Annotated in this window: 50 protein-coding genes and 1 pseudogene (1 of these 51 only partly in view); 33 read left to right on the top strand and 18 right to left on the bottom strand. The window is 62.2% G+C overall.

Features of this window, described 5'->3' with window-relative positions; translation table 11 throughout:
- From EGJ09_RS18730 to EGJ09_RS18695, 7 genes are all read left to right on the top strand, one after another.
- Nucleotides 1–407: the end of a threonine dehydratase gene (locus EGJ09_RS18730; RefSeq protein WP_125924539.1), read on the top strand. Its footprint begins 559 nt before the window's first position; the window shows 407 of its 966 coding nt (coding positions 560–966); its start codon lies off the left edge, out of view; its stop codon occupies nucleotides 405–407.
- Nucleotides 408–704: 297 nt separating this feature from the next.
- The gene (locus tag EGJ09_RS18720; protein WP_039603657.1) at nucleotides 705–1037 is read left to right on the top strand and encodes a type II toxin-antitoxin system HicB family antitoxin; all 333 of its coding nucleotides are present in this window, start codon (nucleotides 705–707) and stop codon (nucleotides 1035–1037) included.
- Between the two features lie 78 nt (nucleotides 1038–1115).
- Nucleotides 1116–1760 (top strand): LysE family translocator, encoded by a 645-nt coding sequence (locus tag EGJ09_RS18715; RefSeq protein WP_125924538.1) that lies wholly within the window; start codon nucleotides 1116–1118, stop codon nucleotides 1758–1760.
- Nucleotides 1761–1885: 125 nt separating this feature from the next.
- Entirely contained in the window at nucleotides 1886–2311 is a 426-nt protein-coding gene (locus EGJ09_RS18710) for a nuclear transport factor 2 family protein (RefSeq protein ID WP_039603658.1), read from the top strand.
- Nucleotides 2312–2355: 44 nt separating this feature from the next.
- On the top strand, nucleotides 2356–2700 hold the full coding sequence (locus EGJ09_RS18705) for a YciI family protein (protein ID WP_012315675.1): 345 nt from the start codon (nucleotides 2356–2358) through the stop codon (nucleotides 2698–2700).
- 21 nt (nucleotides 2701–2721) lie between these two features.
- The gene (locus EGJ09_RS18700; RefSeq protein WP_115274123.1) at nucleotides 2722–3207 is read left to right on the top strand and encodes an SRPBCC family protein; all 486 of its coding nucleotides are present in this window, start codon (nucleotides 2722–2724) and stop codon (nucleotides 3205–3207) included.
- Nucleotides 3207–4445, top strand: coding sequence for an RNA polymerase sigma factor (locus EGJ09_RS18695; protein ID WP_046788046.1), 1239 nt, complete (start codon nucleotides 3207–3209; stop codon nucleotides 4443–4445). The genes EGJ09_RS18700 and EGJ09_RS18695 overlap by 1 nt, the downstream gene beginning before the upstream one ends.
- A 41-nt stretch (nucleotides 4446–4486) precedes the next feature.
- Here EGJ09_RS18695 and EGJ09_RS18690 read toward each other — a convergent pair whose 3' ends face one another.
- Nucleotides 4487–4957 (bottom strand): MaoC family dehydratase, encoded by a 471-nt coding sequence (locus EGJ09_RS18690; RefSeq protein ID WP_012315672.1) that lies wholly within the window; start codon nucleotides 4955–4957, stop codon nucleotides 4487–4489.
- Between the two features lie 33 nt (nucleotides 4958–4990).
- A complete protein-coding gene (locus tag EGJ09_RS18685; RefSeq protein WP_125924537.1) occupies nucleotides 4991–5935 on the bottom strand; it encodes an alpha/beta hydrolase in 945 nt (314 codons plus the stop codon).
- Nucleotides 5936–6144: 209 nt separating this feature from the next.
- Here EGJ09_RS18685 and fadD2 point away from each other — a divergent pair, with 209 nt between their 5' ends.
- Complete coding sequence (gene fadD2, locus EGJ09_RS18680) at nucleotides 6145–7833, top strand: long-chain-fatty-acid--CoA ligase FadD2 (protein ID WP_125924536.1); 1689 nt, start codon at nucleotides 6145–6147, stop codon at nucleotides 7831–7833.
- A gap of 302 nt (nucleotides 7834–8135) precedes the next feature.
- The gene (gene fadD1, locus EGJ09_RS18675) at nucleotides 8136–9833 is read left to right on the top strand and encodes a long-chain-fatty-acid--CoA ligase FadD1 (protein ID WP_046788049.1); all 1698 of its coding nucleotides are present in this window, start codon (nucleotides 8136–8138) and stop codon (nucleotides 9831–9833) included.
- A 100-nt stretch (nucleotides 9834–9933) separates the two neighbouring features.
- Here the strand turns inward: fadD1 and EGJ09_RS18670 are convergent, their stop codons facing one another.
- Nucleotides 9934–11241 carry an FAD-binding oxidoreductase gene (locus EGJ09_RS18670; protein ID WP_046788050.1) on the bottom strand — a complete coding sequence of 436 codons (1308 nt, stop codon included), beginning with the start codon at nucleotides 11239–11241 and terminating at the stop codon, nucleotides 9934–9936.
- 30 nt (nucleotides 11242–11271) lie between these two features.
- Nucleotides 11272–12636 (bottom strand): glutamine synthetase family protein, encoded by a 1365-nt coding sequence (locus EGJ09_RS18665; RefSeq protein WP_125924535.1) that lies wholly within the window; start codon nucleotides 12634–12636, stop codon nucleotides 11272–11274.
- A 431-nt stretch (nucleotides 12637–13067) separates the two neighbouring features.
- On the opposite strand from EGJ09_RS18665, the gene hrpA reads away from it, so the two are divergent.
- On the top strand, nucleotides 13068–16973 hold the full coding sequence (gene hrpA, locus EGJ09_RS18655) for an ATP-dependent RNA helicase HrpA (RefSeq protein ID WP_125924534.1): 3906 nt from the start codon (nucleotides 13068–13070) through the stop codon (nucleotides 16971–16973).
- A 145-nt stretch (nucleotides 16974–17118) separates the two neighbouring features.
- Complete coding sequence (locus tag EGJ09_RS18650) at nucleotides 17119–18240, top strand: beta-ketoacyl-ACP synthase III (protein WP_125924533.1); 1122 nt, start codon at nucleotides 17119–17121, stop codon at nucleotides 18238–18240.
- A gap of 122 nt (nucleotides 18241–18362) precedes the next feature.
- Here EGJ09_RS18650 and EGJ09_RS18645 read toward each other — a convergent pair whose 3' ends face one another.
- Nucleotides 18363–19607: a putative porin gene (locus EGJ09_RS18645; protein ID WP_125924532.1), complete on the bottom strand. Its 1245-nt coding sequence runs from the start codon at nucleotides 19605–19607 to the stop codon at nucleotides 18363–18365.
- A gap of 268 nt (nucleotides 19608–19875) precedes the next feature.
- Between EGJ09_RS18645 and EGJ09_RS18640 the strand changes: the two genes are divergently transcribed.
- Complete coding sequence (locus tag EGJ09_RS18640) at nucleotides 19876–21003, top strand: GNAT family N-acetyltransferase (protein ID WP_046788090.1); 1128 nt, start codon at nucleotides 19876–19878, stop codon at nucleotides 21001–21003.
- Between the two features lie 13 nt (nucleotides 21004–21016).
- On the opposite strand, the gene EGJ09_RS18635 is transcribed toward EGJ09_RS18640, so the two are convergent.
- The 4 genes from EGJ09_RS18635 to EGJ09_RS18620 form a co-directional block, all read right to left on the bottom strand.
- Entirely contained in the window at nucleotides 21017–22849 is a 1833-nt protein-coding gene (locus EGJ09_RS18635; RefSeq protein ID WP_115274127.1) for an ABC transporter ATP-binding protein, read from the bottom strand.
- 63 nt (nucleotides 22850–22912) lie between these two features.
- On the bottom strand, nucleotides 22913–23470 hold the full coding sequence (locus tag EGJ09_RS18630) for a peptidylprolyl isomerase (protein WP_046788057.1): 558 nt from the start codon (nucleotides 23468–23470) through the stop codon (nucleotides 22913–22915).
- The gene (locus EGJ09_RS18625; RefSeq protein ID WP_119687595.1) at nucleotides 23464–24276 is read right to left on the bottom strand and encodes an alpha/beta fold hydrolase; all 813 of its coding nucleotides are present in this window, start codon (nucleotides 24274–24276) and stop codon (nucleotides 23464–23466) included. The genes EGJ09_RS18630 and EGJ09_RS18625 overlap by 7 nt, the downstream gene beginning before the upstream one ends.
- A 13-nt stretch (nucleotides 24277–24289) precedes the next feature.
- On the bottom strand, nucleotides 24290–25213 hold the full coding sequence (locus tag EGJ09_RS18620) for a LysR family transcriptional regulator (protein WP_012315658.1): 924 nt from the start codon (nucleotides 25211–25213) through the stop codon (nucleotides 24290–24292).
- Between the two features lie 48 nt (nucleotides 25214–25261).
- Between EGJ09_RS18620 and EGJ09_RS18615 the strand changes: the two genes are divergently transcribed.
- From EGJ09_RS18615 to EGJ09_RS18590, 6 genes are all read left to right on the top strand, one after another.
- Nucleotides 25262–25576, top strand: coding sequence for a hypothetical protein (locus EGJ09_RS18615; protein ID WP_012315657.1), 315 nt, complete (start codon nucleotides 25262–25264; stop codon nucleotides 25574–25576).
- 109 nt (nucleotides 25577–25685) lie between these two features.
- Entirely contained in the window at nucleotides 25686–26285 is a 600-nt protein-coding gene (locus EGJ09_RS18610; protein ID WP_125924531.1) for an FMN-dependent NADH-azoreductase, read from the top strand.
- A gap of 189 nt (nucleotides 26286–26474) precedes the next feature.
- The gene (locus EGJ09_RS18605) at nucleotides 26475–27350 is read left to right on the top strand and encodes a carboxylate/amino acid/amine transporter (RefSeq protein ID WP_039603958.1); all 876 of its coding nucleotides are present in this window, start codon (nucleotides 26475–26477) and stop codon (nucleotides 27348–27350) included.
- A 1-nt stretch (nucleotide 27351) separates the two neighbouring features.
- The gene (locus EGJ09_RS18600) at nucleotides 27352–28287 is read left to right on the top strand and encodes an AEC family transporter (RefSeq protein ID WP_046788061.1); all 936 of its coding nucleotides are present in this window, start codon (nucleotides 27352–27354) and stop codon (nucleotides 28285–28287) included.
- Between the two features lie 395 nt (nucleotides 28288–28682).
- Nucleotides 28683–28925: a hypothetical protein gene (locus tag EGJ09_RS18595; protein ID WP_046788062.1), complete on the top strand. Its 243-nt coding sequence runs from the start codon at nucleotides 28683–28685 to the stop codon at nucleotides 28923–28925.
- Nucleotides 28926–29021: 96 nt separating this feature from the next.
- Nucleotides 29022–29291, top strand: coding sequence for a DUF3077 domain-containing protein (locus EGJ09_RS18590; protein ID WP_046788063.1), 270 nt, complete (start codon nucleotides 29022–29024; stop codon nucleotides 29289–29291).
- Between the two features lie 207 nt (nucleotides 29292–29498).
- Here EGJ09_RS18590 and EGJ09_RS18585 read toward each other — a convergent pair whose 3' ends face one another.
- The gene (locus EGJ09_RS18585) at nucleotides 29499–30800 is read right to left on the bottom strand and encodes a mechanosensitive ion channel family protein (RefSeq protein WP_125924530.1); all 1302 of its coding nucleotides are present in this window, start codon (nucleotides 30798–30800) and stop codon (nucleotides 29499–29501) included.
- A 105-nt stretch (nucleotides 30801–30905) separates the two neighbouring features.
- On the opposite strand from EGJ09_RS18585, the gene EGJ09_RS18580 reads away from it, so the two are divergent.
- Nucleotides 30906–32264 carry a DEAD/DEAH box helicase gene (locus EGJ09_RS18580; RefSeq protein WP_012315652.1) on the top strand — a complete coding sequence of 453 codons (1359 nt, stop codon included), beginning with the start codon at nucleotides 30906–30908 and terminating at the stop codon, nucleotides 32262–32264.
- A gap of 118 nt (nucleotides 32265–32382) precedes the next feature.
- On the opposite strand, the gene EGJ09_RS18575 is transcribed toward EGJ09_RS18580, so the two are convergent.
- Nucleotides 32383–32655: a hypothetical protein gene (locus tag EGJ09_RS18575; RefSeq protein ID WP_046788065.1), complete on the bottom strand. Its 273-nt coding sequence runs from the start codon at nucleotides 32653–32655 to the stop codon at nucleotides 32383–32385.
- Nucleotides 32656–32830: 175 nt separating this feature from the next.
- Here EGJ09_RS18575 and EGJ09_RS18570 point away from each other — a divergent pair, with 175 nt between their 5' ends.
- The 7 genes and pseudogenes from EGJ09_RS18570 to EGJ09_RS18540 all read left to right on the top strand — a co-directional run bounded on the left by EGJ09_RS18570 (nucleotide 32831) and on the right by EGJ09_RS18540 (nucleotide 37902).
- The gene (locus EGJ09_RS18570) at nucleotides 32831–33595 is read left to right on the top strand and encodes an SDR family NAD(P)-dependent oxidoreductase (protein ID WP_125924529.1); all 765 of its coding nucleotides are present in this window, start codon (nucleotides 32831–32833) and stop codon (nucleotides 33593–33595) included.
- Between the two features lie 96 nt (nucleotides 33596–33691).
- Nucleotides 33692–34924 carry an ethanolamine utilization protein EutH gene (eutH, locus tag EGJ09_RS18565; protein WP_125924528.1) on the top strand — a complete coding sequence of 411 codons (1233 nt, stop codon included), beginning with the start codon at nucleotides 33692–33694 and terminating at the stop codon, nucleotides 34922–34924.
- A gap of 85 nt (nucleotides 34925–35009) precedes the next feature.
- Nucleotides 35010–35715 (top strand): annotated as a pseudogene (locus EGJ09_RS27050) (LuxR C-terminal-related transcriptional regulator).
- A gap of 171 nt (nucleotides 35716–35886) precedes the next feature.
- Nucleotides 35887–36165 (top strand): BrnT family toxin, encoded by a 279-nt coding sequence (locus tag EGJ09_RS18555; protein WP_046788068.1) that lies wholly within the window; start codon nucleotides 35887–35889, stop codon nucleotides 36163–36165.
- Complete coding sequence (locus EGJ09_RS18550) at nucleotides 36143–36397, top strand: BrnA antitoxin family protein (protein WP_012315648.1); 255 nt, start codon at nucleotides 36143–36145, stop codon at nucleotides 36395–36397. Before EGJ09_RS18555 ends, EGJ09_RS18550 begins: the two co-directional genes overlap by 23 nt.
- 77 nt (nucleotides 36398–36474) lie before the next feature.
- Entirely contained in the window at nucleotides 36475–36870 is a 396-nt protein-coding gene (locus tag EGJ09_RS18545; protein WP_125924527.1) for a transcriptional regulator, read from the top strand.
- Nucleotides 36871–36975: 105 nt separating this feature from the next.
- Nucleotides 36976–37902 (top strand): DMT family transporter, encoded by a 927-nt coding sequence (locus tag EGJ09_RS18540; RefSeq protein WP_125924526.1) that lies wholly within the window; start codon nucleotides 36976–36978, stop codon nucleotides 37900–37902.
- Between the two features lie 130 nt (nucleotides 37903–38032).
- On the opposite strand, the gene EGJ09_RS18535 is transcribed toward EGJ09_RS18540, so the two are convergent.
- Entirely contained in the window at nucleotides 38033–39202 is a 1170-nt protein-coding gene (locus tag EGJ09_RS18535; RefSeq protein WP_125924525.1) for an MFS transporter, read from the bottom strand.
- Nucleotides 39203–39308: 106 nt separating this feature from the next.
- On the opposite strand from EGJ09_RS18535, the gene EGJ09_RS18530 reads away from it, so the two are divergent.
- A complete protein-coding gene (locus tag EGJ09_RS18530; RefSeq protein WP_115274133.1) occupies nucleotides 39309–40202 on the top strand; it encodes a LysR family transcriptional regulator in 894 nt (297 codons plus the stop codon).
- 124 nt (nucleotides 40203–40326) lie between these two features.
- Entirely contained in the window at nucleotides 40327–40455 is a 129-nt protein-coding gene (locus EGJ09_RS26925; RefSeq protein WP_008090807.1) for a PA1414 family protein, read from the top strand.
- 147 nt (nucleotides 40456–40602) lie between these two features.
- Here EGJ09_RS26925 and EGJ09_RS18525 read toward each other — a convergent pair whose 3' ends face one another.
- Both EGJ09_RS18525 and speB read right to left on the bottom strand, forming a co-directional pair.
- Nucleotides 40603–41982, bottom strand: coding sequence for a sodium:solute symporter (locus tag EGJ09_RS18525; protein WP_046788072.1), 1380 nt, complete (start codon nucleotides 41980–41982; stop codon nucleotides 40603–40605).
- Nucleotides 41983–42115: 133 nt separating this feature from the next.
- Nucleotides 42116–43066: an agmatinase gene (gene speB, locus EGJ09_RS18520; protein ID WP_012315641.1), complete on the bottom strand. Its 951-nt coding sequence runs from the start codon at nucleotides 43064–43066 to the stop codon at nucleotides 42116–42118.
- Between the two features lie 224 nt (nucleotides 43067–43290).
- Between speB and EGJ09_RS18515 the strand changes: the two genes are divergently transcribed.
- The 3 genes from EGJ09_RS18515 (at nucleotide 43291) to EGJ09_RS18505 (ending at nucleotide 46562) form a co-directional block, all read left to right on the top strand.
- Nucleotides 43291–44184, top strand: coding sequence for a LysR family transcriptional regulator (locus EGJ09_RS18515; protein ID WP_012315640.1), 894 nt, complete (start codon nucleotides 43291–43293; stop codon nucleotides 44182–44184).
- 137 nt (nucleotides 44185–44321) lie between these two features.
- Entirely contained in the window at nucleotides 44322–45887 is a 1566-nt protein-coding gene (locus tag EGJ09_RS18510) for a PAS domain-containing methyl-accepting chemotaxis protein (protein ID WP_119687591.1), read from the top strand.
- Nucleotides 45888–45962: 75 nt separating this feature from the next.
- A complete protein-coding gene (locus tag EGJ09_RS18505; RefSeq protein WP_115274137.1) occupies nucleotides 45963–46562 on the top strand; it encodes a tRNA-uridine aminocarboxypropyltransferase in 600 nt (199 codons plus the stop codon).
- A gap of 255 nt (nucleotides 46563–46817) precedes the next feature.
- On the opposite strand, the gene EGJ09_RS18495 is transcribed toward EGJ09_RS18505, so the two are convergent.
- Nucleotides 46818–47111, bottom strand: coding sequence for a hypothetical protein (locus EGJ09_RS18495; RefSeq protein ID WP_115274139.1), 294 nt, complete (start codon nucleotides 47109–47111; stop codon nucleotides 46818–46820).
- Between the two features lie 363 nt (nucleotides 47112–47474).
- Between EGJ09_RS18495 and EGJ09_RS18485 the strand changes: the two genes are divergently transcribed.
- Nucleotides 47475–48386, top strand: coding sequence for an RHS repeat-associated core domain-containing protein (locus tag EGJ09_RS18485; RefSeq protein ID WP_125924524.1), 912 nt, complete (start codon nucleotides 47475–47477; stop codon nucleotides 48384–48386).
- 94 nt (nucleotides 48387–48480) lie between these two features.
- Here the strand turns inward: EGJ09_RS18485 and EGJ09_RS18480 are convergent, their stop codons facing one another.
- The 3 genes from EGJ09_RS18480 to EGJ09_RS18470 all read right to left on the bottom strand — a co-directional run bounded on the left by EGJ09_RS18480 (nucleotide 48481) and on the right by EGJ09_RS18470 (nucleotide 53434).
- On the bottom strand, nucleotides 48481–49836 hold the full coding sequence (locus EGJ09_RS18480; RefSeq protein WP_125924523.1) for an HlyD family type I secretion periplasmic adaptor subunit: 1356 nt from the start codon (nucleotides 49834–49836) through the stop codon (nucleotides 48481–48483).
- Between the two features lie 9 nt (nucleotides 49837–49845).
- Nucleotides 49846–51981 (bottom strand): type I secretion system permease/ATPase, encoded by a 2136-nt coding sequence (locus tag EGJ09_RS18475; RefSeq protein ID WP_119687590.1) that lies wholly within the window; start codon nucleotides 51979–51981, stop codon nucleotides 49846–49848.
- 79 nt (nucleotides 51982–52060) lie between these two features.
- Nucleotides 52061–53434 carry a TolC family outer membrane protein gene (locus EGJ09_RS18470; RefSeq protein ID WP_119689079.1) on the bottom strand — a complete coding sequence of 458 codons (1374 nt, stop codon included), beginning with the start codon at nucleotides 53432–53434 and terminating at the stop codon, nucleotides 52061–52063.
- A gap of 469 nt (nucleotides 53435–53903) precedes the next feature.
- Between EGJ09_RS18470 and EGJ09_RS18465 the strand changes: the two genes are divergently transcribed.
- On the top strand, nucleotides 53904–55825 hold a 1922-nt coding region (locus EGJ09_RS18465), incomplete at its 3' end, for a retention module-containing protein (RefSeq protein WP_125924552.1).

The following is a 55825-nucleotide window of genomic DNA, read 5'->3' as shown; positions in this document are numbered from 1 at the left end:
AGGCGCGTAACCTGCTGGGTTTGAAAACCCAGATCGTCGGTGTGGTGTCCAGCGCCGCTGATGCCTATGCCCAGAGCTTTGAGCAGGGCCATATCGTCACCACTGCCACTGCCGAAACCTTCGCCGATGGCATGGCTTGCCGGGTACCCCATCCGCAAGCCTTTGCCCTGGTGCGCGAGCATGCTGCGCGGATCGTGCGGGTCACCGACAGTGAAGTCGCCGAAGCCATGCGGGTTTACCACGAGGCCACGCACAACACTGCCGAAGGTGCAGGTGCCGCAGCCCTGGCGGCGTTGATGCAAGAGCGCGAACAGCAGGCCGGCAAGCGCGTGGCTGTGGTGTTGAGCGGAGCGAACGTGGACCGGGCGCGGTATGCGCGGATTCTGGCGGGCAATGAAAGATCCTGAATGAATATCTTGGAATAAGTGCTATCTTATTTTGATAGCATTTTCCATGAATACTCGATACCGAAAAATTCTCGACGCTATCCTGAGGACGCCAACCACGTCGTCACTAGCCTTTTCCGAGATTGAAACGCTGGTGCTGCACCTCGGGGGGCAGGTGCTGGAGCGGCAAGGCTCCCGGGTCAAACTGGTGCTTGGCGGCCAGTGCTGGAGGTGCCATCGTCCCCATCCAGGCAAGGAGGCCAGGCGGTATCAGATTGAAGAGGCCCGCGAATTCTTGCTGCGGGCAGGAGTGAAATGATGAGTTGCATGCGCTACAAGGGCTATGCCGCCCGTATTGAATATGATGAGCGTGATGATATTTTCGTCGGCCGCGTGCTGGGGATTCGCGACATCATCAGTTTCCACGCGAGTTCTGTCCCGGAACTGCATGAGGCCTTCCGTCATGCGTTGGAGGACTACCTGGCCGATTGCGCGGAACAGGGCATCACTCCCGAAAAGCCGGCATCGGGGAAGGTCATGCTGCGTATTCGGCCCGAAATCCATGCCGCTGCCAGCGTTGCTGCCCGTGCGGCAGGCAAAAGCCTGAACCAGTGGGCCGACGAGGTGTTTGAACAGGCGGCGCTGGCCTGATCGAACACTTGTTCTTCCAATCCCGCAATCACTCATGGCAGGCTCTACGGCGCTCATTTACCCGTCATCGAGTATTCAATGCCTTTCTCCAACGGTTTTCTCCTCAGCCTGTCCCTGTGTCTTGATATCGGTGTGGCCAATATCGCCATGATCACCCTGGCCATGCAGCGCGGTTTCCTGCAAGGGTTCTGGCTCGGCCTGGGCACGTGTGTCGGTGACCTGGTGTATGCGATCGCAGCGCTGGCCGGCATGACCGTGTTGCTGCAGTTCGAGAGCGTGCGCTGGGCCTTGTGGCTGGGTGGTTCGGCGCTGCTGGTGTGGTTCGCGCTGAAGATGCTGCTGGCGGCCTGGCGCGGCGGGCATATGGAAGCGCGCAGCGAGGTGGTGGCGGAATCGGCCTGGCGCGAATTCATGCGCGGTATCTTCCTGGCCATGTCGTCGCCCACCGCCATTCTGTGGTTCGCCGCTGTCGGTGGCGTGCTAATTTCCCGTTCCGGTGGCGGTAGCCTGCTGGAGGCCGGGTTGTTTCTCGGCGGCTTTTTCGCTGCAGGGCTGGTCTGGTGCCTGAGCCTGTGCGGCATCGCCAGCCATGGTGGGCGTTTGCTCGGTGACCGTCTGCTGACGTGGTCATACCTGCTCTCGGCAGCGATTTTCTGCTATTTCGCGGTGTACGTGATCGTTTCGGGCTATCGCGAATTCATACTGGCCAGCCCGAGCGTGTAGGCAGTTACAGGGTGCCGCCGCGCCTGTCAGCCTTTTTCCTCCCTGTTGTCGATTTCCCGCTCTCTCGTTCGACCAGTGTTGAAGGCGCCGAGTACCGGCGCCACCCGCACTTCGGAGAGCCCCTCATGAATACCCAGGCCGAAAGCGAAATCCGTGAACTGATCGAACGCTGGATGCAAGCGGTGCGCGATCGTGACATCCCAGGTATCACCGCCCCCTATGCCGACGACATCGTCGCCTTCGATGCGATCAAGGAACTGCAGTTCAAGGGCAAGGCCGTGTACCAGGCACATTGGGAAATGTGCATGGGTTTTTGCACCGGCCCGATGACGTTCGAGTTGGCCGAACTCACGGTGTACGCCGATGGCGAGCTGGGCCTGGCCCATTGGCTCAACCGCTGCGGCCCGTCGGATGACGAAAGCCAGTGCGGTTTCATGCGCGTCACCGTGGGCTATCGCAAGACCGCCGGCCAGTGGCGGGTCATCCACGAGCACTGGTCGGCGCCTTTCGATGTGGAAACCCAGAAAGCGCTGTTTGATCTCAAACCCTGATCAGCTATCGCCAAACGCACTTTGCCAATGCCGTGGAGATCACCATGAAATACCTGTGCCTGGTCTATTGTGACGAGGGGCTGCTGCACAGCCTGCCCGACAGCCCCGAAGATGCCGAATGCATGGCTTACGCCGAGTCGCTGCAGCGCTGTGGGCGCATGCTCGCGGCCGAGGCGCTGAAACCGGTGCAGACCGCGACCACGGTACGCATGCGCGGTGGCCGCATGAGCCTGACCGATGGCCCGTTCGCCGAGACCAAAGAGCAGCTTGCGGGTTTTTACCTGGTCGATGCCCGCGATCTCAACGAGGCATTGAACATTGCCAAAGGCATCCCGGCCGCACGGGTCGGCAGCGTTGAAGTAAGGCCCGTGCGCGAACTGCAACCCTGACCGCAACGGAGAACAACAAGAATGAGCCTTGCCCAACCTGCGCAAGCGCAACACGAGTTGGCCATCAGCCGTCTGATCGACGCCCCGCCCGCCAAGGTGTTCCGTGCCTGGACCGAACCCCAGTGGCTGATGCAGTGGTGGGGGCCGCATGGCATGACCACGCCGGAATGTGAAATGCAGCTCTGGGTCGGCGGCCTGTTTCGTACCTTGATGCGCGCCCCCGACGGTACCGACTACCCCACCCAGGGTGTGTTCCTGGAGATCGCCGCGCCACGTCGGCTGGTGTTCACCGATGCGTTCGGGCCAGGCTGGGTGCCGTCTGCCAAGGCCTTCATGACCGCAGTGGTGACCTTTGACGAGGAACACGGCAAGACCCGTTATACCGCCCGCGCCTGGCACTGGAGCGCTGCCGACTGCACGGCCCATGAAGAAATGGGTTTTCACCAGGGGTGGGGAGAAAGCCTGGACCGCCTGGTGGAGGTGGTGACCCAGCGGATGCCGGACTGATGGCAACGCTGGTGCAGGTACGCGCCGAGATCGAGGGGGTTTACCGCCGGGACTCGCGGCGTATCCTGGCGACGCTGATCCGCCTATTGGGGGATTTCGACCTGGCAGAGGAGGCCATGCATGATGCCTTCTTCATTGCCGTCGAGCGCTGGCAGCGCGATGGTATCCCCCAAAACCCACGTGCATGGCTGGTGTCGACCGGCCGTTTCAAGGCCATTGACGCGGTGCGGCGGCGTGCGCGTTTCGACCGTTCGCAGGCTGACCTGATCATGCTCATCGAGGGCCAGGGGCAAGACCCCAGTGATGAGGCATTGCTCGCCGACGATCGCCTGCGGCTGATCTTCACGTGCTGCCACCCGGCTCTGGCTGCCGATGCGCAGGTGCCTTTGACGTTGCGCGAAGTCTGTGACCTGACCACTGAGCAGATCGCCCGTGCCTTCCTGCAGAGCCCGGCGACCATTGCCCAACGCATCGTGCGCGCCAAGGCCAAGATCCGCGACGCACGCATTCCTTACCAGGTGCCGCAGCTGCACGAATTGCCTGAGCGCCTGGAAAGCGTGTTGCGGGTGATTTACCTGGTGTTCAACGAAGGCTATTCGGCGTCTTCGGGTGAGGCGTTGGTGCAACAGGCGTTGAGTGACGAAGCGATACGCCTCGGTCGCTTGCTGGTGCAGTTGTTACCGGACCCGGAGGCGGTCGGTTTGCTGGCGCTGATGTTGCTGCAGGCGTCACGCCAGCACGCGCGTAGCGATGCCCAAGGCAATCTGGTGCTGCTCGAGCAGCAGGATCGCAGCCTGTGGGACGGTGCGCAAATCAGCGAAGGCTGTGAATTGGTGCAACTGGCGCTACGCAGCCGGGCGTTCGGTGCCTACACGGTGCAGGCGGCGATTGCAGCGGTGCATGCGGAGGCTGCGAGCGCCAGTGAAACGGACTGGGCGCAGATTGTCGGCCTTTACGATGTGCTGCAGCGGCATTGGCCGTCCGCAGTGGTGGCGCTCAACCGAGCGGTGGCATTGGCCAAGCGGGATGGGCCGCGGGTGGGGTTGGCGGAGATTGAAACAATTCTGGCGACTGGCGAGTTGCGCGACTATCACCTGGCGCATGCGGCAAGGGCGGAGCTGCATTACCAGTTGGGTCAGGCAGAACAGGCCCGTGCGGCCTGGCGGCAGGCGCTGGAGTTGACGCATCAGGCGCCGGAACGGCGGCATATCGAGGGAAAGCTGCAGGCGTTGGAATGACCCGGCAGCACCGGCCCTGTCGCCGGTACTGCCTGAAGCCATCAGCTGGCGACAAAATTGGGCGGCGATACCAGCTCTACCGTCTGCTGCTTGCGCGGCGCCAGGATCTCTGCCTCGCCCTCTACAACCAGCTCATCGTTCTGGTTGTACACGTTGGTGGCGATGCGCACTTTGAACTTGGGCAGCTTCTCGAGGATTTCCAGGCGCACGGTCAGGGTGTCGCCGATTTTCACCGGCTTCTGGAAGCTCATCTTCTGGCCCAGGTAGATGGTGCCGGGGCCGGGCAGGGTGCAGGCTACTGCCGCGCTGATCAGCGCGCCGCTGAACATGCCATGGGCAATGCGCTCACGGAACATGCTCTTGGCGGCGAATTCGGCATCCAGGTGCACCGGGTTGTGGTCACCGGACATCGCGGCGAACAGCTGGATGTCGCGTTCTTCCACAGACTTTTCGTAACTGGCCTTCTGGCCGACTTCTAGAGCTTCGTAAGGCGTGTTGGTGACCTGGGTCATTGGCGCTTCCTTGATGGGCGGACAAGGCCGTTATCATTCACTGCGGGCAGGGCGGCCAAGGGCCAGCGCCTGCTCCAGCCACGCGAGGATATCGGCGGTGACCTCGTCCCGATTGAGTTCATTGAGCACTTCGTGCCGCGCCTTGGGGTAGACGCGCAGTTGTACATGTCGATTGCCGGTCGCGCGCAGGGCGTCGGCCAGATGGGTGAGACGCTTGCCGGCACTCACCGGATCACATTCACCGCCAATCACCAGCAACGGCAGGTTCGGATCGATCTGCGCGAGGTTCTTCGCCTGGCTGATCTGCGCCAGGCCGTGCAGCAAGTCTAGCCACAACTGGTTGCTGCAGCGAAAACCGCACAGCGGGTCGCTGACGTACCTGTTTACCTCTTCAGGGTCGCGGCTGAGCCAGTCGAAGGCGGTACGGGTGGGTTTAAAGGCTTTGTTGAACGAGCCGAACGACAGCCACTCGATCAGCGCACTCTTGCCTTGCGGGCCTTGGCGCAACGCCTCCAGCCGGGCGATCAGGCGCGCCATGCGGTACAGCGCCGGCGGCTGGAAATTGGAGCCACTGAGGATCGCCCCGTGCACGCTGCCACTGTGGTGCATCAGGTAGGCCTGGGCGATGTAACTGCCCATGCTGTGGCCGAACAGGAACAGCGGTGTGCAGGGGAACTGCTGGCCGATGTGCTGTGTGAGCAGGGCCAGATCATTGACCACGGCATTCCAGCCATGTTGCCGGGCGAACAGGCCGAGGCTACCCCGTTCGGCGGTACGGCCGTGGCCGCGCAGGTCCGCAGCCAGCAGCGCATAGCCGGCAGCGCTCAGCGCCTGGCCCAGGTGCTGGTAGCGCCCGGCATGTTCGGCCATGCCGTGCGCCAGCAGCACCACGGCCTTGACCGGCGTGGCCGGCAGCCATTGGTGCACGTACAGGCTGCAATGCTCGCTGGCCGGCAGCCAGAAGGCGTCGTAAGGCATGGCGGATCCTTTGCGCTGGGGTACGAGCACAGTGTATGCGCAAGCGGCCGGATTGCAGGAAGGGCACAAATAAGATTCACAATGTTAATGGCGGCACTTGGCATATATGCCACCTCAGGCTTACCTGCTAACGTCGGTTGAACGCCTTTTTGCCATCAGGCAAAGGGATTACAGGCTAAGAGCGGGTTCAGGCAGAGGAACAATAATAAATGCAAGCCGACTTCTGGAATGACAAGCGCCCGGCGGGCGTGCCTTCCACCATCGATATCCATGCGTATAGCTCGGTCGTCGAAGTTTTCGAGCGATCCTGCAAGCGCTTCGCCGACCGCCCGGCGTTCAGCAACCTGGGCAAGACCCTGACCTATGGCGAACTCGACCGCCTTTCGGCGGCCTTTGCTGCCTGGCTGCAGCAGCATACCGACCTGGTGCCGGGTGACCGCATCGCCGTACAGATGCCCAACGTGCTGCAGTATCCCATTGCGGTGTTCGGCGCCCTGCGCGCCGGGCTGATCGTGGTCAACACCAACCCGCTGTACACCGAGCGTGAAATGCGCCACCAGTTCAAAGACGCCGGTGCCCGCGCCCTGGTGTACCTGAACATGTTCGGCAAGCGGGTCCAGGAGGTGCTGCCCGATACCGGCATCGAATACCTGATCGAGGCGAAGATGGGCGACCTGTTGCCCATGGCCAAGGGGTGGTTGATCAACACCGTGGTCGACAAGGTCAAGAAAATGGTCCCGGCCTATCATCTGCCCCAGGCCATCTCGTTCAAGCAGGCACTGCGCGAGGGCGCGGCGCTGAGCCACAAGCCGGTAACGCTGAGCCTGGACGACATCGCCGTGCTGCAGTACACCGGCGGCACCACGGGCCTGGCCAAGGGCGCCATGCTCACCCACGGCAACCTGGTGGCCAACATGCTGCAGGTGCTGGCGTGCTTTTCGCAGCATGGCCCGGACGGGCAGAAGCTGATCAAGGAAGGCCAGGAGGTGATGATCGCGCCGCTGCCGCTGTACCACATCTATGCCTTTACCGCGAACTGCATGTGCATGATGGTCACCGGCAACCATAACGTGTTGATCACCAACCCGCGCGATATCCCTGGCTTCATCAAGGAACTGGGCAAGTGGCGGTTCACCGCACTGTTGGGGTTGAACACCCTGTTCGTGGCGCTGATGGATCACCCGGGCTTCCGGCAGCTGGATTTCTCGGCGCTCAAGGTGACCAACTCTGGCGGTACGGCACTGGTCAAGGCCACCGCCGAACGTTGGGAGAGCCTGACCGGCTGCCGCATTGTCGAGGGCTACGGCCTGACAGAGACTTCGCCAGTGGCCAGCACCAACCCTTATGGCGAGCTGGCACGCCTGGGTACCGTGGGCATACCGGTGGCAGACACCGCGTTCAAGGTCATCGATGATGAGGGCAATGAACTGCCGCTCGGTGAGCGGGGCGAGTTGTGCATCAAGGGCCCGCAGGTGATGAAGGGGTACTGGCAGCAACCCGAGGCTACGGCGCAGACCCTGGATGCTGATGGCTGGCTGAAAACCGGCGACATTGCAGTGATCGACCCGGACGGCTTCACGCGTATCGTCGACCGCAAGAAGGACATGATCATCGTCTCGGGCTTCAACGTGTACCCCAACGAAATCGAAGACGTGATCATGGGCCACCCGAAGGTGGCCAACTGCGCCGCCATCGGCGTGCCTGACGAGCGTTCGGGCGAGGCCGTCAAACTGTTCGTGGTGGCCCGTGAGGGCGGGCTCAGCGTTGATGAACTCAAGGCCTACTGCAAGGCCAACTTCACAGGTTACAAAGTGCCCAAGCACATCGTGCTGCGCGAGTCGTTGCCGATGACACCGGTGGGCAAGATCCTGCGTCGCGAGCTGCGCGACATCGCGTAAGGGGGGCGAGCTTCAAACTTCAAGTTTCAAGCTGCAAGAGGGGGCGTGCGCCGCTCTAGCTTGCAGCTTGCCGCTTGAAACTTGGCGCTCTAAGTCAAATACTCTAAAAATGACTTGCATCCTTCATTGAGTCATTTTTGTGACCGTAAGGCCCGTTTTGGCCTCTAGGCGACCCTTTGCAAAGCTGTTACTCTCGGCCCGCTTTCAGATGATTCGGTTTGCAACGAACCGCCATCTCATATCAATAATAAACGCATCGACGCGTAAATCGAACTTCGCTGTTGCTGAAGGAGTGGGCTTCCATGATCGACCATTTTTGGAAGGATAAATACCCAGCCGGGATTACGGCGGAAATCAATCCTGACGAATTCCCCAATATCCAGGCGGTACTCAAGCAATCCTGCCAACGCTTTGCCGACAAACCGGCCTTTAGCAACCTGGGCAAGACCATCACCTACGGCGAGTTGTATGCCCTGTCGGGCGCTTTTGCGGCCTGGCTGCAGCAGCACACCGACCTCAAGCCGGGTGATCGCATTGCCGTACAGCTGCCGAATGTCCTGCAGTACCCGGTAGCGGTGTTCGGTGCCATGCGCGCCGGCCTGATCGTGGTCAACACCAACCCGCTGTATACCGCACGGGAGATGGAACATCAGTTCAACGACTCCGGTGCCAAGGCGCTGGTGTGCCTGGCCAACATGGCTCACCTGGCCGAGAAAGTGGTACCCAAGACCCAGGTCAGGCACGTTATCGTCACCGAAGTGGCCGACCTGTTGCCACCGCTCAAGCGCCTGCTGATCAACAGCGTGATCAAGTACGTGAAGAAGATGGTGCCGGCCTATAACCTGCCGAACGCCGTGCGCTTCAACGATACCCTGGCGCTGGGCAAGGGCCAGCCGGTGGCCGAGGCCAACCCGCAAGCCAATGATGTTGCCGTGCTGCAGTACACCGGCGGCACCACAGGTGTGGCCAAGGGCGCAATGCTGACGCACCGCAACCTGGTGGCCAACATGCTGCAGTGCCGGGCGCTGATGGGTTCGAACCTGCATGAAGGTTGCGAGATCCTCATCACGCCGCTGCCGCTGTACCACATCTATGCCTTTACCTTCCATTGCATGGCGATGATGCTGATCGGCAACCATAACGTGCTGATCAGCAACCCGCGTGACTTGCCGGCAATGGTCAAGGAGCTGGGCAAGTGGAAATTCAGCGGCTTCGTCGGCCTCAACACCCTGTTCGTTGCCCTGTGCAACAACGAGGCGTTCCGTGCGCTGGACTTCTCGGCGTTGAAGATCACCTTGTCCGGTGGCATGGCGCTGCAACTGAGCGTGGCCGAGCGCTGGAAAGCCGTCACCGGTTGCGCCATTTGCGAAGGCTATGGCATGACCGAGACCAGCCCGGTTGCGGCGGTCAATCCGGCCGAAGCCAACCAGGTCGGCACCATCGGTATCCCGGTGCCCTCGACCCTGTGCAAGGTCATCGATGACAGTGGCACCGAACTGCCGCTGGGCGAGGTGGGCGAGCTGTGCGTCAAGGGGCCGCAGGTGATGAAGGGCTACTGGCAGCGTGAAGATGCCACCGCCGAGATCCTCGACAGTGACGGTTGGCTGAAGACCGGGGACATTGCCCTGATCCAGCCGGATGGCTACATGCGCATCGTTGACCGCAAGAAGGACATGATCCTGGTCTCGGGCTTCAACGTGTATCCCAACGAGCTGGAGGACGTACTGGCAGCCCTGCCGGGTGTGCTGCAGTGCGCTGCGATCGGCGTGCCGGATGAAAAGTCGGGCGAACTGATCAAGGTGTTCATCGTGGTCAAGCCGGGCATGACCGTCACCAAGGAGCAGGTGATGGAGCACATGCGTGCCAACGTCACCGGCTACAAGGTGCCGCGTTACATCGAGTTCCGCGACGCGCTGCCAACGACCAACGTGGGCAAGATCCTGCGCCGCGAGTTGCGTGATGAAGAGCTGAAGAAGCAGGGTTTGAAGAAGATCGCCTGATCGCTGCCCATTGCCTGGCTATATCTGCATCACGCTGAAAATCTGGGGCCGCTTTGCGGCCCTTTCGCGACACGAGGCCGCTCCTACAGGGGGAGCGTAATCAGCGCAGTTTTTCCAGCATCTGGTAGTACCACATCCCTGCCGCCAACAGCGGATTGCCCAGCAGGTCCCCCATCGGCACCTTGATGTGCTTGCACCCGGCAAAGGTATCGAACTTCTCTAGCGTTCCGGTCAGCGCCTCGGCCATGATTTCACCCATGATGTGGCTGGTGGCGATGCCGTGCCCCGAATAGCCCTGGCAGTACCAGACGTTGTCCGAAAGCTTGCCCAGCTGCGGTATGCGATTGACCACGATACCCATCGCGCAGCTCCACTGGAACTCGATCGGCACCCCTTTGAGGGCCGGGAAGGTACGCTCGATGCACGGGCGCAGCTCACCTGCGATATCACGGGAATCCTTGCCCGAATAGTTGGCGCCGCCGCCGAACAGCAGGCGTTTGTCGGCAGTGAGGCGGTAGTAGTCGAGCACGAAACGGCAGTCGTACACCGCCAGGTCCTGGGGGTTGATCTGTTCGGCCAGTTCGCCCAGCGGCGCGGTGGTGACGATGCCACCCATGGCGGGGAAGATCTTGCCCTTTAGCTGGCGCTTTTCCAGTTTGTGGTAAACGTCGCCGGCCAGCATCACCTGGCGTGCTTCGATTCGGCCTTGGGCAGTGACCACTGCAGGGCGCGGGCCGTGCACGATGTCCAGTACCTCGGAGTTCTCGAAGATCAGCGCGCCCAGTGCATGGGCGGCACGCGCCTCGCCCAGGCACAGGTTGAGCGGGTGCAGGTGCAGGTTGCGCAGGTTTTTCAGCGCGCCCAGGTACAACGGGCTTTGCAGGTGTTCGGCAACCGAGTTGCGGTCGAGCATGTGCACCTGATCACCCATGCCGCGGCGCTGCGCTTCGGCCTCGAAGGCGCGCAGCTCGTTGAGGTGTGACGGTTTCATCGCTGCATGCAGGTGGCCGCGCTTGAGGTCACAGTCGATGCCATAGCGCTCGACCCGCTGCTCGATGATCTGGTGCCCGCGCCAGCGCAGGTGCCAGATGAAGTCATCCACTTCACTGCCCAGGCGGTCGCGCATCTGCGTGCGCATGGCTTCGTCGCCCGAGAGGCTGCCGGTGACCTGGCCGCCGTTGCGGCCGCTGGCGCCCCAGCCGATGCGGTTGGTTTCCACCACCGCCACTTTCAGGCCGCGCTCGGCCAGCTCCACGGCGGTGGCTACGCCGGTGAAACCGCCGCCGATAATGGCTACGTCGACCTGCACGGTGCCCTTGAGCTGCGGGTACTGCGTGTGGTCGTTGAGGGAGGCACTGTAGTAGGACGGCGCGCGCTGGGCCGGGCCGTTGTTCACTGCTGCGTTCATGGGTGTTCCTTATTCTGAATAGGGTGAGGCTCAGGCCTGGTGCAGGTACCAGCGCCAGTCCTGTTCGCTGACTTCGGCCATGAACTGGCGATACTCGGCGCGCTTGACCTTCAGGTACACCCCGAGGAAGTCCGCGCCGAGTGCTTCGCGTGCCCACGCCGAACGCTCCAGTGCGTCGAGGGCGGTCAGCCAGTCGGTGGGCAGGTGCTCGGTGGCCTGGGCGTAGCCGTTGCCTTCGACCGGTGCGCCCGGGTCGAGTTGTTCGCGGATACCGCGGTGGCTGGCAGCGAGAATCGCCGCAGCGGCCAGGTACGGGTTGGCGTCGGCGCCACAGATGCGGTGTTCGACATGGCGGCTGTTGGCCGGCCCGCCGGGCACGCGCAAGCTGACCGTGCGGTTGTCGACACCCCAGGTTGGCGCCAGCGGTGCATAGCTGTTGGCCTGGAAACGACGGAACGAGTTGGCGTTGGGGCAGAACAGCAGCAGCGAGTCGCGCAGGTGGCGTAGCATGCCGGCAACCGCTTGGCGCAGAAGGGGAGTGCCGGCCTTGTCTTCGCTGGCGAACAGGTTGTTGCCGGCGCTGTCGGCCAGGCTCAGGTGCATGTGCATGCCGGTGCCGGCCAGTTGCGCGAAGGGTTTGGCCATGAAGCACGCCTGCATGCCGTGGGCGTGCGCCACGCCTTTGACCAGGCGCTTGTAGCGCACGGCCTGGTCCATCGCTTCCAGGGCATCGCCATGCTCCAGGGTGATTTCCACCTGGCCTGGGGCGTATTCCGAAATCGCCGTGCGGGCCGGGATGCCCTGGGCTTTGCAGGCCGCGTAAAGGTCGGCGAGAAACGGCTCTATCTGCTCCAGTTCACGCAGGCCATAGACCTGGGTGCTGCGCGGGCGGCCGCCATCATTGTCCAGGGCCGGTTGCGGCCGGCCTTGGGCGTCACGCTGCTGGTCGAGCAGGAAGAACTCCAGTTCGCACGCCATCACCGGGTGGTAGCCGTCGGCCTTGAGCGTTTCGATGGTGCGCAACAGCACATGGCGCGGGTCGGCGACGCTGGCCGGCAGGCCTTCGCTGGGGTGCATGCTGACTTGCACGGCGGCGGTCGGCACGCGGCGCCATGGCAGGCGTACCAGGCTGCCCTCCAAGGGGTAGGCGCGGCAGTCGATGTCGCCGACGTCCCAGACCAGCCCGGAGTTTTCCACGTCATCGCCATTGAGGGTCAGGCCCAGGATGGTACTGGGCAGCGGGCGGCCGCTCTGGTAAACCGCCAGCAGCTCGTCGCGGTGCAGCAGCTTGCCGCGCGGCACGCCGTTGGCGTCGAGGATGAACAGTTCGAACAGCTCGATATCGGGGTTTTCGGCAAGGAAACGTCGGGCGTGTTCAACGGGGGCAAAGTGCATGAGGGATTCGCTCGTGTGCATACAGGACCGCCGCTTGGCGGCGGTCCGGCTGAGTCAATCGGCCGAAAGGTGGCCGGGCTTTGTCAGATGCGCGAGTGAAGTGTCCGGTGGGCGGGCGTGGCGGCAATGCCAGAGGGCCCAGAAGGCCAGAATCACATGGACCAGCGGATTTTCACCGGCGCAGGTGCGGGCCTTCGGTAGCGAAGGGCGCGAAAGCGGCGGGGCGATGGGCTGGACGGGGATCATGCATTGGATACTCACATGCGACGTCACGTTGATTAAAGCAGTGAATGGCAACCTTCACTCTGGTAACGGCTAAACATTGGCGGGGCCGGTACAGACAGCAAAAAGCCGGTAAATCTGCGACAATCGCGCATCCTTCGAATGCCGATCATGCAAAAGCAGGCTCACCTGCATCACTAAAAAGCCCCATGACTGACCACGCCATCGACAAACTGCTGCAAAACCTCGACCACGCCATGATCGCCGACCGCCATCGCTTGCGCCGGCAACTGCATGAGCTGCGCAAGCGCCCCGACGAGGCCAAGCTCGCGCAGTGGGTGGAGAAGGTCCAGGCGTCTTGCGCCCAGGTGACCGCGCGTCAGCACAGTGTGCCGCGCATCCGCTACGACGACAGCTTGCCGATTGCCGCCAAGCGCGACGAGATCAAAAAGGCATTGGCTGAAAACCAGGTCCTGGTGATTGCCGGTGAGACCGGTTCGGGCAAGACCACCCAGCTACCCAAGATCTGCCTGGAGCTGGGCCGCGGCAGCCACGGCCTGATTGCCCACACCCAGCCACGGCGGATTGCCGCGCGCAGTGTTGCTGCCCGTGTGGCTGAAGAGCTGGGTACACCGCTGGGCGCCCTGGTCGGTTACCAGGTGCGGTTCGAGGACCAGAGCGACGCCAACACCTTGGTCAAGCTGATGACCGACGGCATCTTGCTGGCCGAAACCCAGCATGACCGCTTCCTCGAGCGCTACGACACGATCATCGTCGACGAGGCGCACGAGCGCAGCCTTAACATCGATTTCCTGCTCGGCTACCTCAAGACCCTGCTGCATCGCCGCCCGGACCTGAAGCTGATCATCACTTCGGCGACCATCGACCTGGAGCGCTTCTCCAAGCATTTCGATGGTGCGCCGATCATCGAGGTATCCGGCCGTACCTACCCGGTGGACACTTGGTATCGCCCGCTGACCAGTGAACAGGACGAAGAAGGCAACCAGGTCGAGGACGACCTCACCGTCGACCAGGCGATCCTCGCCACCCTCGATGAGATCGCCCACCACGAGCGCAGCGAGGGCAAGGGCCCCGGCGACGTGCTGGTGTTCCTGCCGGGCGAGCGCGAGATTCGCGATGCCGCCGAGATCCTGCGCAAGGCCCAGTTGCGTCATACCGAGATCCTGCCGCTGTATGCGCGCCTGTCTCCGGCCGAGCAGCAGCGTATCTTCCAGTCGCACACTGGCCGGCGAGTGGTGCTGGCCACCAACGTGGCGGAAACCTCGCTGACCGTGCCAGGCATCCGCTATGTGATCGACACCGGTACCGCGCGCATCAGCCGCTACAGCTACCGGGCCAAGGTCCAGCGCTTGCCGATCGAAGCGGTATCCCAGGCCAGTGCCAACCAGCGTAAAGGCCGTTGCGGCCGTGTCGAGCCGGGCATTTGCATACGCCTTTACAGCGAAGAAGACTTCAACGGCCGGCCAGCCTTCACCGACCCCGAGATCCTGCGCACCAACCTGGCGGCGGTGATCCTGCAGATGCTGCACCTGCGTCTGGGCGCCATCGATGCCTTCCCGTTCATCGAGCCGCCGGATGGCAAGGCCATCAGCGACGGTTTCAACCTGCTGCAGGAGCTGTCGGCGGTCAACCGCGAGAACCAGCTGACGCCCCTGGGTCGTCAACTGGCGCGCTTGCCGATCGATCCCCGGCTGGGCCGGATGCTGCTCGAAGGCGCCCGTCAGGGCAGCCTGCAGGAAGTGCTGATCGTCACCAGTGCATTGTCGGTGCAGGACCCGCGCGAGCGCCCGCCGGAGCGTCAGCAGGCGGCTGACCAGGCGCATGCGCAGTGGAAGGATGTGGATTCCGATTTTGCCGCACTGGTCAACCTGTGGCGAGGCTTCGAGGAGCAGCGCCAGGCGCTGACGGCCAACCCGCTACGCAACTGGTGTCGCAAGAATTTTCTCAACTATTTGCGCCTTCGCGAATGGCGTGACGCCCATCGTCAGTTGGCGCTGATCTGCCGTGACCTGCAACTGACGGTGAACAAGGACCCGTCCGACTACCAGAAGATGCACAAAGCCATCCTCAGCGGGCTGCTCAGCCAGATCGGCCACAAGACCGAAGACGGCGACTACCAGGGCGCGCGTCAGCGGCGCTTCTGGGTGCACCCGTCCTCGGGCATTGGCCGCAAGCGCCCGCAGTGGGTCATGGCCGCCGAGCTGGTGGAGACCACCAAGCTGTATGCGCGCATGGTGGCCAAGATCGAGCCCGACTGGATCGAGCCGCTGGCGACTCACCTGGTCAAGAAAAACCACTTCGAACCGCACTGGGAGAAGAAGCGTGGGCAGGTGGTGGCCTACGAGCAGATCACCCTCTACGGGCTGATCCTGGTCGGCCGCCGCCCAGTGCATTACGGTCCGATCGACCCGGTTACCTCGCGTGAGCTGTTCATACGCGAAGGGCTGGTTGGGGGCGAAATCCAGTCGCGGGCCAAGTGCCTGGCCGCCAACAAGCGCCTGCTTGAAGAGCTCGACGAGCTGGAAGCCAAGGCGCGTCGGCGCGACATTCTTGCCGATGAAGAAACCCTCTACGCCTTCTATGAGGCGCGCCTGCCAGCGGAGATCCACCAGACCGCGACCTTCGACAGCTGGTACCGCATGGGCAGCCAGAAGGATGCCAGCCTGCTGATCATGCGTGAGGAAGACGTGTTGGCCCGTGAGGCCAGCGAAGTCACTGCGGCGCAATACCCGGACAGCCTGCAGGTCGGCGAGCTGCGCCTGCCGCTGAGCTACCACTTCGAACCAGGCCACCCGCGTGACGGCGTGACGGTAAGGGTGCCCGCGCCGCTGTTGCCAAGCCTGCCGGGCGAGCGTCTGGAGTGGCTGGTGCCGGGCTTGCTTGAAGCCAAGTGCGTGGCGTTGGTGCGCAACCTGCCCAAGGCCCTGCGCAAGAACTTCGTGCCGGTACCGGACTTCGTCAAGGCGTCGCTGGCACGCATGACGTTCGGCCAGGGTGCCTTGCCTCAGGCTTTGGGCCAGGAGCTGTTGCGCATGACCGGTGCCCGTGTGTCCGATGAGGCCTGGGCAGAGTCGGTAGGCCTGGTCGAAGGGCATCTGCGTATGAACATCGAGGTGGTCGATGGCCAGGGCAAGTTCCTCGGCGAGGGCCGCGACCTGGCCGAGTTGACCGCACGCTTTGCCGCCGCCAGCCAGGCAGCGCTGGCTGTGCCGCGCGACGACAAGGGCGCGCAGCCGGTGCAGGCCAAGGCCTTCAGTGAAGTGAAACAGACCGCCCAGCAGAAGATCGCCGGGCTGTCGATGACGGTGTACCCGGCATTGGTGGAAGAGAGCGGCAGCGTGCGCGAGGGGCGTTTCTCGACCCAGGCCGAAGCCGAGTTCCAGCATCGCCGTGCCTTGCAGCGCCTGTTGCTGCAGCAGTTGGCAGAGCCTGCCAAGTTCCTGCGCGGCAAGCTCCCGGGGCTGACCGAACTGGGCTTGCTGTACCGCGAACTGGGCCGTGTCGAGGCGCTGGTGGAGGATATCCTGCTGGCCAGCCTCGACAGTTGCATCCTCGAGGGGGAGGCCACGCTACCGCGCGATGGCGCAGCATTGGCCGGGCTTGCCGAGCGCAAGCGCGGCAGCTGGGCCGAGCATGCCGAGCGCCTGGCCCGCCAGACGCTGGAAGTGCTCAAGCTGTGGCACGGCCTGCAGAAGCGTTTCAAAGGCAAGATCGACCTGAGCCAGGCGGTGGCGCTGAACGACATCAAGCAGCAGTTGGCCAACCTGGTGTATCCGGGCTTCGTGCGCGAGACGCCTTCGGCCTGGTTCAAGGAGCTGCCGCGCTACCTCAGGGCGGTGGAGTTGCGCCTGGAGAAGCTTGGCAGCCAGGTGCAGAAGGACCGGGTGTGGAGTGGCGAGCTGACCAACCTCTGGGCCCAGTACAAGGCCCGTGCCGACAAGCACGCCCAGGAAGGCAAGCGCGACGAGCAACTGACCTTGTACCGCTGGTTGCTGGAAGAATATCGGGTGTCGCTGTTTGCCCAGCAATTGGGCACGAAAGTACCGATTTCTGACAAACGTCTCAGCAAACAGTGGTCTCAGGTGGAAGCCTAAACCCCGCAAGTTGTGGCAATATTGAGGCAATTTGGGGCCGCATTGCGGCCCCTTGCGGGTTCAACCTGCGCCTTGAACTTGGTACTAAAGTGCTATTACTCCAGCCAGCGCCCTGTGGCGATGGCCTTTGACCAGAGGAACGATCGTGCATAACGTCGTGATCAGCGGCACCGGCCTGTATACCCCGGCCCAGAGCATTTCCAACGAAGAACTGGTGGAATCCTTCAACACCTGGTCGCAACAGTTCAACCGCGACAACGCTGCCGCCATCGAGCGCGGCGAGGTCAAAGCTGCGCCGCTCTCCGATGCCGCCTTCATCGAGAAGGCCTCGGGCATCAAGAGCCGCTTCGTCATGGACAAGGCCGGCATTCTCGATCCGCAGCGCATGAAGCCGCGCCTGCCGGAGCGTTCCAACGACGAGCAGTCGATCCTTTGCGAGATGGGCGTGGCCGCTGCCCGTCAGGCACTCGAGCGCGCAGGCCGCACCCCTGCCGATGTCGACGGGGTGATCGTCGCCTGCTCCAACCTGCAGCGCCCGTACCCGGCCATCGCCATCGAAGTGCAACAGGCGCTGGGCATCCAGGGCTTCGCCTTCGACATGAACGTGGCTTGCTCCTCGGCCACCTTCGGCATCCAGACCGCAGCCAACAGCGTGCAACTGGGCCAGGCCCGTGCGTTGTTGGTGGTCAGCCCGGAAATCTGCACCGGGCACCTGAACTTCCGTGACCGCGACAGCCATTTCATTTTTGGTGACGCTGCCACTGCCGTGCTGGTCGAGCGTGCCGACCAGGCCACCTCGGCACACCAGTTCGATATCCTCGGTACCAAGTTGCAGACCTCGTTCTCCAACAATATCCGCAACAATTTCGGCTTCCTCAACCGTGCTGCGGAAGAGGGCGTCGGTACGCGGGACAAGTTGTTCGTGCAGGAAGGCCGCAAGGTATTCAAGGAAGTCTGCCCGATGGTCGCCGAGCTGATCGGCAAGCACCTGGGCGAGAACGATCTGCAGCCCTCCGACGTCAAGCGCTTCTGGCTGCACCAGGCCAACCTGAGCATGAACCAGCTGATCGTCAAGAAGCTGTTGGGGCGTGAAGTGGCCGAGGAAGATGCACCAGTCATTCTCGACCGTTATGCCAACACCAGCTCGGCGGGGTCGGTGATTGCCTTCCACCTGTACCAGGATGACCTGGCCAAGGGTTCGCTGGGCGTGCTGAGCTCGTTTGGTGCGGGCTACTCGATTGGTAGTGTGATTCTGCGTAAACGCTGACAGTCAGCCCTGCGCCGGCTTGCCGGCCGCAGGGCCAGTGCGTTTCTCGCAGGCAAAAAAAGGCAGGAAATGCCGGATGGGGTCGGCATTTCCCGCCTTGAGTGAAGCTCAGGCGTTGCAGCTTAGAACTTGGCTTCCAGGTCCACCTGCAGCGTGTCGACATCGGCATCGCTGTTCGGCAACTGCGACAGGTCGGTCTTGGCCATCAGGTAGGCAGCGCCCAGCGAGAAGTTCTTGTCGATTTCATAACCGACCTTGAACTTGTGGCCGCGCGAGCCGGTGTAACCGTTGCCGAAGTCGGAGTCGGTGAACAGGCTGACCACGGCGTTGCGCTGAACATCGCGGTAGTTGTAATCCAGGCTCCAGGCGCCGACTTTGGTCTTCAGGCCAGCCAGCCAGGCCTGGTCTTCGCCATCGGTGCTTTCGGTGTTCTTCACGTACTGGCCATACGCCGACAGCGGGATGGCCAAGCCGGTGAAGTCCACCTGGCCGAAGCCTTCCACCAGGTTGAACTCGTTGGTGGTATTGCCGAACGACTGCAGGATGGTCGCTTCCTTGTCGTTGTCGTAGCCATAGATGCTCGCGCCGACGGTGAGCTTGAGCACATCGGCCGGGGCGAACTTGGCGCCCAACTGGCCGTGGTAGACCTGGGCGTCGTGCTTGTACTGCACGCCGTCGCCGTCCACGTTGTCCTTGAGCGTGTACTGGCCCGCGCTGGCGAAGACTTCGGCGCCGCCGAGGTCGGCTTTGTAGGTGGCGGCAACGCCTTCCGGGTTGATGTCGCCGTCCCAGATGATGTCACCCATGCTCACCCAAGGCTGTGCCATCTTGCCGCCGATCAGGTGCAGGTTCGGTACTGCGCTCGGGTGCCAGTCGAGGTAGGCCTGGTCGACCCACAGCGATTTCTTGTCGAAGTAGTTATCGAAACTCTGGTTGGTCGATCGGCGGTCTGCGCTGCTGCCGGTGGCGATGCGGATGCCTGCGTCGACTTGCGGGTTGATCTCGCTGTAGAAACCGACGCGGGCGCGAACGCGCTGGCGGTCCTGGTTGCCGCTGCTGCTGTTCGGGTCGTCGACGTTGACGTCCTCGTAGCGCAGGCGGATATCGCCTTTGACCTGGGTCTTGGCGGCCCATGCCACTTTCTGTTCGAAGGAGCTCATGCGTTCTGACTGAGCTTTCTGGTCGGCCTTTTCCTTGGTTTCTTTTGCCAGGTCACCTTGCAGTTCGTTGTACTGCGCCTGGTTGATCGAGCCGTTGGCGCGGAGCATTTCGAGCAGCTTGGCGTCGACAGCCGCACTGGCCGGAGTACTCAGAGCCAGCATCATGCCGGTGAGGCTCACTCCGGTAAGTGTAGAAACAAGACGCATAAGGTTCTCCCTACTGAAAAATATTGGGGAGGCTCAGCGTCCACCCCCATGTTGGCATGTCTTCGGAAAGGGCCTGAATAGACAGGTTCTAGGGTTCCGGAAAACAGGCGCAAGTATTGCGGGGGCGAATGACAGAATAATGTCTATTTGGTGGCACTGCCGTTAAGTAATTGAGAATGAAAGGATTGGGCCGGCATTCGGCATTCGGCATTTGAGTGAGAGGCCGGTATTCCCTGATACTGATGCCCTCACTCCGCGAGTCGACATCGTGACCAGCCTCTACAGCCTTGCCCATCTGCGTGACCTGCCTGCCGCGACCTGGGACGCCCTGGTACCTGCCGGCCAACCCTTCCTGCGCCATGCGTTCCTGAGCGCCCTGGAGGACAGCGGCAGTGTCGCGCCAGCCACCGGCTGGGCGGCGGAACACCTGGTGCTGGAGCGTGACGGGCAAGTGCGCGCGCTGTTGCCGGCGTACCGCAAGTGGCATTCGTACGGCGAGTACGTGTTCGATCATGGCTGGGCCGACGCCTGTGAGCGTGCTGGTATTGCCTATTACCCCAAACTGCTCGGCGCCGTGCCGTTCAGCCCGGTCAGCGGGCCGCGCCTGCTCAGCGTTGACCCGGCCGATGGCCTGCTCATGCTCCAGGCATTGCCTGAGTATCTGGGCAAAGGCGGGCTATCCGGGGCTCACATCAACTTCACCGACCCTGGCCTGGATGCTCAGATGGCCGGCCTGCCGGGCTGGATGGAGCGCCTGGGATGTCAGTTCCATTGGCGCAACCATGGCTACCGCGACTTTCAGGACTTTCTCGACAGCTTGAGTTCGCGCAAGCGCAAACAGATGCGCAAGGAACGTGAGCAGGTTGCAGGGCAGGGCATCGACTTTCGTTGGTACCGTGGCGATGAACTTGAGGAGGCTCAGTGGGATTTCGTCTACCTCTGCTACGCCAATACCTACGCAGTGCGCAGGCGTACGCCCTATCTGACCCGTGAATTTTTCAGCTTGCTGGCGCAGCGCATGCCCGAGGCCCTAAGGGTCGTGATGGCGCGTCAGGGCGGTCGCGATGTTGCCATGGCCCTGAGCCTGGTGGGTGGCGACAGCCTGTTTGGGAGGTACTGGGGCTGCCTGGATGAGTTCGACCGGCTGCACTTCGAGACCTGTTTCTACCAGGGCATGGACTTTGCGATTGCCGAAGGCTTGCAGCGCTTCGATGCCGGCGCGCAGGGCGAGCACAAGCTGATTCGTGGCTTCGAGCCGGTGCTGACCCGCTCCTGGCATTATCTGCTTCACCCAGGCCTGCGCCGGGCGGTGGACGATTTCCTGCAGCAGGAGCGGGCAGGGGTTATGGGCTATGCCGAAGAGGCACGGGGGATGTTGCCTTACCGCCGGGATTGAAACCCGACAGGCCTCAATCCACCCCGACGAACCCGCCCGTCTGGTGATGCCACAGCCTGGCATACAAGCCTTGTTGCGCCAGCAGTTCACTGTGGCTGCCACTTTCGACGATATGCCCCTTGTCCAGCACCACCAGGCGGTCCATCCGCGCAATGGTCGAGAGGCGGTGGGCGATGGCGATCACCGTCTTGCCTTGCATGAGGGTTTCCAGGCTTTCCTGGATCGCCGCTTCGACCTCCGAGTCCAGTGCTGACGTGGCCTCGTCCATGATCAGGATGGGCGCGTTCTTGAGCAGCACCCGGGCTATAGCGATGCGCTGGCGCTGGCCACCGGACAGCTTGACCCCGCGCTCGCCCACATGCGCGTCGAAGCCCGTGCGGCCCTGGGCATCCGACAACTGTGGAATGAATTCGTCGGCACGGGCCCGGCGCACCGCCTCGTGCAGCGCTTGCTCGCTGGCATCCGGGCGGCCGTACAACAGGTTGTCGCGGATCGAGCGATGCAGCAGTGAGGTGTCCTGGGTGATCATGCCGATCTGCGCCCGCAGGCTGGCCTGGCTCACCTCGGCGATGTCCTGCCCGTCGATCAGGATACGCCCGCCCTGCACGTCGTAAAGGCGCAGCAGCAGGTTGACCAGGGTCGACTTGCCGGCGCCGGAGGGGCCGATCAGGCCGATCTTTTCGCCCGGGCGGATGTCCAGGTTCAGCCCGTCGATGACGTTGCGGGCCTTGCCGTAGTGGAAGTCGACGTTATCGAAACGCACCGCGCCACGGGTCACTTTCAGCGGCGCTGCCTTGGGCTTGTCGGTGACGGTGACCGGCTGGGCGATGGTCTGCAGGCCGTCCTGCACCATGCCGATGTTCTCGAAGATGCCGTTGACCACCCACATGATCCAGCCCGACATGTTGACGATACGGATCACCAGCCCGGTGGCCAGGGCGATGGCGCCGACGGTGATCAGCGACTGGCTCCACAGCCACAGGGCCAGGCCGGTGGTGGCGACTACCAGCAAGCCGTTGAGGCTGGTGATGACCACGTCCATGCTGGTGATCACCCGCGACGCCAGCTGGGTCTTTTCGGTCTGCTCTCGGATCGCTTCGCGGGCGTACTGCTGCTCGTGGTCGGTGTGGGCGAACAGCTTGAGGGTGGCGATGTTGGTGTAGCCGTCGACGATGCGCCCCATCAGCCTGGAGCGGGCGTCGGAGGAGATCACCGAGCGCTCCTTGACCCGTGGCACGAAGTAGAACAGCGCGGCGACATAGCTGGCAATCCAGACCAGTAACGGCAGCATCAGGCGCCAGTCGGCCTCGGCGAACAGCACCAGCGAGGTGATCGCATAGATCAGCACGTGCCACAACGCATCCACCGCCTGCACGGCCGAGTCGCGCAGCGAGTTGCCAGTCTGCATGATGCGCTGGGCGATACGCCCGGCAAAATCGCTCTGGAAGAAGTTGAGGCTCTGCTTGAGCACATAGGTGTGGTTTTGCCAGCGGATCAGGCTGGTCATGCCCGGGTTGATGGTCTGGTGCACCAGCAGGTCATGCAGGCCAAAGAAGATCGGCCGCAGCAGCAGGACCACCACCAGCATCCAGATCAGCTCGCCGCTGTGCTCGCTGAAGAAGTTGGCATTGGGCGTGCCCTGGGCCAGGTCGATGATGCGGCTCAGGTAGCTGAACATCGCCACCTCGATCAGCGAGGCAACCAGGCCGACCACCAGCAGGGCGAGAAAACTCGGCCACACCTGGCGCAGGTAATAGAGGTAGAAGGGCCACACCTGGGTGGGCGGCGACTCGCTGGGCGCGTCGCGGAAGATGTCGATCAGTTGCTCGAAACGGCGGTACAGCATGGGTGACAACACTCCTGTTCAACCCGACCCTCAGGCGGTTTCACGTCCTTGTGAAGCCTGCAGTCAGTCGATGCGTTTGGCGGACTTGATGAACACCGGATCGGCCGGCACATCGCGCATGCCTTTCTTGACGGTAGTGCGCGAGTTGACGATCTGGTCGACCACCTCCATGCCCTTGGTCACTTTGCCGAACACTGCATAGCCACGGTCACGGCCCGGGTTCAGGAAGTCGTTGTCGGCCACGTTGATGAAGAACTGGCTGGTGGCCGAGTTCGGGTCGGAGGTGCGTGCCATCGACAGGGTGCCGCGGGTGTTCTGCAGACCGTTGCCGGCTTCGTTGCGGATCGGGTCACGCGTCGGCTTTTGCACCATCTGCTCGGTGAACCCACCGCCCTGGACCATGAAGCCCGGGATCACACGGTGAAAAATGGTGTTGTTGTAGAAACCGCTGTCGACGTATTCGAGGAAGTTCTTGGTACTGACCGGCGCCTTCTCGGCATCGAGCTCGATTTCGACCTGGCCGAAGCTGGTGTCGAGCACTACGTGAGGGGTCTTGTCGGAGGCCATGACGGTGGTGGCAAAGGCGACCGAGCAGGCGGTGAGCAGAAGTTTTTTCAGCATGGGCTCAAAGATCCTTGAGAGGTGGAAGCGGCTGCGAGGAACTGCAGCAAAGTCTGGTTGAAGACTTCGGGTTGATCGAGGGGTGTAGCGTGCCGGGAATCATCGATGACTACCAGCCTTGCCTGCGGCATCAGGGCAACGTAGCGCTCTTTGAGTTGTACCGGGGTGTAATCGTGGTCGGCAGCGACCACCAGCGTGGGGCAGTGTATCTGGCCGATGCGTTCCTGCACGCCCCAGTCCACGATGGCGTCAAAACTCCTGAGGTAGGCGCGTTTGTCGTTGCGCGCCCAGCGTTGCGCCATCTTCTGGCGCAAGTCGGCTTGCTCCGGTTTGGGGAACAGGCGCTGGGCCAGGCCCTTGCCGACCGTCTCGACACTGAGGATGCGCGCCAGGCCCCAGCGCTTGGCCCACCAGACCCAGTCGTTGCGCGTACGGCGCTTGACCTCGGGGGCGCTGTTGACGATGCACAGGCTGCGCAGCCACTGCGGATGGTCGACGGCGAATTGAAACCCGACCATGGCGCCCATCGACAGCCCCACGAAGTGCACCGGGCCGGTCTGCAGGTGTTCGAGCAGGGCCAGCAGGTCTTCGCTGAATGTGGCGATCTGGTAGCCATCATTGGGCTTGTCGGAGCGGCCGTGGCCCCGGATGTCCATGAGGATCACCCGGTAATGGCGGCTGAGCGCGGGTACCTGCAGCTCCCAGTCCTGGCTGCTGGAGCCCAGGCCGTGCAGCAGTACCAGGGGTTCACCCTGGCCGTATTCCTGATAATGCAGCGAGCATCCTTCATGTTCGAAATAGGCCATGGGCGCGGTTCTCTCAGGCTTGCGGGGGGGCTGCGAAGGGCACGTCCAGTGGCGCGGTGTCGAAATTGCGCAGCAGGTCGATGAGAATCTGCGTGGCCGGGCCCAAGGTCTTCTCTTTGCTCGAATAAAGGTAGAACAGTGGATGACGGCTGCCACCCTGGTCCAGTGGCAGCGGCTTGAGCACGCCTTCGCGCAGTTCGCGATCGATCATGTGCCGCGGCAGCCAGGCAAAGCCCAGCCCGCTGCTGACGAAGGTCGTGGCGGTACCCAGGCTGCCGACGGTCCAGCGCTGTTCGGCGCCGAGCCAGCCGACATCGCGGGGTTGGGCGCGGCCGGAGTCGCGGATCACCACTTGCAACTGGCTTTCCAGGTCCTGGAACGTGATCTCCCGGCCCAGGCGGTGCAGGCTGTGCTCGGGGTGGGCGACAGCCACGAACTCCACGGCACTGAGCTCGGTGCCCAGATAGCCGCCAATGCTGTAGCTGCTGATGGCAAGGTCGGCGATACCTTCATGCATCACCTCCTCGACGCCGGACAGCACTTCCTCGCGCAGGCGCACCCGGCAACCGCGGCTCTGCGGCATGAACGCGGCCAGGGCACGTACCAGGCGGGCACTGGGGTAGGCGGCATCGACCACTACACGTACCTCGGCTTCCCAGCCTTGCTCCATGTGGTGAGCCAGGTCTTCAAGCTGGCTGGCCTGCTTGACCAGGTGCCGTGAGCGGCGCAGCAGCACGTTGCCCGCCTCGGTCAGCACGGCTTTGCGGCCATCGATGCGCAGCAGTGGCACGCCGAGCTGCTCTTGCATGCGCGCCACCGTGTAACTGACCGATGACTGCGAGCGGTGCAGGGCTTCGGCTGCCTGGGCAAACCCACCGTGATCGACCACTGCCTGCAAGGTTCGCCACTGATCCAGGGTTACGCGCGGCGCTTTCATCTTTGGCTCCTGTTGACCTAAGCTGCGCTCTTTCAAGGAGAGCGCCCCATGAAGAAATGTTGTGCGGCAATACTGATGTGCCTGCCCCTTGGGGCCATGGCTTACCCCATCGACGTGGAGAAGGAACTGGCCGGAGTCAAGCTGGACTACACCGCCTACGACACCGCGTACGACATCGGAGCCATCACCCTGAACAACTATGGGCAAGTGCCGGCGGCCTGCAAGGTGACGTTCCGCAACGGGCCGGAAGCGCCACGGGTACGCCGGGTGAATGTACCGGCGGGCAAAAGTGTGGACGTCACGGCCAAGTTCAATCGGCAGATCATCAAGCTGCGCATCGCAGTGAACTGCAAAGCGGAATAAAACTGATTAATCGATAGATTACACCCACTTTTTACGCTTTTTTATCGATAGGTCAAGCCTTAATCTCACCTCCATCGAATCGCAACCCATTTTGCCGATGGAGGCACCCATGTCCCGCGTACTGATCGTCGAAAGCAGCGCCCGCCAGCAGGATTCCGTTTCCCGTCAACTGACCCGTGACTTCATCGAATACTGGCAAGCAGCGCACCCGGCCGACGAGATCACCGTTCGCGATCTGGCGGTGACCCCGGTGCCGCACCTGGACGCCAACCTGCTCGGTGGCTGGATGAAGCCTGAAGAGCAGCGCAATGCCGCTGAACTGGAGGCCCTGGCCCGTTCCAACGAGCTGACCGATGAGCTGCTGGCGGCCGACGTGCTGGTGATGGCTGCACCGATGTACAACTTCACCATCCCCAGCACGCTCAAGGCCTGGCTTGACCACGTACTGCGTGCCGGCATCACCTTCAAGTACACCCCGACCGGCCCGCAAGGCCTGCTGACCGGCAAGCGCGCCATTGTCCTGACTGCCCGTGGCGGCATCCACGCCGGCGCCACCAGCGACCATCAGGAGCCGTACCTGCGCCAGGTGATGGCATTCATCGGCATTCACGATGTGAACTTCATCCATGCCGAAGGCCTGAACATGAGCGGTGACTTCCACGAGAAAGGCATCAACCAGGCCAAGGCCAAGCTGGCTGCGGTGGCCTGAGCGTCAACCAATTCCCAACCCTGACACCTTGTTTGCTCCTTTGGGTGTACCTGCCCGGCCTCGATGGCCGGGTTTTTTTTGTGTGTGAATCACTCACGCCCATGAAATGCGCAGCCCCCACATTGCGCATGGTTGAACACATCGGTCGCAACCCGCTAAGGTCGCGGCCTTGATTTACGAGAGGCAACCATGGGCTACCTGATAATCGTCGCGCTGATCCAGGCGTTTTCCTTCAGCCTGATCGGCGAGTACCTGGCCGGGCACGTCGACAGCTACTTTGCCGTGCTCGCACGCGTGGTGCTGGCGGGCCTGGTTTTCCTGCCGCTGACCCGCTGGCGCCAGGTCGAGCCGCGCTTCATGCGCTCGATGCTGCTGATCGGTGCGCTGCAGTACGGCATCACCTATGTCTGCCTGTACCTGAGTTTCCGCGTGCTGACCGTACCTGAGGTGCTGCTGTTCACGATCCTCACGCCACTGCACGTGACCCTGATCGAGGATGCGCTGAACCGCCGCTTCAACCCATGGGCCTTGCTCGCTGCCTTGGTCGCGGTCGCAGGGGCGGCGGTGATCCGCTTCGACAGCATCAGTGGCGACTTCTTCATCGGCTTTTTGCTGCTGCAGTTGGCCAACTTCACCTACGCTGCCGGCCAGGTGCTGTACCGCCATCTGGTTGCCCGCCACCCCAGCGACCTGCCGCATTACAAGCGTTTCGGCTACTTCTACCTGGGGGCGTTGATCGTCGTGCTGCCGGCTTTCCTGCTGTTTGGCAACACCCAGCATTTGCCGAGCACCGACGTGCAATGGCTGGTGCTGCTGTTCCTCGGGCTGTGCCCGACAGCGCTGGGCTTGTACTGGTGGAACAAGGGGGCCTGCATGGTGTCCGGCGCTACGCTGGCGGTGATGAACAACCTGCACGTGCCGGTGGGGCTGCTGCTCAACCTGCTGATCTGGAACCAGCACGAGCCATTGGGGCGCTTGCTCATCGGTGGCGCGATCATCCTGGCCTCCGTGTGGCTGAGCCGCCTGGGCAGCCGCACGGATGCACCGCTGGTGCGCAGGGCCTGACATGCACACCATCCTGGTCATCGTCGCGCCGATCTTTGCGTTGATCCTGGTCGGTTATCTTTGCCGCCGGACCAACAAGCTTGGCGACAAGGCTGCGGCCGAGATCAACAAGATGGTGGTCTGGCTGTGCCTGCCGGCCCTGCTGTTCAAGGTCACAGCCACCGCAACCTGGAGCGAGGTATGGCACCCAGGGTTCATCGTGGCCTTTGGCGCAGGGGCGCTGGCGATGTTCGTGGCCACGCTGGCCTGGCGGCTGTTCAGCGGCCACGGGCTGGTCGCGGCCAGCATCGACGGGCTCAGCGCGGGGTATGCCAACACCGGCTATATCGGCATCCCGCTGTGTTTGCTGCTGTTCGGTCAGCCCGGGCTGCAGCCTGCGTTGATTTCTTCGTTGATCGTGGTCTGCCTGGTGTTCGCGATATCGCTGACGCTGATCGAAATTGGCCTACAGGAAGAGAAGCGGATCGGCCGCGCCATGTGGGTAGTGGGCAAGGCGCTGGCGAAGAACCCCTTGGTGATTTCGCCCGTGGCTGGGGCCGCTTGGGCAATGTCCGGGTTGGGGTTGGCGGAGCCGGTGATGCATTTTCTCGACATGCTGGCCTTGGCCACCACGCCCTGTGCATTGATTTCGCTGGGGGCGTTTCTGGCAGAGAAACGCAGCGGCGCTCAGGCCAGCCCATGGCCACTGGTTGCGATGAAGCTGGTAGGGCAGCCAGCGCTGACTTGGGTGTTGGCGTTCAAGGTATTCAGCCTGCCGAACATGTGGGCTGCTTCAGCGGTACTGCTGGCGGCGCTGCCGACGGGGACCGGGCCCTTCATGCTGGCGGAGTATTACAACCGGGAAGCGGGGCTGATATCGCGGACGATACTGTTGTCGACGGTGGCTTCTTTAGTCACCTTGACCGGGTTGTTGTACCTGCTGGGTTATGCGGGGTGATTTGGGGCTGCTGCGCAGCTATTTCGCAATACAAGGCCGCTCGGACGGATCTTGAAGCACACATGGCCTGTACGCCTTACATGGTGTTGCGCCCAGCAGCTGAAAAATCAGATTTTGCCCCTTTCTTGTAGGGCATTTCCCAAAGATACTGCCGGCCATTGTGGTGTGCTGGGTTGGTCACTAGTCTCAGCCGGTCGTTGCCATTCAACGACCGGCTTTGACAGGCCGACTCAAATTGCAATCCATAGCTTTGCCTTCAATGGTGGCTGTGCGTGGGGCGCCTTTGGGTGCGCCGGGTTTCTCAATTTGACCGGTCTGTCAACCCGTGCACAGCTGCCACCCTTTGTTTGACAGCAAAAGGCGGTGGTCCCCAATCACAAATTGAGGGTTACACCATGCTGAAGATAGTCCCCGATCCACCCTACAACCTCCATTCCCTGGAAGACACGCTGCTGATGGCAGCGGACTACGCGCTATGCGCTGAAGCCGTCGCTCAGCAAGCCGTGTTGATGCAACCGAAATCACCCGTTTCGGTATTGATGATGACGTCGATGCACGAGCTGGACACCCTCCGCAGGTTGCTCGAATCAGCGCTGGCTCAAGTCCAAAAGCCGGCGGACCCGCAGACGTTGCATTAATCCGCATCATGATTTGTCTGGGGCTGGCTCTTTGGGAGCACGGCTTGCCGGCGATAGGGCCAGCTCAGGCATCTACAGCTTCAGGGAGATGAACCTATGGTCATCGAAGAAACAAAATTCACCGTCGGCAAAACAACCTTCTATCAAGGTGAAAACCGGACCCATCCTCTGTTTCGCATCGAGCCCGGCATTCCTTGCCAGAATGCCCGTGAACAAGCCTCAGAACTGATCGGCTATGCCCGCGACCTGTCCATCGACGGGCTGATGGAAGATAAACCCCAGCTGCTCTGGGCTTCCCATTATCTCTGCGCCCTGGCAAAGGCCCTGCTCGATGATGCTGAATTGGGCATGATGAAGACTCCTTGAAATAGGCACGAAAGACGACATCACGACCAGCGTCAACGAAATCCGTGCAGATGGATCCGCTCGTACTCGGCCACACGGGGTTATGCGGGGTGATTTGGGGCTGCTGCGCAGCCCTTTCGCGACACAAGGCCGCTCCTCCCACGGACGCAAATCCCCGGTAGGAGCGGCCTTGTGTCGCGAAAGGGCCGCAAAGCGGCCCCAACAATCTCAAACCTCGCTCATTTCTTCCAGGCGACGCGGCACTGGCTCTACCGAAGCGCGCCCCGCCAGCCCCACGCGCATGTCATTGCCGCTCGGCTGCTGATACAAGCTCAGCCCAAACTCCGGCAACACCGCCAGCAGGTAATCGAAGATATCGCCCTGGATCCGTTCGTACTCGGCCCACACGGTCGTGGTGGTGAAGCAGTAGATCTCCAGCGGCACCCCCTCGGCGCCGGTCTGCATCTGCCGGACCATGCAGGTCATGCCCTGGTGCACGTTGGGGTGGTTCTTCAGGTAGGCCAGGGCAAAAGCGCGGAAGGTGCCGATGTTGGTCAGTTGGCGGCGGTTGGCCGACAGCTCTGCCACCGGCCCCAGGGCTTCGTTCCATTCATGGAGCTCCTGGCGCTTGCCGGCCAGGTAGTCAGCGAGCAGGCGCACTCCGCTCAGGCGCTGTTCTTCTTCTCGGGTGAGAAAACGCACGCCCGCCGCATCGATGAACAGGCTGCGTTTGATCCGCCGGCCGCCCGATTGCTGCATGCCGCGGTAGTTGCGGAACGACTCGCTCATCAGCCGCCAGGTGGGGATCGAGACAATGGTCTTGTCGAAGTTCTGCACCTTCACCGTGTGCAGGGTGATATCGACCACATCGCCATCGGCGCCGACCTGGGGCATTTCGATCCAGTCGCCGACGTGCAGCATGTCGTTACTGGTGAGCTGCACGCTGGCGACGAACGACAACAGGGTGTCCTTGTACACCAACAGCAATACTGCCGACATCGCACCCAGGCCTGACAGCAGCAACAGGGGTGAACGGTCGATCAGGGTGGCGACGATGACGATGGAGGCGAAAATCCACAGCATCATCTTCGCCAGTTGCACATAGCCCTTGATCGAGCGGGTGCGGGCATGTTCGGTGCGGGCATAGATGTCGAGCAGGCCATCGAGCAGGCACGACAGCGCCAGGGTCATGAACAGCAGGGTAAACGCCAGCGCCATATTGCCAAGGAAGTGCTGGGCGGTATCGGACAGCTCCGGTACCAGTTTCAGCCCGAACTGGATGACCAGCGACGGTGTGGTCTGCGCCAGGCGGTGAAACACCTTGTTGTGGCGCAGGTCGTCGAGCCATTTGAGCGCAGGCTGGCGGGCCAGCAGGCGCGTGCCGTGCAGGATCAGAAAGCGCGCCAGGCGGCCGATTACCAGGGAAACCAGCAGCAGCACGGCCAGGCCGATGGCGGCGTGGAGCATGGGGTGTTGGTCGAGGGTGCCCCACAGGTCGAGGCTGTCGCGCCAGAGTTTTTGCATATCCATGAGCTTGAGTACGGTCTTTGCTTGCGAAACGAAGCGCCATTAGAGCGCGGATGGCGACAAAGTTGCCAAAAGAAATTCGGCTCCGGCTGCAGAAAACGTTACCCTATGCAACTGAATTTCCCGCACTTGCCTGAGGTTACCTCCGTGTTCTCCCAATTCGCCCTGCATGAACGCCTGCTTAAAGCCGTGGCCGAGCTTAAATTTGTCGAGCCAACACCGGTGCAGGCCGCGGCCATCCCCTTGGCCCTGCAAGGGCGTGATCTGCGTGTGACCGCGCAGACCGGCAGCGGCAAGACCGCGGCCTTCGTCCTGCCGCTGCTCAACCGCCTGGTCGACCTGAAAGGCGCGCGCGTCGAGATCCGCGCGCTGATCCTGCTGCCGACCCGCGAGCTGGCCCAGCAGACCCTCAAGCAAGTGCAGCTGTTCTCGCAGTTCACCTACATCAAGGCGGGCCTGGTCACCGGCGGTGAGGACTTCAAGGAACAGGCCGCCATGCTGCGCAAGGTGCCGGACGTGCTGATCGGCACCCCGGGCCGCCTGCTCGAGCAGCTCAATGCCGGCAACCTCGACCTGTCCCACGTGCAGGTGATGATCCTCGACGAAGCCGACCGCATGCTCGACATGGGCTTCGCCGAAGACATGGAGCGCCTGTGCAAGGAGTGTGAGAACCGCGAGCAAACCCTGCTGTTCTCGGCCACCACCGGCGGCGCTGCCCTGCGCGACATCATCGGCAAAGTGCTGAAAGACCCTGAGCACCTGATGCTCAACAGTGTTTCGCAGCTGGCGGAAGGCACCCGCCAGCAGGTCATCACCGCTGACCACGACCAGCACAAAGAGGCGATCGTGCAGTGGCTGCTGGCCAACGAAAAATTCGACAAGGCGATCATCTTCACCAACACCCGCGTGCTTGCCGACCGTATCTACGGCCACTTGGTCGCCAAAGACGTAAAAGCGTTCGTGTTGCACGGTGAAAAGGACCAGAAGGACCGCAAGCTGGCCATCGAGCGCTTCAAGCAGGGCAGCTCCAAGGTGCTGGTAGCCACCGACGTGGCGGCCCGTGGCCTGGACATCGACGGCCTGGACCTGGTGATCAACTTCGACATGCCGCGCAGCGGCGACGAGTATGTACACCGCATTGGCCGCACCGGCCGTGCCGGCGGCGAAGGCCTGGCGATCTCGTTGATCACCCACAATGACTGGAACCTGATGTCCAGCATCGAACGCTACCTCAAGCAGCAGTTCGAGCGCCGTGTGATCAAGGAAGTGAAAGGCACCTACAACGGGCCGAAGAAGGTCAAGGCGTCGGGCAAGGCTGCCGGCACCAAGAAGAAAAAAACCGAGAAGAAGACTGGCGACAAGAAGGCCGTGAAGCGCAAGCCTACCGCCAAGCCGAAGGCCAATGCACCGCTGACCAGCTCCGATGGCCTGGCACCGCTGAAAAAGCGCAAGCCTGCTGCTGAGTAATCAGTCAATGCTGGCCCTATCGCCGGCAAGCCGGCCCCACAGGTACTCCATCAGCCTCAAGGGCGATGCGATCACTGTGGGAGCTGGCTTGCCGGCGATTGGGTCTTGATGTAATAGATCAATCCGCCTTCTTCTCCGCCTCCTTCAGCTCCTTGATCCGCTTGTCGATCAGCTGACACTTGTCGGGCAAGTCCTTGCTCGCCGTCCCCAGCTCCATCCCCTGGAGCTCATCGTTAATTTCCTTGGCTTTCTGCGGGTTCTGTTCGGTCAGCTGGCTCACCAGCCCGGCCAGTTCTTCACGTTTCTGGGTGGCCTCTTCCGGCGTGCAGGCCCAGGCGGGCAGGGCGCAGAACAGGGCGGTCGCACAGGCGATGCGCAGCAGCGGTTTCATCCTTTATACCTCCGGCGGTGGGGATGCCCGGTGGAGGCGCCTGCATGCCGGTAAGTTCCGCCTCCACGACCGGCGGAAGCCCCTGTGCACCTGGCCTATACCCCTGGGTATATGAACCCCGACTGCCCTCGGCTCTAGTTTGGAGCCACAACCAGAACAACCGAGGAGCAGACCCATGGATCGATTGAAAGGCAAGGTGGCACTGATTACCGGCGGGGCAGGGGGATGTGGCCTGGCAGCGTCGGAGCTGTTTGCCGCCGAGGGCGCCAAGGTGGCGATCCTCGACTTGCCCAGCAGCCAAGGTGAAGCCGTAGCGGCGCGCATCAATGCAACGGGCGGACAAGCCCTGTTCGTCGCGGCAGACGTTTCCGTGGCCGATCAGGTGCACCGCGCCGTCAGCCAGGCCCAGGCGCACTTCGGGCCGATCACGGTGCTGATGAATCACGCAGGCATCATCGCTGCCGGGCCCTTTCTGGAGACCAGCGAAGCCGATTGGGACCGTTTGATGAGCGTCAACGTGAAAAGCATGTTCCTGGTGACCAAGGCAGTGCTGCCGGGCATGCTGGCCGCCGGTGGCGGCAGCGTGATCTGCACGTCGTCGATTTCGGCCGTGGTGGGCACGCCGATGGAAGTGCTCTACTGCACCACCAAGGGCGCCTGCCACATGTTCGCGCGTGCTTTGGCCGTGGAATACCGCGACCGGCACATCCGCAGCAACGCCATTTGCCCGGGCTTCATCGGTACCGCCCACGGCCGGCGCGAACTCGACCTGCTGCGCGGCTACGGTGTGGATGCCTCCGACGAAGCCATCAAGACCATGCAGGGCCGGCTTTGCGACCCCGCCGAAGTGGCCGCTGCCGCACTGTTCCTCGCCAGCGACGAGTCGAGCTTCGTCAGTGGCTCGCACCTGTTCGTCGACAACGCCTACGCCGCCATGTAACACCCGGCCGGCACCGTGCTGCCGGCCCTACAACAACAAAAGGCTACACCCTTCAATTCTGCCCCCAAGCCAACTCCAACAACACAGAGGCAGCAGATGGAAAACATAGGCACCTACGTCATTTACGTGATCATGGCCTGCGCCGTGGTCGGCGCCATCGCGTCGATCATCAATGCAGAATCAGAACTGGCCAAAGAATTCACCGCTGGCCTGCACAGCATCGGCCCGATCTTCATCCCGGTGGCGGGCATCATGGCCGCCATCCCATACATCTCCAGCTTCATCAGCCAGTTCATTGGCCCGCTGTTCCTGGCCATGGGCGCCGATGCCGGCATCGCCGGGCCGATCTTCATCGCCTCGGACCTGGGCGGTTACCAGCTGGCCCAGGCGCTGTCGCACAGCCCTGAAGGCTGGATTCTCGGCCTGATCACCGGTTTTCAGTGCGGTTCGACGGTGATCTTCGTCATCCCGGTGGGCCTGGCCATGCTCAACAAGGCCGACCACAAGTACATGGCGCTGGGCATCATGGCCGGTTTGCTGAGCATTCCGATCAGCATCGTACTGATTGCCATGGGCATGCAGGCCATGGGCCTTGGCGTGCGCCCGGACATCGCCACCGCAGGCGCGGCGACCCAGGCGCTGCACTTCACCCTGCCGACCTTGCTGCGCAACTTGTCGCCGCTGATCCTGTTCTGCGTGGCGCTGGCGGCGGCCCTGCGGTACTTCCCCAACCTGATGGTGAGCCTGTTCCTCAAGCTGGGGCAATTGATGTACGCGGCGGCGACGCTGGTACTGGTGGCGTCGATCGTCGAGTACTTCACCGGTGCATTCACTGCGCTGTTCGGCGGCTGGGGCTTTGCGCCGATCATCGCTGACAAGGACGACCAGTTCCGGGCGCTGGAAATTGCCGGTTACGTCGGCATCATGCTGTGCGGCGCGTTCCCGATGGTCTACCTGATCAAGCGCTTCCTGTCGCGGCCGATCGAAACGGTGGCCTCCAGGTTTGGCCTGTCGCCGGTGGGCGCTGCCGGCGTGCTCGCTGCTTCGGCGAACATCCTGGCAATGTTCCGCCTGGTGGGCGACATGCCGCCGAAAGACAAGGTGCTGGTGATCGCCTTCGCCGTGTGCGCAGCCTTCACCTTTGGTGACCACCTGGCCTATTCGGCCAACTTCCAGCCCACGCTCATTGGCCCGCTGATCATCGGCAAACTTGCCAGCGGCCTGCTGGGCATGCTCCTGGCCTACTGGCTGGCAGTGCCTAAAGCTGAGGAACTGGGCCGCCAGGAGCAACAGGCGGGGCTGTTGCCGGTCAGCGCACCGCAGCACTGACGGGGCCAGGCATCGTTCAATGCCGTCCGGCGCGTGCCGCAGGGCGGCATGCGTGCCCCTCTTTCCACCCGCACAGGCCGCAGCCATGAACAGCGACCACGCCAACCGCCTGGCCACGGTGATTCGCAGCATCGGCAGCGACGCACTGGGCCCGGCCATCGACACTGCGCTCAAGGGCGTGGTCGATTTCGACATGAGCTGCGCTTACCTGTTTCGCTTCAACCAGCCGGCGCTGTTGGTGCACGATGGCTACAACCAGCGGGTGACCGAGCGTACGCTCAAGGCGTATCTGCGCGGGGGCTATTTGCTCGACCCGTTCTACGTCGCTTGCACCAACAATGCACCACGGCAGCTTGATCGAAGAAATCGGCTTCATCGTCCCTGTGCGCCCACGCACGGCGCTGGTGTTTTCCTTGATGCGCGGCTTGCACAAGGGGGCGTTCGAAACCGATGAAACCCAACGCCTCGCTGCGCTGACGCCGCTGATCGATGCCATTTTCAGCCAGCATCTGCACCTTGCTCATGCCGAAGACCTGGCCGACCCGCAGGACTCGGACTGCCAGTTGGAAGACGCCTTCGTCGATATCCTCCAGGGCCAGTTGACCGAAACCCAGCGGCATGTGGCCAAGCTGATTTTGCAGGGGCACAGCAGCCAGTCGATCTCGCGGGCGCTGGGGATTTCGGAAGGGACGGTCAAGGTGCACCGGCACAACATCTGGCAGCGGTTGGGGATTGCCGGGAATGCGGAGTTGTTTCGGTTGTTTATTGGCTATCTCACGAAGCAGCAATGATCTGAAGGCTATGGCCTGTAATGGATCTGTGCGGCTTTTCTATCTTGGCTGTAATCCCTTTCCGAAACTGGCGTTTAACCTCCTGGCCCCATTGATGCGCGAGTGACCTCGTCCTAGTCTCGCGATGAAAGAGGAGGTATCGTATGTACATCTGTAAATACAGCGCGCCCCATGATATTTGAGTGGGACGCAACGAAAAATCAAACCAATATCCGAAAGCACGGCATCGATTTCGCTGATGTGCCCGACATGTTCAACCATCCCATGTTGACCCGACGGGACGACAGCGCACAATACGCTGAGGAGCGCTGGGTAAGCTTGGGATGGCTCAATGCCTTGCTTGGGGTAGTCGTGTACACGGAGAGGCAGGGTGAGGTAATCCGCATCATTTCCGCACGTAAAGCCACCAGATGGGAGGCCAAACACTATGACCAAAGCATCGAAAACTGATTGGAGCCGCCTGGCTCAAATGGACGATAAAGATATTGATACCTCGGATATCCCCGAGTTGGACCAGGCTTTCTTCCAGCAGGCTGAACTGCGTGTCCCGGCGAAGCAGGCAGTAACCATTCGCCTGGACGCTGATGTCCTCACCTGGTTCAAGGATCAGGGGGCGGGTTATCAGACGCGGATTAATCAGTTGCTGCGCCAGTACATGCAAGCCCAGCAGCGCCAGCGCTGAGATCTTTTGGAACGCACCAGACCCGCGACCGGTCCCAAGCTGTGTACCCCATGCGTCCACAGCAAGAGGCCATAGCCATGAGCATTACCTACGACTGGGACCTGATCGAGCGCTTGCTGCACGAAGTGCAGAACGGCGCCGGTCACAGCTTCACACCACGCCCCTATGCCGAGCAGCACGCTGCGGCTCTGGCCGCCGAGGGCCAGCCGGTGGGGGATGTGGACCATCTGAAAACCCGTGCCTGCGAGTACGAGAAGCTGCTATTCGAGCGCGGCTTCGTCGAGAGCCGGCCGCCAGAGGATGGCGGCAATGGAGAGAACTTCGTGCTCACCGAGCGCGGGTCGCGGCTGTTGAGCCTGATCGACAGCAGCATCCCGGGCTTCGAGCACCCGCGCCAGGTGCTCGATGAGCAGGAGGATGCGCTGGACGAAACCACATTCGAGCAGGTGTCGGCGAAGGCGCAGATCGCTTGAGGTCGTATTGAGGCTGGCAAGGCCTGCCCGGAAAAACCGATAATCGGTCTTTCCTGAATACTGCCGAGCCTTGCCCATGCCATCGATCACCCAAGAGGGCCGCCCATGAGTGCGGCCCGCAAGAATCCCGATGCCTTTGCCTTCCAGGTCATGCTGGGGCTGTGCCTGATCTGGGGTTGCCAACAGGTACTGATCAAGTCTGCGGCGGTTGATATTGCGCCGGTGATGCAAGCTGCACTGCGCAACGGCCTTGCGGCGGTGCTGGTCGGCTTGATGATCTGCTGGCGCGGTGGCTGGGGGCAGGTGGGGAGTACCTGGCGTGGCGGGTTGCTGGCCGGCGGTTTGTTTGGCCTGGAGTTCCTGTTCATCGCCGAGGGGCTGAAGCTGACATCGGCGGCGCACATGTCTGTGTTCCTCTATACCGCGCCGGTGTTCACGGCACTTGGGCTACATTTCATGCTGCCCAGCGAGCGGCTGCGCCTGCTGCAGTGGCTGGGCATTCTGTTGGCGTTCGGCGGAATTGCTACTGCGTTTGCCGGGGGCGTGTCGTTCGAAGAAATGGACGGGCGCATGCTGCTCGGCGATGCCTTCGGTGTGCTGGCCGGGTTGGCTTGGGGGGCGACGACCGTGGTGGTACGGGGTTCGCGCTTGTCCGAGGCGCCTGCGACGTTGACCCTCTTCTACCAACTGGCAGTAGGTTTTGTCGGGTTAGTGCTGATCGCCTTGCTCAGCGGGCAGATCGACAAGGTTTCGTGGACGCCCTTGGCGGTCGGCAGCGTGCTGTTCCAGGGCATTGTGGTGTCGTTTGTCAGCTACCTGACGTGGTTCTGGTTGCTGCGTAAGTACTTGGCCTCGAATTTGGCGGTGTTTTCCTTCATTACCCCATTATTTGGGGTGACGTTTGGCGTGCTCTTGCTGGATGAACCGCTGAGCGTGAATTTTGTGCTCGGGGCCGTAATGGTTTTGCTCGGCGTGGTGCTGGTCAGTGCCGAGCCTTGGGTGAAGCAGCAATTGCGCAGGTTTGTGGGATAGGGGTTGCTGTTACTGGCCCTATCGCCGGCAAGCCGGCTCCCACAGGTACCCCACTAAACCTGAGGGCAGTGGGGCATCTTTGGGAGCCGGCTTGCCGGCGACAGGGCCGGTATTGATCAAGCTTGATCAATCACGCAACCCGCCCTGCAATTTGGCAGTTCTGGTTGTTGCGTGTGCCGGTAAGAACCAATACCCCCGCCAGCCCCAACCCAGCCGCCGCCATTACCAGCGCCGGCTGCAAGCTCCCGCTGTAATGGTTGCTCAACGCCGCCAGCAACGGCCCGCTCAATTGCCCCAGCGCAAAGCACGCAGTCAACAGCCCGGCATTGCGCTGCGTCGCATGCGGCGCGAGCTCCCGCGAGCGTTGCATCACCAACTGCATGCATGCCAGGAACGGCGTACCGCAGAGCACTACGCCCAAGGCGAGGCCAAGGCCACCGCCCATCAGGCAGGCCAGCACGCCAAGGCCTTGCAGCCACAAGGTCGCGCTCAGCCAGGCCGAAGTGCGGCCGGCGCGTCGCACACTCACCAGCACCACGCCCATCGCCGCCGCCACACCAAACGCTGGCCAGAACAGATCGGCCATCCAGTTGCCCTGGAACTGTTGGTTGGCCATTTGCGAGAGGAACGTGGCCGGCAGGATGTAACCCACGCCATACAAGGCATACACAAGGCCAAGGCGGCCAATGCCAACGCTGCGCGTCACCCCTTGCTGCGCCGTGCGCGGTACCACGGCGGGTTCCTGAGCGCGAGGCAGCCAGGGGTACACAGCCAGCAGCATGACCAGCGCGGCAACGGCATACACCAGCCATAACGCTGCCGAGCTCATACCGAGCAAGTGAGCGAGCAATGCCAGCAGGCCGGTGACGGCGATGCCCAGGCCGGGCCCGGCGAACACCAGGGCGCCCAGGCGCGGACGGTTGTTGGCGTTGGCCAGTTGCTGGCTGAGGCTGGTGATCATCACCAGCACCCAGGCACTGGCAACACCCGTGCCGAAGCGCAGCAGCAGGTGGCTCCAGAACCCGTCCGCAGCCCAGGACGCCAGGGTCAGCACTGCGCAAAGCCACAGGCCGCCATGCAGGCGCAGCCTGACCTGGGCGGGGGTGCGGGCGAACATGGCGTCTGCCGCGCCAATGAAATAACCCAGGTAGTTGGCCGCCGCGACCAGGCCGGCGGCGGTCAGGTCGAACTGGCCTTCGGCGATCAGTTGCGGCAGTTGTGGGGTGAGAGCGAAGCGGCCGATGCCCATGGCCATCATCAGGGCTACGGCGCTGGCCAGCAGTTGTACGAACGGCGACATGAGGACACTCCTGCGCGGGTGTAAACGATGGATGGCAGGTTAGGGCGCTTTTGTTTTCAATAAAATTGAATAATGATGATCAAGTTATTCTGTTTTGGAGAATGTCATGGAGTTCAGCCAGCTGCGTATCTTCCAGGCGGTCGCAGAGGAAGGTTCCATCACACGCGCCGCCGAGCGCCTGCACCGGGTGCCGTCGAACCTGTCCACGCGCTTGCGCCAGCTTGAAGAGCAACTGGGCGTGGAGCTTTTCTTGCGTGAACGCCAGCGCCTGCAGTTGTCCCCCGCTGGCAAGGTGCTGCTGGATTACGCCAACCGCCTGGCGGCGCTGCGTGACGAAGCCATGGCGGCGGTACAGGGCGGGCAGCCGGCCGGCGACTTCGTCCTGGGCACCATGTACAGCACGGCGGCCATTCACCTGCCCGCGCTGTTGGCGCGCTACCATCAGGCCTATCCGGCCGTTAACTTGCAGGTGCAGGCTGCCCCCAGTGGCGAGTTGCTCGAGGGGTTGCTCAGCCACCGCCTGGACGCCGCACTGGTGGACGGGCCTCCGAGCCTGGCGGGGCTCGATGGCGTGCCCTTGTGCGAAGAAGAACTGGTACTGATCACCAGCCCTGAACACCCAACAGTGCACAGCGCCAGGGATGTGGCGGGCAAGGCGGTGTTCACCTTCCGCCAGGGCTGCTCCTACCGGATGCGCCTGGAGGCGTGGTATGCCCATGCACATACGCCCATGGGGCGGGTAATGGAGATCGAGTCTTACCAGAGCATGCTGGCCTGTGTGATAGCCGGCGCGGGCGTGGCGCTGATGGCGCAATCGATGCTCGACAGCCTGCCGGGGCGTGACCGCGTGCGGGTCCATCGCCTGCAGGCGCCGTTCGATCAGGCGGTGACCTGGCTGATGTGGCGGCAGGGGATGCGAGGGGCGAATTTGCAGGCGTGGGTCGATTTGCAACAAAGCGAAACGATTAACCAGCCGTCGGAATCCACCGTTTCCGCTTGATCCGCGTCAAACTTGCCCCTATCTGTAAGTACAAGGGCATGCGTAATACAGGACATCGGGCTATGATCTGTATGAAACATCGCAGGATTGATTGACCGAGAGGCTGACCCGTCAAGGGGGCACTATGAAAAACCAAATGTTCAACTGGCTCCACGACTTGGCTGTCGCCCTGGGGCTGATACCACCACCCTTGCAGCCGGTGCCTATCCCGACTGATGAAGAGCAGCGCAGGCGCCAGCCGCGTCGTCGTTGAAACCAACAAAGCCGCGATATCAGAGATGATGCCGTGGCTTTTTTGTTGGTTGTTTTCGGGGCGTTGTGCATGCGGTCGAGCGCATGCCTGGATTGCGCCGGCACCTTTTGGGATCGAGCGCTGCCTGGGCGACGCTCGATCTCACCCTCAAGCCAGCTTCACCACCCCTACCGGTTTACGCGACAGCAGGCTGACCAGCACGAAACTCACCAGGCCAACCGCCAGGCTGTAGTAGATCGGCGTATTGGCGTCCAGCCCGTCCTTGAACATGAACCACAGCGCCGTGGCAAAGCCCAGCGACATGCTGGCGATGGCCCCTGCAGTGGTTGCACGTTTCCAGAAGATAGCCCCGATCAGCGGGATCAGCATGCCGCCGACCAGCAGGTTGTAGGCCAGCGTCAGTGCGCTGATCACATCGTTCACCGCCAGGGCGATGCCCAGCACCACCAAACCGGTGAGCAGGGTGAACAGGCGGCTGACACCCAGGCTCGACTGCTTGCCGCCACGCAGTTTTGGCAGCAGGTCTTCGGTAATGGTGGTCGAGGCGGCCAGCAGGCCGGCGCTGGCGGTCGACATCATCGCTGCCAGGGCAGCGGCCATCAGCAGGCCACGGATACCATCAGGCAACTGGCTCTTGATCATCTCGGCGAACGCGTTGTTCGGGTTGGCCAGGTCCGGCATCAGCACGTGCGCGGCCATGCCGATCAGCGCGCAGGCCAGGCCATATAGCACGCAGTACAGGCCTGCAGTCGTGCCGGCACGTTGGCAGACCTTCTCGTCACGGGCGGTGAACACCCGCTGCCAGATGTCCTGACCGATCAGGATGCCGAAGAAGTAGATCAGGAAGTAGGTGATGATGGTGTCCCAGCCGATGGTGGTCCAGGCGAAGCTGGCCGCCGGCAGCTTGGCTACCAGAGTGTCCCAGCCACCGGCGTTGTACAGGCACACCGGCAGCAGGATGAACATCAGGCCCACGGTCTTGATCACGAACTGGACGATATCGGTCAGGGTCAACGACCACATGCCGCCGATGGTCGAATAGACCACCACCACGCCGCCGCCGAGCAGCAGCGACATCCAGAACGGCAAGTCCAGCAACACCTGCAGGACAGTCGCCATGGCCAGGGTCGAGGTGACGCCGATCATCAGCGCATAGGCCAGCATGATTGCCGCACTGGCCTGGCGCGCCATGGGGTTGTAGCGACGCTCCAGTACCTGGGTCACGGTGAAGATCTTCAGGCGCAGCAGCGGTTTGGCGAGGAACAGGTTGAGGGCGATGATGCCCAGGCCCAGGGCTGCGCACAGCCAGAAACCGGAGATGCCATGCACATAGCCAAGGCGCACGGTGCCGACGGTGGAGGCGCCACCGAGCACGGTGGTGGCCATGGTGCCCATGTACAAGGTCGGGCCCAGGTTGCGCCCTGCCACCAGGTAGTCTTCGTGGGTTTTTGCGCGCCGCATGCCATACCAGCCCAGCCCGAGCATGCCGGCGGTATAGATCATTACAACAATGATGTCCAAGGCCATTGGGGGTCTCCCGATTATCTTTATTATGGCGAGATCGACCGCTCAGGCGGCTTCACGGCGCCTGGCGGTCTTGTCTTGTGTTGGCGGGCCTCTGTGGCCCTCCCTCATGGCTCCTGCCGGGGTGCAGCAAGTTTCAGCGGCGCACGACGCCGGGCAGCACGCAGAGCATTTCGAACAGCAGGTTGGCACCGAGCAGCGAGGTGTTGCCGGTGGTGTCGTAAGGCGGGGAGACTTCGACAAGGTCACAGCCGATCAGGTCCAGGCCGTGGCAGCCGCGAATGATCTCCATCGCCTGGATGGTGGTCAAGCCGCCGATTTCCGGGGTGCCGGTGCCCGGGGCCCAGGCCGGGTCGATACCGTCGATGTCGAACGACAGGTACACCGGGCCGCCGCCGACTTTTTCGCGCACTTCGGCCATCAGCGGTTCCAGCGACTTGTGCCAGCACTCTTCGGCCTGCACCACGCGAAAGCCCTGGCGGCGGCTCCAGTTGAAGTCGTCGGCGGTGTAGCCCTGGGCGCGCAGGCCGATCTGGACCACGCGGTCGCAATCGAGCAGGCCCTCTTCCACCGCGCGGCGGAAGGTGGTGCCGTGGGCGATTTTCTCGCCGAACATGTGATCGTTGACGTCGGCGTGAGCATCGATGTGCACCAGGCCGATCTTGCCGTGCTTCTTGTGCAGGGCGCGCAGGATCGGCAGGGTGATGGTGTGGTCGCCACCCAGCGTCATCGGGATGACATTGTGCTCGACAATCTCGTCGTAGGCTTCTTCGATGATGCGCACGGCGTCGAGCAGGTTGAAGGTGTTGATCGCCACGTCACCGATGTCGGCCACCGACAGCGAGTCGAACGGGGCGGCACCGGTGGCCATGTTGTACGGGCGGATCATCACCGATTCGGCGCGGATCTGCCGTGGGCCGAAGCGGGTGCCGGAGCGCAGCGAGGTGCCGATGTCCAGCGGCACGCCGATGAACGCGGCGTCCAGGCCTTCGGCGCTTTGCAGGTGGGGGAGACGGAGCATGGTGGCGATGCCGCCGAAACGCGGCATTTCGTTGCCGCCCAGTGGTTGATGGAGAACTTTGTCCACGGTGGGCCTCATCAGTCGGTCGATTGTTTTGTTTGTTCGAACCTGTGCCGCCGCGCGCCTTGAAATGTGGTTATGCCGGCGGGCAGGGACATTTCGGCCAAGTCTGCTCAAGGTAGTGCGTGGGAAAAATCGCTACCGGCAAATACTTACTTCAGGAATTTCTGAACTAAACGCCATCGCAGCGGTTAGACTGCGCGCAAATGACACAGCGGAACCGTTGCACCATGGCCTCGACCTTGCCCGACCTGAAACTGCTGCGCATCTTTGTCAGCGTGGTGCGCCACCAAGGCTTCGCCAATGCCCAGCGCGATCTCAACCTGTCGACCTCGGCCATCAGTACCTACATGAGCCAGCTCGAAGGCGCCTTGGGCATCGTGCTGTGCCACCGCGGGCGTGGCGGTTTCAGCCTGACCAGCAAGGGCGAGCTGTTCCATCAGGAGACCTTGCGCCTGCTGGCGGAGCTCGATGGCTTCGAGCAATACGCCGCAGCGCTCAAGGGTGAGCTGCGCGGTACGCTCAACCTCGGGGTAATCGACTCAACCGTGGGCGACCGCGCGCTGCCGTTGGCTGAAGCGATCGGAGCCTACAGCCAGGAGCACCCTGCGGTGCACCTGCACCTTTCGGTATCCAGCCCCTATGAGCTGCAGCTTGGCGTGCAGGACAACCGCCTGGACCTGGCCATCGGGGCGTTCTCCTCGCGCATGAGTGGCCTGGTTTACCAGCCGCTGTACCGCGAGCAGCATTGGTTGTACTGCAGCAGCCGCCACCCGCTGTTCGCCGAGCGGCGTATCCCCGAACCGGTGGTGACCCAACAGCGCATGGTCGGGCGCGGTTACTGGAGCCAGGCGGAGTTGGCCCGGCATGGCTTCAAACACAGCGCGGCGACCGTCGAAAGCATGGAGGCGCAGCTCATTCTGATCCTGTCAGGTGCCTATATCGGCTACCTGCCCGAGCACTATGCCCAGGCTTGGGTCGACAAGGGCGACCTGCGCGTATTGTCTCCGGCCACTTTCGGCTATCAGGCGCCATTTTCGCTGATAATCCGCCGCGGTCGCAGCCGTGAACCCTTGATTCAGACCTTCCGTGACCTGCTCAAAAGCCAGCTCAATGTTGGCTGATGAACAGGACGTTTTGGTCATTCCGTCGGCATGAATAAATTTCCTACAAACCTGACTACTACGCTGATGGCGTTCTGCTAAACCTCTACTTGCTTTGATGATTTTCCCCTTCATCTACACAAGCAAGGACCGCCCAGATGCGCATGAATTTGCCCGTCACTGAGCATGAAAGAACGTTTTCCAGCGACCAGCGGCTGATCTCTACCACCGACCTGAACAGCCGCATCACCTACTGCAACGACGCGTTCGTGGCCATCAGCGGGTTCACCTACGACGAGCTGGTGGGCCAGACCCACAACCTGGTGCGTCACCCCGACATGCCACCGGCGGTTTTCGGGCATATGTGGGACACCATCAAACAAGGCAAACCCTGGATGGGCGTGGTGAAGAATCGCGCCAAGAACGGTGATTTCTACTGGGTGAGTGCTTATGTCACCGCCATTTATGAAAACGGCCGCATCAGCGGCTACGAGTCGGTGCGTTCGGTGCCCAGCCGTGAGCAGATCCGCCGCGCAGAACGGCTGTATGCGCGTCTGCGCGCCGGTCGCCCGGCTGTAGCCTGGGCCGCGCGGCTGGGGCGTGGCGTTGGCGATGGCTGGCCGCTGATCGGCGCAGGCCTGTTGTCGGCCGCCGGCTACCTCTGGTTACCGCCCTATGCAGCGCTGGGCGTGCTGATGGCCAGTATGCTGTTGGCCTGGTACCTGATTGAACAACGGCATAACCAGGCGATCCGCCGCACACTGGCCGAACATCCCAAAGCCTTCACCAGCCCGCTGGTAGCGCTGACGTACAGTGACAACCCGGGCCTGCACGGCCAGCTCGACCTGGCGATCATCAGCGAGGAAGCGAGGCTGCAAACCGCCCTGACACGCCTGGTGGACGCCGGCGTCGGCGTGAAGTCGCGGGCAGCCCAGTCAGCCGACCTGTCCGATGCCCAGGCGCAGATGCTCGATCGCCAGCGCAGTGAGACCGATCAGTCGGCCACCGCCATTGCGCAGATGGCGGCGACCATTCAGGAAGTGACGCATAACGTGCAAAGCACCGCGCATGCTGCGGGCGATGCCGATCAGTTGGCGCAGCAGGGCAGCGAACTGGCCCGGCAGAGCCTCAAGGCGATGGGCAGCATGAGTGAGGCGGTCAGCGACATCGGCCAGGCGGTCAATGCCCTGGCTGAGCAGACCCAGTCGATCGGCAGCGTGGTCGACACCATCACCTCGATTGCCGAACAGACCAATTTGCTGGCGCTCAATGCCGCGATCGAGGCGGCGCGGGCGGGTGAGCAGGGCAGGGGCTTTGCCGTGGTGGCCGATGAGGTGCGCTCGCTGGCGCAGCGCACGCGCACCTCGACCGAGGAAATCCACCAGATCATTGCCTCCCTGCGCACGGGCGCCGAGCGGGCGGTAAGCACTGCCAGCCGCGGTGAGCAGATCTCGCGGGATAGCGTGCACAGTGTCGAGGCGGTGCAGTCGGCGCTGGCCGGGATTGCCCAGGCGGTCAGCCGCATCACCGGCATGAGCCAGCAGATGGCGACGGCGTCGGAGCAGCAGAGCCACGTGGCCGAAGACATCAACCAGCAGATCGTGCGCATCGCCCAGCTGTGTGACCAGACGGCAGGGCAGGCCAAGCAGGGGGCTGAAATCAGCCAGGACCTGGAGCGAATGGCCGAGTATCTGCACAGCCTGGCAGAGCGCTTCAACCGCTGATTTATTGCCTCTCCCACAAGGATGTGGGGCTTTTCCTCAGGGCTGTGGCACACTGCGCCCGGTAAGGAGAAACCGATGTCCAGACCCCGCTGCGAGCGTTGCCTGCGCCCGCTCGACCACTGCCTTTGCCCACTGATCCCCTCGCTCGACAGCCGCACCCGCGTGGTCCTGCTGCAGCACCCCAGTGAAACCTCGCACGCCCTGAACACCGCACGCCTGGCTGCCCTTGGCCTGGTCAATGCCGAGTTGCGCGTCGGCGAGGTGTTTGAAGACCTGGGTGATTTGCTGGATGCACCTGAGTATCGGCCGGTGCTGTTGTTCCCAGGTGAGCAGGCCCAAGTGCTTGCAGCCTACGGCGATACAGACGACAGGCCGCTCATGCTGATTGTCCCTGATGGCACCTGGCGCAAGGCTCGCAAGCTTTTGTACCTCAATCCGCTGCTCGAAGCGTTGCCCAGGGTGACGCTGGCGCAGGTGGCGCCCTCGCGCTACCGCGTGCGCAAGGCGCCGGAGCCGGGAGCGGTGTCGACCATAGAGGCGGTGGTGCAGGCATTGAATGTGCTGGAGCAGCCGGCCTGTTTCGATGAGTTGCTGCGCCCGTTCGAAGTGTTGATCGAGGGGCAGATCAGGGCAATGGGGCCTGAGACGTTCCAAAGAAATCACGGTGAAGGCTGACACCTGCACTGTCAGTGCCGTTCTCTCCTCACGATTGCAGGCGCTTTGTGTGTGCCCGCAGCTTCGTGCCATTGCGGCTGTGCGTGGGAGGACTTCGGGTCTGCCGGGTTCCAAGTTCCCGGTTCGCCGATCTGCGTACAGCAGTGTTCCGAATGGGGTGGTTCGTTAATCGCTAAGCCGAAGAACCATTGGTGAGGCAAATCGAGTGGATAAACGAATCAAGCGTCCGGGACACTAGGCATTTAAAATGGCCGTCTACTTTTTCAAGGCCAGGCTGATGCCTTCATCCCCACTCTCGTAGCGGCAAATCACCGACGTTTTTGTATCTTTCTTGTTCTTCAGTTCAAATGCGCTGAGATCCGACTCCGACGCGTTAGGGGTGAAGCCAGCCCATTGACCGTCGTTATTTTTTACGCTGTAAGCGATGCCTTCCATACCGTCTTGTTCATCGGCAGATTGAGTGATGCTTGTAACTTTCGGGCAATCTGCTGCAAATGCATTACCCATTGCCAGCACTGTTGCGATACCTACTGCGGCGATAATACGCATGTGACCTACTCCTTCAGGTGATTGAGCGTTCAGCATGGTGGCTCTCGTTACATATCGCTACTGGCAAAAATGCCGGGTTGACGTGGCAACAGTCGTTGGCTGTACCGGCCTTCGTCGCCTGCAAGCTTGGCCTTGAGCCGCTTGAAGATGCGCCTACCGGCGAAATTACGGTGGCGCGGTTGCGTCCGTTCGAGGTGTTGATCGAGAGGCAGGTCAGGGCGATGGGGACTGAGGCGTTCCAGAGAAATCATGGTGAGGGCTGACACCGGCACTCGGAATTTAACTGATAATTTTGCTAGTTTGCGCGGCGATCGGGTTCGGTGATGCTGGGAGGCATTCTTACTTGGCATCCGAGCAACCATCATGATCAGAATCTGGTATCAGAATCAGGGTGTAGCCTTTACGGTTAAGGCCGGCAAGCACGTCTACTCCCTGATGCGGGGGCAGGGTTTCGTTGTGGGGCAGGTGAGTGGGAGTTCCACCGGTGTCGCCAACGCGCGCTTGATCGGCACCGATGGCATGGGGTCACCTTTATTGATTCTGGACCCGCTGTGCAAAGAGCGTCACAGCTATACAGCGTATGGGTACGATGCATTGCTGACTGAAAGTACCGTACTGGGATTCAACGGCCAGCTGTCTTGTATGTTGAAGCATGCCTATTTGTTGGGGAATGGTTACAGGGTCTACAGTACCGCGCTGATGAGGTTCTTTTCTGCGGACCGATTGAGTCCCTTTGCGGCGGGCGGTTTGAACGCATACGCCTACGTGCAGGGGGACCCGGTCAATCGAGATGATCCTTCCGGCCGAATGTTCAGATGGGTCAAAAAACTTATACCGGGCAAGTCGGTAGCCATTGACGTACGAAACTCTGACGTAGAAAACCCTGCCATCACGCTCCCGGCAATGAGCTCAAATCCACCGGCCTCGGTCAGTTTTGTTAATGAAATCTCGTCTACGCCACCTCGTATGGCGCCTTTACTGGTCATTCTGAAACAAAATAGTCCTGCTACTGACCTGTTGCTGGGGCACGTGGGGAACAAGGGTCTGATGCAACTAGGGCGTGTATCACGCGACGCGTCGAATGCAGTGAGCCTTCATTTGTCCAGAACTCACGCCGGGCCGCAACAGGTTGCCATGGCAAACCAGTTCGCGCTGACCGAGCGGGCACGCATCTTTGCTGGTTTGGCCGCACAAAAGCTGATGAATAGAGAGGTGCCGCTTGCGCCCATGACTCCAGCTCAAGCGATGGAGCACGTCCGACTCAACATTGTGTGAGCGTTTGCGCAAGGCGCCGAAACAAACGCAGCATCGCGATGCGCCGGGGCCTATCAGTTCTTTTTTTGTGTGCGGGCCGGTAACGGCCTGCCTTTCACCGCTCCCGCAACGCCTCGGTCCGTGCCTTGAGCACCGGCTTGAGCAGATAATCCAGCACACTCTTCTGCCCGGTGATGATATCCACCGTGGCCACCATCCCGGGGATGATCAGCAGCGGCTTGTTATCGCCGCCCAAGTGGTTCTTCTCGGTGCGCACCTGAATCAGGTAAAACGCATTGCCCTTGTCATCGGTCACGGTATCGGCACCGATCAACTCAAGCTTGGCCTTCATGCCGCCATAAATGGTGTAGTCATACGCACTGAACTTCACCATCGCCGGCTGCCCCGGGTGCAGGAATGCCACGTCCTGTGGCCGCACCTTGGCTTCGATCAGCAGGTTGTCCTCGATCGGCACGATCTCCACCAGGTCGCTGCCTGGCTGCACCACCCCGCCAATTGTGTTGACTTTGAGCATCTTGACGATGCCGTGCACCGGCGAAACCACGGTAGTGCGGTTGACCCGGTCGTCGATGGCGATGCTGGTGGCGGTGATCTTCGACAGCTCCGTGCGTTTGTCGTTGAGCTCCTTGGCGGCCTCGGAGCGGAAGCTGGCGTCCGATTCCTGGATCTTGCTCCTGATCTCGGCCACGGCGGCCTCGGCGCGGGGGATGGCCAGGCTGGTGGCGTTGAGCTGGCCGCGAGCTTCGACCGTGCGTTGCTTGAGCCGCAGGATTTCCACCGGTGAAATGGCACCCTTGCTCACCAGCGGCGCGGACATGTTTAGTTCCTGCTGCAGCAGGCCTACCGCCGAACGGTACTGTTCGACCTTGGAACGGAACTCGGCCAATTCCTGGGTCTTTTGTCGCAACTGCTCGTTGAGGGTCTGCTTTTCACTGGCCAGGCGGCGCTGGCGCGAGTCGTACAACGACAGTTCGTCCTCGGCCACTTGCGGCGCCTTGGCGCGGACCTCCTCGGACAGCACCAAGGGCCGCCCTTCGGCTTCGGCGGAAAGGCGCTCGACCTGGGCGGTCAAGGCATAGCGGTCAGCCTCGCTTTCACCTTTGTTGGACTTGAACCGCGTGTCGTCCAGGCGCAGCAGGGTGGCGCCTTTGTCCACCATCTGGCCTTCGCGCACGAAAATCTCAGTGACGATGCCGCCCTCCAGGTTCTGCACCACCTGCACCTTGCTCGAAGGGATCGCCTTGCCTTCGCCGACGGTTACCTCGTCGAGCACTGCCAGGCTCGCCCAGGTCACGGCCGCGAGCAGTAGCGCCGCTGCCAGCCACACGGTCAGGCGTGACAGGCGCGGGGAATCTTGCAGGGTGGCGCTGGCCAGCTCTGGCATGTAGTCGTGTTCGGTGCGCTTGTCGGCGCTGCTGTGGGAACTGCGCACGCTGTGGCCGATGGGCATGGAAACCTCCTAGAGAGCTGCGCCGATGCGGCCCTTGCGCAGGGCATCGATAACCGCATCCTTTGGCCCGTCGGCGACGATCTTGCCGTTGTCCAGTACCAGCAGCCGGTCCACCAGGCTAAGCATCGAGGTGCGGTGGGTGACCAGCAGCAGGGTCTTGCCGGGCACCCAGTTCAGCAGTCGCTGGCGCAGTTGCTCTTCGCTGCTGTTGTCCATGTGGCTGGTAGGTTCGTCGAGGATCAGGATGGGTGGCTCCAGCAACAGCGCGCGGGCCAGCAGCACGGCCTGGCGCTGCCCGCCGGAAAGCAATTGGCCACGTTCGCCCACCGGGCGGTCGAAACCCTGCGGGTGCTGGCGGGCCAGCTCGCTGACGCCGGTCAGTTCGGCCACTTCGAGCATGCGCGCATCGCTTACGTGGCGGGCACCGAGGGTCAGGTTGTCACGCAGGCTGCCGGCCAGCAGCGGCAGGTCATGGGCGACGTAGCCAAGCTGGCTGCGCAGGTCGGCGATGTCCAGTTGGCGCAGGTCGAGGTTGTCCAGCAATACCTGGCCTTCTTCCGGGTGATGGAAGCCCATCAGCAGGCGGCCCAGGGTGCTTTTGCCCGAGCCGCTGCGGCCGATGATGCCAATCCGCTCACCCGGCTTTATGGCCACGTTCACATCCTGCAGTGCCGGGCTGGCCTGTGCCGGGTAGCGGAAGCTGACATGGCTGAGGGTCAGGCCGCCCTTGAGCGCGGTGTGCTCCAGGGCTTGCTGTTCGGCCTGGCGTTCTTGCGGCAGGGCCATCAGGGCATCGGTGCTGCGCATCGTCAGTTGCGCTTGCTGATAGCGGGTGATCAGCCCTGCAATCTGGCCGAGCGGTGCCAGCACCCGGCTACCGAGCATGTAGCTGGCGACCAGGGCGCCGACACTGAGGTTGCCAGCGATGATGCTGTACACCCCGGCGACGATGGTGGCCATGCCGCAGAACTGCTGGATGAACAGCGTGCCGTTGCTGGCCAGCGACGACAGGTTGCGGGCGTGGGCGTCGAGGCGGGCCATGGCGCCATTGGTGTGTTCCCACTGGTACTGGCGCTCGCTCTCGGCACCGCAGGCCTTGAGGGTTTCCAGGCCGCCGAGGGTTTCGATCAGCAGTGCCTGGCGTACCGCACCGAGGCTGAGGCTTTTTTGCACGGTGTCGCGCAGGCGTGCCTGAATGAACAGGGCAAAGCCCACCGCCAGCGGGAAGGCGATCAGTGGGATCAGTACCAGCCAGCCGCCCAGCAGGCCGATCACCAGTAGCATGAGGGCGACGAAGGGCAGGTCGATGATGCTGGTCAGGGTGACTGCGGTGAGGAATTCGCGCAGGCCCTGGAAGTCATGGATGCTCTGGGCGAAGCCGCCGATGCTGGCAGGTTTGGCTTTCATGGCCATGCCGGTGATGCGTTCGAACAGGGCGGCGGAGAGGATCAGGTCGGTCTTCTTGCCGGCCTGGTCCAGAAGGTGGGCGCGGACCATGCGCAGCACCAGCTCGAAGGCGGTGCCGATGAACAGGCCAGCGACCAGCACCCATAAGGTCGAAAGTGCCTGGTTGGGTACCACGCGATCGTAGGTCTGCATCACGAACAGCGGCACCATCAGGCCCAGCAGGTTGATCAGCAGGCTGGCCAGCAGGGCATCGCCGTACAGCCAGCGGGAATGGCGCAAGGTATCGCGGAACCAGGCCTCCACCCGCGGCAGCAGCGGTGAGCGGACTTCCTCCAGGGTATGACGGGGTCGTGCGAACAAAGCGTGACCTGCGTAGGCCTGTTCCAGCGCCTCGCGCTCTACCCATTGTTCGCCGCCCTCAGCCTCGCAGGGCAGGATCAGCGCCCGGCCATCTTCGCCCCAGCGCTGCAGCACGGCGCTGCGGCCGTCGTTGAGCAACAGCAGCACCGGCAGGTTGAGCGGCGAAATGGCCGCCAGCTCACGCTGCAGCACACGGCCTTGCAAACCGGCACGCGCCGCAGCGCGTGGCAGCAAATCCGCACCCAGGCGTTGCTGGAGCAGTGGCAGCCCACTGCTCAGGCTGGCGCGGCTGGCCGGCCGACCGTGCAGGCGGCACAGAATCAGCAGGCCATCTAGCAGGGGGTCATCGACATCGGGGCGCGGTTGTGCGCTTTGCATACTGGTCACGATGAACTACTCCCGCCACGGTGTAAGGGGGATGAGGCGCGGTGCTGAGTGCCAGTTGCGTGCGGCTGGCTCAACGCATGTCGGGCAACCTGGCCTCGGTGCGTACGTCGTTGTTGGCGATGGCCTCCGGCGGCAGTGAAATACGCTGTTTGCTCAACAGCTCACCCATGGTCGCCAGCACGCGATACATCGAGTACTCCTCGGTGTAACGCACCTCGGTGTAACGGCGGTTGGCGTTGTACAGCTCATTCTCGCTGTCCAGCACATCGAGCAGGGTGCGTTGGCCCAGGCCGAACTGGTCCTGATAGGCGGCGCGCACACGTTGCGTCGTTTCTGCGTACTCGCGGGCGGTAGGGGTCTGTTTACGGGCGTTGTTCATGGCGTTCCAGGCCAGGCTGAGGTTTTCGGTCAGCTCGCGCAGCGCGTTGTTGCGGATGTCCAGTGCCTGGTTGATCTTGTGCGCGTCGGACTGCAGGCGGGCCTTGTCGCTGCCGCCGCGGAACAGGTTGTAGCTGAGTTCGACGCCGGCCTGCCAGTCGTTGTTGCTGTGGCCTTTTTCGCCACCGAGGTTGTTGTTGGCGCCGGTGGCCAGCACCGCGTCCAGCCGTGGGTAGAAAGGCGATTTGGCCACTTCGTACTGCTGCTCGGCGGCATTGACGTCGGCCTGGGCAGATTTCAAGTAGGGGTTGTTCTGGCGCATGCCTTCGCGCGCCTCGTCCAGAGTGCCAGGCATTTCCACCTTGACCGATTGCGGGCCTTCCAGCTCATCCGGCAGGCGGCCGACCACGCTGTAGAAGTTGGCCTCGGCATCGGCCAGGTCGACCTCGGCGGTGTCCAGGTTGTTTTCCGCCAGAGCCCGGCGTGCGCGGGATTGGTCAAGGTCGGCGGTGCTGCCTACGCCCCGCTCGCTACGCAGGCCTATCTGATCGCTGACGCGCAGGTGCGCCTGCAGGTTGTTCTTTGCCAGGGTCACCAACTCTCGGCGCTTCAGCACTTCCAGGTACACCTCGATGGCGCGCAGGGCGACATCTTGTGCGACGGCCTGAGTGTAGTAGGCGCGGGAGGTGGCCACCGCCTCGGTACGTCCCACTTCGTTGGCTGTGTTGAAACCATCGAAGATCATTTGCCGAAGGCGCAACTCCGACTGGGTGTAGTTCAGGGTTTCTTTGTTGTGGTTGCGGGTACCGTCAGCGTTCAGGCCGCGGGTATTGATGTTGTCCGAGCGCTGTCTGCCGTACCCGGCTACCAGGTCCACGGTTGGATAGTACCCACCACGGGCAAATTTCACGTCCTCGTCGGCTGACAACCTGCTGTTACGGTTGGAGCTTATTTCCGGGTGGTAGTCCACGGCGCTCTGGACAGCCTCGTTGAGCGACATCGCCTGAACGTTGGCGCACGCCATGGCCAACAGAATTGCACTGGTGATGGGGTTGAACCTGCGCATGGGGTACTTCTCCCTGATCTCAAAATGGCCCTGCTTCTTCTCGCCAAAAAAATGACGATTTTTATCGTTCAAACCGTTTCATGTTTGTAACAACAGAGCTAAGAACATTTAGCGCGCGAGCTAAGAAGATTTTTTCATAAGTGATATGCGAAAAAAAACTTATGCGGTCTATCGAAACCAAGACATTGTTTCATTCAAGTGATTTCGGAAGCCGCTGTAGCCTGCGAGTTTCCTGCATCGCAATGAGTTCCAGATTTTTTATGGCTAAGGACGTGGGGTAGGTAGGTAAAAGCGGAATTTGGCGACAAAAATTTGGCATCCGGTGGTGGCAAATTTACATTATGACTATCGCCAAATCAGTGACCTTCGCGCACGATTCTCACGATTGAGACATGCGGGCGCGAAGCCGTTGACCTCCATCTGCCATGTTGTTGGCTGTGTAGCCAATAGGTTAGGGAGGCGTGCGCTCATGGCTAAGTCAGTCGGTGTGGTCAGCAAGGTGGTGGGGCAAGTATTTGCCGTTGGCAGCGATGGCAGCCGACGCCCTCTGATCGAGGGCGATCGCCTGTACGCGGGCGAGCAGTTGCAAACGGGTGCCGCAGGTGCCGTGGCTGTGCGCTTGCATAATGGCGCCGAGCTGACACTCGGCCGCGACAGCAGCCTGGCCATGACCGAAAAGCTCCTGGCTAACCAGGCCGCCCCTGCACAGGCTCAGGACGTTGCGCCGAGCGAGGCGCAACTGAGCGATGTCGAGCGTATTCAGCGGGCGATTGCCGCCGGCGACGACCCTAGCGTCAACACCGAAGCCCCTGCCGCTGGAAATGGCGGCAACGGCGCGCCAGGCGCACTGGGCGGTGGCCACAGCTTTGTGTTGCTTACCGAAGTGGCGGATCGGGTTGACCCGGTGGTGGGCTTTCCCACGGCTGGCTTCAATGGCATTCCTGAATTGGCCAACCGCTATGTGGGTGGCCTGGATGGCAGCGGGCGCGACTCCTTGGGGGCTGGCAACGGTGGCAATGGTGGCCTGCCGCCTGGTCCGCCCAATCCGCCGGAGCAGCCCAATCCACCCATCACGCCGATCGACGAAGACAGTCCGGTAGAGTTGCGGGGGTTGAATGTCAGCCCTGGCGAGCTGAGTCTGGATGAGGCCAATCTACCCCAGGGGTCGGCCAGCAACCCCGCAACCCTGACCCAGCAAGGCAGTTTTACCGTGCTGGCGCCAGACGGCGTGTACAACCTCAGTGTGGGTGGCATCAACGTGGTGACCGCTGGTGTGGTGACCGGTGTTGGCCAATCGATCACCACGGGCCTGGGCAACACCCTGACCATTACCGGGTACAACCCTGCCACGGGCGTGGTGAGCTACAGCTACACCCTGACCGGTGCCGAGCAGCACGTTGAGGGCGAGGGCAACAACTCTCAGAGCGAACAATTGCCGGTACTGGTCAGCGACAGCGACGGCGATGTTGCCCAAGGGGCGCTGGATGTGATCGTCCGTGACGATGCGCCCCAAGCCGTGGATGACAGCAATGCAGTTGCTGCCACCGAACAGCAAACCGAACTGACCGGGAATGTACTGGGCAATGACGTGCAGGGCGCCGACCGCGTGCCCGGTGGCCCGGTAATCGCCGGGACCTTCACCGGTACTTACGGCACCTTGGTCCTGGCCGCAGACGGTTCCTACACCTACACGCTGAACACCAACGACCCGGACTTCAAAAGCCTGGGCGGCGGTGGCCAGGGCGTGGAGAGTTTCACCTACACCATCAAGGACGCCGACGGCGACACCAGCAGCGCGACCCTGACGCTGAACGTGACCAACCTGAACGACCCGGTGACGCTGGATGGGCTCGGCGTGCAGGGCGGCGAGCTGACGGTATCTGAAAGCAACCTGCAGGACGGCAGTGCACCCGATGCCGGCGCCCTGACCCAGCAGGGCACCTTCAAGATTACCGCCCCAGACGGTTTGCAGAGCCTGAGCGTGGGTGGCATCAGTGTGGTCAGTGGTGGTGTGGCGGCTGGCTTCCCGCAGTCGATCGTCACGCCTGAAGGCAACACCCTGACCGTGACCGGCTATGACCCGACGACGGGTGTGGTGAGTTACAGCTACACCTTGGTGGACAACGAAAACCACCCCGGCGGGGAGGGCAGCATCAGCGAAGTGTTCCAGGTGGTCGCCACGGATGTCGATGGCAGCACTGCGACTGGCAGCCTAGATGTGACCCTCCGTGACGATGTGCCCCAAGCTGTGGATGACAGCAATGCAGTTGCTGCCACCGAACAGCAAACCGAACTGACCGGGAATGTACTGGGCAATGACGTGCAGGGCGCCGACCGCGTGCCCGGTGGCCCGGTAATCGCCGGGACCTTCACCGGTACTTACGGCACCTT

The organism is Pseudomonas sp. p106 (genome assembly GCF_003936645.1).
GTDB classification, from domain to species: Bacteria; Pseudomonadota; Gammaproteobacteria; order Pseudomonadales; family Pseudomonadaceae; genus Aquipseudomonas; species Aquipseudomonas putida_E.
Note: the sequence above shows the minus strand (reverse complement) of the source record. Positions and strands in the feature narration are given on the sequence as shown.

What these genes read in the sequence shown, in the direction of transcription:
- hrpA (WP_125924534.1), top strand. Translation starts at nt 13,068, where the DNA reads ATGACTGACCACGCCATCGACAAACTGCTGCAAAACCTCGACCACGCC.
- EGJ09_RS18485 (WP_125924524.1), top strand. Translation starts at nt 47,475, where the DNA reads ATGATCAGAATCTGGTATCAGAATCAGGGTGTAGCCTTTACGGTTAAG.
- EGJ09_RS18510 (WP_119687591.1), top strand. Translation starts at nt 44,322, where the DNA reads ATGCGCATGAATTTGCCCGTCACTGAGCATGAAAGAACGTTTTCCAGC.
- EGJ09_RS18715 (WP_125924538.1), top strand. Translation starts at nt 1,116, where the DNA reads ATGCCTTTCTCCAACGGTTTTCTCCTCAGCCTGTCCCTGTGTCTTGAT.
- EGJ09_RS18610 (WP_125924531.1), top strand. Translation starts at nt 25,686, where the DNA reads ATGTCCCGCGTACTGATCGTCGAAAGCAGCGCCCGCCAGCAGGATTCC.
- EGJ09_RS18585 (WP_125924530.1), bottom strand. Translation starts at nt 30,800, where the DNA reads ATGGATATGCAAAAACTCTGGCGCGACAGCCTCGACCTGTGGGGCACC.
- EGJ09_RS18575 (WP_046788065.1), bottom strand. Translation starts at nt 32,655, where the DNA reads ATGAAACCGCTGCTGCGCATCGCCTGTGCGACCGCCCTGTTCTGCGCC.
- EGJ09_RS18615 (WP_012315657.1), top strand. Translation starts at nt 25,262, where the DNA reads ATGAAGAAATGTTGTGCGGCAATACTGATGTGCCTGCCCCTTGGGGCC.
- eutH (WP_125924528.1), top strand. Translation starts at nt 33,692, where the DNA reads ATGGAAAACATAGGCACCTACGTCATTTACGTGATCATGGCCTGCGCC.
- EGJ09_RS18720 (WP_039603657.1), top strand. Translation starts at nt 705, where the DNA reads ATGAGTTGCATGCGCTACAAGGGCTATGCCGCCCGTATTGAATATGAT.
- EGJ09_RS18580 (WP_012315652.1), top strand. Translation starts at nt 30,906, where the DNA reads ATGCAACTGAATTTCCCGCACTTGCCTGAGGTTACCTCCGTGTTCTCC.
- EGJ09_RS18625 (WP_119687595.1), bottom strand. Translation starts at nt 24,276, where the DNA reads ATGGCCTATTTCGAACATGAAGGATGCTCGCTGCATTATCAGGAATAC.
- EGJ09_RS18630 (WP_046788057.1), bottom strand. Translation starts at nt 23,470, where the DNA reads ATGCTGAAAAAACTTCTGCTCACCGCCTGCTCGGTCGCCTTTGCCACC.
- EGJ09_RS18685 (WP_125924537.1), bottom strand. Translation starts at nt 5,935, where the DNA reads ATGCCTTACGACGCCTTCTGGCTGCCGGCCAGCGAGCATTGCAGCCTG.
- EGJ09_RS18620 (WP_012315658.1), bottom strand. Translation starts at nt 25,213, where the DNA reads ATGAAAGCGCCGCGCGTAACCCTGGATCAGTGGCGAACCTTGCAGGCA.
- EGJ09_RS18525 (WP_046788072.1), bottom strand. Translation starts at nt 41,982, where the DNA reads ATGGCCTTGGACATCATTGTTGTAATGATCTATACCGCCGGCATGCTC.
- EGJ09_RS18550 (WP_012315648.1), top strand. Translation starts at nt 36,143, where the DNA reads ATGACCAAAGCATCGAAAACTGATTGGAGCCGCCTGGCTCAAATGGAC.
- EGJ09_RS18570 (WP_125924529.1), top strand. Translation starts at nt 32,831, where the DNA reads ATGGATCGATTGAAAGGCAAGGTGGCACTGATTACCGGCGGGGCAGGG.
- EGJ09_RS18470 (WP_119689079.1), bottom strand. Translation starts at nt 53,434, where the DNA reads ATGCGCAGGTTCAACCCCATCACCAGTGCAATTCTGTTGGCCATGGCG.
- EGJ09_RS18665 (WP_125924535.1), bottom strand. Translation starts at nt 12,636, where the DNA reads ATGCACTTTGCCCCCGTTGAACACGCCCGACGTTTCCTTGCCGAAAAC.
- EGJ09_RS18505 (WP_115274137.1), top strand. Translation starts at nt 45,963, where the DNA reads ATGTCCAGACCCCGCTGCGAGCGTTGCCTGCGCCCGCTCGACCACTGC.
- EGJ09_RS18475 (WP_119687590.1), bottom strand. Translation starts at nt 51,981, where the DNA reads ATGCAAAGCGCACAACCGCGCCCCGATGTCGATGACCCCCTGCTAGAT.
- fadD2 (WP_125924536.1), top strand. Translation starts at nt 6,145, where the DNA reads ATGCAAGCCGACTTCTGGAATGACAAGCGCCCGGCGGGCGTGCCTTCC.
- EGJ09_RS18530 (WP_115274133.1), top strand. Translation starts at nt 39,309, where the DNA reads ATGGAGTTCAGCCAGCTGCGTATCTTCCAGGCGGTCGCAGAGGAAGGT.
- fadD1 (WP_046788049.1), top strand. Translation starts at nt 8,136, where the DNA reads ATGATCGACCATTTTTGGAAGGATAAATACCCAGCCGGGATTACGGCG.
- EGJ09_RS18535 (WP_125924525.1), bottom strand. Translation starts at nt 39,202, where the DNA reads ATGTCGCCGTTCGTACAACTGCTGGCCAGCGCCGTAGCCCTGATGATG.
- EGJ09_RS18695 (WP_046788046.1), top strand. Translation starts at nt 3,207, where the DNA reads ATGGCAACGCTGGTGCAGGTACGCGCCGAGATCGAGGGGGTTTACCGC.
- EGJ09_RS18600 (WP_046788061.1), top strand. Translation starts at nt 27,352, where the DNA reads ATGCACACCATCCTGGTCATCGTCGCGCCGATCTTTGCGTTGATCCTG.
- EGJ09_RS18545 (WP_125924527.1), top strand. Translation starts at nt 36,475, where the DNA reads ATGAGCATTACCTACGACTGGGACCTGATCGAGCGCTTGCTGCACGAA.
- EGJ09_RS18605 (WP_039603958.1), top strand. Translation starts at nt 26,475, where the DNA reads ATGGGCTACCTGATAATCGTCGCGCTGATCCAGGCGTTTTCCTTCAGC.
- EGJ09_RS18710 (WP_039603658.1), top strand. Translation starts at nt 1,886, where the DNA reads ATGAATACCCAGGCCGAAAGCGAAATCCGTGAACTGATCGAACGCTGG.
- EGJ09_RS18495 (WP_115274139.1), bottom strand. Translation starts at nt 47,111, where the DNA reads ATGCGTATTATCGCCGCAGTAGGTATCGCAACAGTGCTGGCAATGGGT.
- EGJ09_RS18540 (WP_125924526.1), top strand. Translation starts at nt 36,976, where the DNA reads ATGAGTGCGGCCCGCAAGAATCCCGATGCCTTTGCCTTCCAGGTCATG.
- EGJ09_RS26925 (WP_008090807.1), top strand. Translation starts at nt 40,327, where the DNA reads ATGAAAAACCAAATGTTCAACTGGCTCCACGACTTGGCTGTCGCCCTG.
- EGJ09_RS18690 (WP_012315672.1), bottom strand. Translation starts at nt 4,957, where the DNA reads ATGACCCAGGTCACCAACACGCCTTACGAAGCTCTAGAAGTCGGCCAG.
- EGJ09_RS18480 (WP_125924523.1), bottom strand. Translation starts at nt 49,836, where the DNA reads ATGCCCATCGGCCACAGCGTGCGCAGTTCCCACAGCAGCGCCGACAAG.
- EGJ09_RS18670 (WP_046788050.1), bottom strand. Translation starts at nt 11,241, where the DNA reads ATGAACGCAGCAGTGAACAACGGCCCGGCCCAGCGCGCGCCGTCCTAC.
- EGJ09_RS18595 (WP_046788062.1), top strand. Translation starts at nt 28,683, where the DNA reads ATGCTGAAGATAGTCCCCGATCCACCCTACAACCTCCATTCCCTGGAA.
- EGJ09_RS18635 (WP_115274127.1), bottom strand. Translation starts at nt 22,849, where the DNA reads ATGCTGTACCGCCGTTTCGAGCAACTGATCGACATCTTCCGCGACGCG.
- EGJ09_RS18515 (WP_012315640.1), top strand. Translation starts at nt 43,291, where the DNA reads ATGGCCTCGACCTTGCCCGACCTGAAACTGCTGCGCATCTTTGTCAGC.
- EGJ09_RS18590 (WP_046788063.1), top strand. Translation starts at nt 29,022, where the DNA reads ATGGTCATCGAAGAAACAAAATTCACCGTCGGCAAAACAACCTTCTAT.
- EGJ09_RS18705 (WP_012315675.1), top strand. Translation starts at nt 2,356, where the DNA reads ATGAAATACCTGTGCCTGGTCTATTGTGACGAGGGGCTGCTGCACAGC.
- EGJ09_RS18700 (WP_115274123.1), top strand. Translation starts at nt 2,722, where the DNA reads ATGAGCCTTGCCCAACCTGCGCAAGCGCAACACGAGTTGGCCATCAGC.
- EGJ09_RS18645 (WP_125924532.1), bottom strand. Translation starts at nt 19,607, where the DNA reads ATGCGTCTTGTTTCTACACTTACCGGAGTGAGCCTCACCGGCATGATG.
- EGJ09_RS18555 (WP_046788068.1), top strand. Translation starts at nt 35,887, where the DNA reads ATGATATTTGAGTGGGACGCAACGAAAAATCAAACCAATATCCGAAAG.